Here is a 52,997-nt window from a genome sequence, read left to right as displayed (position 1 = left end):
CTCCTGCTTGGCTCTGTCGGGTCCTGTAGAAACGTATCTAGAGATTTTGTCTGCACTCTGAAACCGTCAGCGACGGTCTTTTTTGCGTCTGACGTACAGCGTCTTGTGCACGCGGGCGACCACCTCGCCCTCGTGGTCGACGATGTCCACCTGCATTTCGGGCAGGTACTTCTCGCCGCCGGCGGTGTGACGGCGGATCTCGGCCAGTTGCGCCTCGTCCAGCCGGAAGCGGGCGCTGACCCGGCCGCGTCCCGGCTTGAGGTAGTCGATGCGGCCGGCCCGGTCCCAGACGTAGTAATCGCGGCCGAGACTCTGCATCACCATCAGCATGAAGAACGGATCGGTCATGGCGTACAGGCTGCCGCCGAAGTGCACGCCGACGTAGTTGCGGTTGGTGAGCCCGAGGCGCAGGCTGACGTCGACTTCGCGCCAGTCGGGCGCGATGTGGCTGACCCGGATGCCGGCGCCGAGAAACGGCGGCCACAGATTGATGATGGTCTTGACGAGGCGAGGGGAGGGTTTCATGATGGTCTCAAACGATTGTTTGAATTAACGCATGCTCCTCCTTCCGCTTCCCCCTTGTCAAGTTCAGAACGGCAGCTCCGGCTGGGCTCCCGCCGGGTGCTCGATGATGGCCTCGGTGCTGCCTTCGGCCAGTCTCAGCGTCACCCGCTCGTGGTTGAGCAGCTCCAGCGGTGAGCGCACGGCACGGCCGTCGGCCTTCTGCACGATGGCGTAGCCACGCTCCAGCACCGCCTGCGGATTCATCGCCTCCAGCGTGCCCGCCAGCCGTGCCAGCGCCAGCCGGCGCTGGGTGAGCCAGCCGTCGCCGGCGCGGTGCAGCGCTTCCGCCAAGCGGTCGAGTTGCTGGACCTGCCGCGCCAGGTCCGGGCGGCGGTGGCCGAGCCGGCTTTCGGCCAGTTGCAGGCGCCAGCGACGCTGCTCGAACAGCCCGTGCAAGCGTCGCCGCAGCCGTTCTTCGGCCACTCTCAGCGTCTCGTGCTGACGTTGCAGGTGCTCGCCGGGGTGTTTGAGCCGGCGTGACAGGAAGTCGAGCCGCTGGGCCTTGTCGGTCAGCAGCCGGCCGAGCGCGCGCGCCAGATGGCGGCGCGCCAGTTCCACCTGGCCCTGCAGGTGCTCGCGGCTGGGGGAAACCAGTTCGGCGGCGGCGGTCGGCGTCGGCGCGCGCCGGTCGGCGACGAAGTCGCAGATGGTGAAGTCGGTCTCGTGGCCGACGCCGCTGACCACCGGGATCGGGCAGGCGGCGATGGCGCGCGCCACCACCTCCTCGTTGAACGACCACAGGTCCTCGATGCTGCCGCCGCCGCGGCAGACGATCAGCACCTCGACCTCGCGCCGCGCGCTGGCGCGCTCGATGGCGGCGGCCAGCTGTTCGGCCGAGCCCTGGCCCTGCACCTGGGCCGGGTAGAGGATGACCGGGATGCTCGGCATGCGCCGGCGCAGCGTGGTGACCACGTCGCGCAGCGTGGCGGCGGCCGGCGAGGTGACGATGCCGATGGCGGCCGGATGCGCCGGGATCGGCCGCTTGCGCGCGACGTCGAACAGCCCCTCCGCGGCGAGCTTCTGTTTGAGCTTCTCGTAGGCTTCGAACAGCCGCCCCAGCCCGGCCGAGCGCATGGTGTCGACGTTGATCTGGTACTCGCCGCGGGCCTCGTACAGCGTCACCAGGCCCTTGAGCTCCACCTGCATGCCTTCGCCGGGACGAAAGCCCAGGCCGGCCAGCTTGTGGCGGAACATCACGCAGCGGATCTGCGCGCTACCGTCCTTTAACAGGAAATAGGCGTGGCCCGAGGCGGCCAGCGTCAGGTTGGAAATCTCGCCGCCGATCCACAGCGCCGGCAGGCCGCTTTCCAGCAGATCGCGCGCCATGCGGTTGAGTGCGGAGACGCTGATGACGTCGTTATGGGTTTGATCGAAAATCATGGTTGTCAAGTCATCCACAGCAAAAAAAGTTCCGCGCCGTGGAGCGGGGGAGGTGGGTATGAGGGGCGGCGCTGGAGCGGTTGTTGTAGGATGTTTTCAATTTAATCAATAACTTAGTGTTTTTGCTCAATGTGTGGGCGGATGCTGGGGGAGCCTTGTCTGGCAATCGTTCCGACTGCTTTTCCCGGGCTTGTCCACAATTTTATCCACAGCTTTTGTGGATGATCGGGGATTCCCCTTATAAATTCATGGTTTAGCCGATTATCTTGGAACGAGGTGGCAGCAGCCTTGCAGCGGTTGCCGAACCCCGGCCAAACCGGCTACAGTCTACCGTTTGTGACACGCTTTGGAGAATGCCTGTGGGGTCCATCATCGAAGCGGCAGGTTGGCCTATCTGGGCCATTATCGTCGCCTCCATCATTTCGCTGACCATCATTTTCGAGCGTTTTTTCAGCCTGCGTCAGTCGCTGGTGGCGCCGCAGGGGCTGTTGGGACAGACCCTGCAGGAATTCCGCCGCGCCGGCGCATCGCCGGAGCTGCTGCAGTTGCTCGGTAAGCATTCCCCGCTCGGCCGTCTGTTCGCCGCCGGTCTGCGTAACGCCGACGCCAGCCGCGAGGTGATGAAGGAGTCGATCGAGGACGAAGGCCGCCTGGTCGCGCACCAGTTGGAACGCTACCTCACCACGCTCGGCACCATCGCCGCCATGGCGCCGCTGCTGGGTCTGTTGGGCACGGTGATCGGCATGATCGAGATCTTCGGCTCGCAGGCGCCGTCGGGCACCAATCCCACCGAGCTCGCGCACGGCATTTCCGTGGCGCTCTACAACACCGCGTTCGGCCTGATCGTGGCGATTCCCAGCATGATGTTCTATCGTCATTTCCGTGCCCAGGTCGACGCCCTGCTGGTCGACATGGAGTCGCAGGCGGTCAAGCTGGTGGAAGTGCTGCACGGCGAGCGCAAGAACGGTAACCACTGAGGTTCTTCATGAATTTTCGACGTGGCCGGCACCGGGAAGAGCCGGAAATCAACTTCATTCCGTTGATCGACCTGTTGCTGGTGATCCTGATCTTCCTGATGGTCACCACCACCTATTCGCGCTTTTCCGAGCTGAAGATCGACCTGCCGTCGGCACAAGGCGCGGCGCAGGCGGAAAAGAGCAATGAGATCGACGTGGCGGTGTCGCCCGCCGGGGAGATGATGGTGGGCGAGACCAAGCTGCCGGCCGGCGACCGCGACGGTCTGGTGGCGCGGCTGAAGGATCTGGCGGCGGGCAAGAACGGCGTGGTGGTGGTGGTCAACGCCGACGCCAAGGCCAGCCACCAGTCGGTGGTGGGGGTGATGGAGGCGGCAAGGCTGGCCGGCCTGACCCAGCTGACCTTCGCCACCCAGCTTTCGACGCAGTAATCAGGTGAAGGTGATCGAGCGCCACTGGTACCGTCCGCGTGCCTGGCTGACGGTGCTGCTCGCCCCGCTGGAAGCGCTGTTCGGCAGCGTGTCCGCACTGCGGCGCGCCCTGTACCGAGTGGGGATGCTCAAGCGCGAGCGCTTGCCGGTCCCGGTGGTGGTGATTGGCAACATCAACGTCGGCGGCGTGGGCAAGACTCCCCTGACACTGGCGCTGATCGAGGCCTTCAAGGCACGCGGCGTGCCGGTCGGCGTCATCAGCCGCGGCTACGGCGGCGCCCACACGGTGCCGACCGAGGTCGCGCCGCAGGCGACGGCTGCCGAGGTCGGCGACGAACCGCTCTTGATGGCGGCCGGCGGGGCGCCGGTCGTGGTGGGGCGCGACCGCGTCGCCGCCGGGCACCTGCTGCTCGAACGCCATCCCGAGGTGCAACTGATCCTCAGCGACGACGGCCTGCAGCACTACCGGCTGACGCGCGACCTGGAACTGGCGGTGCTGGACGGTGCGCGCGGCATCGGCAACGGCCGCCTGCTACCCAACGGCCCGCTGCGCGAGACGGCTGGCCGGCTGCGCACGGTCGACGCCATCGTGGTCAACGGCCCCTTGGTCGGCGGCGCGCGCTGGCTGCCGACCGAGGTACCGCGCTTCGACATGACGCTGGAACCGGGCGCCTTCGTCTCGCTGGCCGAGCCCTCCAGGACGCGCCGTGCCGCCGAGTTCGCCGGCGAGCGGCTGGTGGCGCTGGCCGGCATCGGCCATCCCGAACGCTTTTTCCGTACCCTCGAGCAACTCGGCCTCAAGCCTGGCCGGCGCCTGGCCTTTCCCGATCACCACGCCTTCCAGCCGCAGGATATTCCGGACGACGCCGACGCCGTATTGGTGACGGCCAAGGACGCCGTCAAGTTGCACTGCGTCAATCGTGCTAGACTATGGGTCCTGCCGGTCCGGGCGCGGCTCGCCCCGGACCTTGCCGACTGGATTCTTGCCCGATTGAAGATACGACATGGACGCTAAATTTCTCGAGATCCTGGTGTGCCCGCTGTGCAAGGGCCCGCTGGTGTACCGCAAGGCCGAACAGGAGCTGGTGTGCAAGGGCGACCGGCTGGCCTTTCCCATCCGCGACGGCATCCCGATGATGCTGGAGAGCGAGGCGCGCGAACTGCCGGCCGAGGAAGAGGTGGAATGAGCCGCGGCTTCACCGTGGTGGTGCCGGCGCGCATGGCGTCGAGCCGGCTGCCCGGCAAGCCGCTGGCGGACATCGCCGGCAAACCGATGGTGGTGCGCGTGGCCGAGCAGGCCTCCCGCTCGGCGGCGCGCGAGGTCATCGTCGCCACCGACCACCCCGACATCGTCGCAGCCTGCGCCGAGCACGGCGTACGCGCGGTGATGACGCGCGCCGACCACGCCAGCGGCACCGACCGCCTGGCCGAAGTGGCGGCCACGCTGGGGCTGGCGGACGACGAGATCATCGTCAACGTGCAGGGCGACGAGCCCTTGATCGACCCGGCCCTGATCGACCGTCTGGCGGCGCTGATGGCGGATTCCGGCGTGCCGATGGCGACGCTGGCCCACCCCATCCACAGCGCCGCCGACGTCTTCAACCCCAACGTCGTGAAAGTGGTGCTTGACCGGACCGGCCGGGCTCTTTATTTTAGTCGGGCACCCATCCCTTATGCCCGAGATGCGTTCGCCCAGGATGTGAACGTTCTGCCGTCCGAGCTACCGGTTCTGCGGCACATCGGCATGTACGCCTACCAGGCGGGTTTTCTCTCTACCTACACCTCGCTGACGCCTGCTCCTCTGGAAACTTTCGAGGCGCTGGAGCAATTGCGCGTGCTGTGGCACGGCTACCCCATCATGGTGGCCACCGTGGCCGACGCGCCGCCCGCGGGGGTAGATACGCCGGACGATCTGCAGCGGGTACGCGCCTTGTTTGCCGCCCGCTCAGCCAACAATTAGCACAAAAGACGCAACGCAAACTTTGACGGGAGAGTAATTCATGAGACTGATTCTGTTGGGCGCTCCGGGCGCCGGCAAGGGCACCCAGGCCAACTACATCAAGGAAAAGTACGGCATTCCGCAAATCTCCACCGGCGACATGCTGCGCGCCGCGGTGAAGGCGGGCACCCCGCTGGGCCTGGAAGCCAAGAAGATCATGGACGAGGGCGGCCTCGTGCGTGACGACATCATCATCGGTCTCGTCAAGGAACGCATCGCCGAAGCCGACTGTGCCAACGGTTTCCTGTTCGATGGCTTCCCGCGCACCATCCCGCAAGCCGAAGCGATGAAGGAAGCCGGCGTGGCTATCGACTACGTGGTGGAAATCGACGTGCCGGACGCGCTGATTGTCGACCGCATGTCCGGCCGCCGCGTGCACGTGGCTTCCGGCCGTACCTACCACGTCAAGTACAACCCGCCCAAGGTGGAAGGCCATGACGACGTCACCGGCGAGGAGCTGATCCAGCGCGACGACGACAAGGAAGAAACCGTACTGAAGCGCCTGGCGGTGTACCACGAGCAGACCGAGGTGCTGGTCGGCTACTACTCGCAGCAGGCCGCGGCCGGTGACGCCTCGGCACCGAAATACGTCAAGATCGACGGCACCCAGGCGGTCGAGGCGGTGCGCGACCAGGTGTTTGCCGCACTGGCTTGATCTTCTGCGGTATGCCCAACGAACAAGGACGGCCTGGCCGTCCTTTTTTGCATTCGAGCTTTGCCGACGGCGCGGCGCACCCTGTCAGAGCGGGGCATGGCACGGGATGTCCAGCGTGAAGGTCGTGCCCTCGCCCGGCTGGCTTTCCAACGTCAGAACACCGCCCAGGGGCTGGCGCGCCTTGTTGCTGGCGAGGTAGAGCCCCAGCCCGCGATGTTCCTGTCCGCCACGGGTGGTGAAGAATGGCTCGAACACCTTGTGCAGGTGTTCCGGCGCGATGCCGCGTCCGGTATCGCTGACCCGGATCCGCACGTGCCGCTCGTCCATCTGTTCGCTGTCCAGCCGTATCCGGCCGCGCTGCCCGGGGTCGAAGCCGTGGATCGCGGCGTTTTCCAGCAACTGGTTGACGACCTGGAATAGCGCCCCCGGATAGCTGTCCATCAGCACGTCGGGCTCGCCGTGCAGTTCGATGTCGAGGTTGGCGCTCTCAGGGGTGGGCTTGAGGTTGCGGACGATCTCTTCGAGGTACGCCGTCAGCTGGAACTGGCGGCGCGTCTCACCCGCCTGGTCGAGCGCGATCTGGCGGAAGCTGTGCACCAGGTCGGCGGCCCGTTCCGCGCTGGAAAGCAGCAATTGGCAGCTTTCCTCGGTATGAGCCAGGTAATCCAGGAATTCGCTTTTCTTGATGGTGCCGGCGTTGAAACTCTCCGACAGGTAGTGGGTGGTGTTGACGAGGTTCGAGGCCGTGCTCAGGGTGACGCCGATGGGGGTATTGATCTCCAGGGCGACGTTGGCGCCGAGCCGCCCCAAGGTCGCCAGGTTTTCCGTTTCCTCCAGCGTCTGCTGCGCGAGTGTCAGCTGCTGATAGGCTTGTTCGGCACGCTGCTTCTCTTCCTGGGCGATGGCTTCGGCGCGGTGGACGGCCGCGAGGTCCAGGCACCGTTGCTCCGTCAGGCGCTGCACCTTGTCGAGCAGTGGGGCGAACTCCGCGCTGCCGGCGTGGGCCTGCCGTGCGTCCGAGTCCGGGAGGTGTGGAGCGAGCGCCGCCCCCAGGCGCTGGCCCAGCTCTCGGAGCGGCGCCAGCAACTGCCGTTGGACGGCATATCGCAGCAATAGCCACAGCAACACGTCGAGCAGGGCGATCTGCAGCAGCATGTCCAACTGGCGTTGCCGTGCCTTGGCCTGGAGTGACGCGCGGCTCAGGTAGACCGTCGCCTTGGCCAGTTCTGCGCGATTCTGATAGCGGATGGCAAGGGTGAGGCGGTCGTCGCCCTGGGGACGGTCGGCCGGCGTCATGTCGCGCACGGCTTGGCCGTCGCGGATGCGGCCGAGATTGAGTTCGCCGTCACCCTGGATATGGATGGCCCCCACCGCGCTCCAGGTCAGTTCGGCGTCGAGGAGCTGCCGCAGATAGGGTTCGTCCAGTTGCCAGATGCCGTGCGGCAAAGCGAGTTCCAGTCTATGGGCCAGGGATTTCCTGAGCGCCATATACTCGCTTTGATCCTGCTGCCGGCTGTTGTATTCGAACAAGGAACCCAGGCCCAACAGCAGCAGGGTTGCACCGGTGAGCAGCCAGATCGTTAGTTTTCCTGTGAGCGTGCGCATAGCCCCCTTTCCGCACTCGCTGTGATTTTTATCCTATATGCTGGCCATGTAAAAGCAAAAAACACCAATCGGGTAAATCCCGTGGGCTATTCTTCAAACAGGTCGTAGCGGGAGAGCATCCCATGAGGCAAAAGACATTGCTGGCCGGCCTGCTCGGCTTGTTGCTCGGCCCTTGGGCCTGGTCGCTGGAGTTGAACGACGCGTCTGTGGAACAACTGGCCGCCATCGGCGTTAGTCAGGAACTCGCCCAGCGGCTGGTGGATTATCGCGAGACGCATGGCGATTTTCTGAGTAGCGGCGATGTGTTGAAGGTGGATGGCATGACCCAGGGCCGGTTGAATCAGTTGCGTTCCTCGCTGACGATCGACGGACAGCGAGTAACCACGCCTTCGGGCACTGCCCCGGCCATTCCGGGGGTGTCGCCGGCGATACCGGCACACAAGGCGGTGTCGGTATCGGCCCCCCATCGCACGCAGGCTCTCCATCGCGACGGCCGGCGAGTGGGACGCCAGCACGCGCTACGTGGCGACGAGACCTCCAGGCAAGGGCGTGGTGAGGGGCGAGGCAATGGCCGCGGAGGTGGTAATGGGCGTGGCGGAGGTCATGGCAAGGATTAACCGGGACTAAGAAGGAAGCGTGGTGGGGTCAGGCAAGGCGGGAGTTTTCCCGCCTTGCTTTTTTCAGCTGGCATGCGCGGCGGCAGCGTTCCTGACCGGCAGCTTTTGCAGCAACAGTCCGGACAGGATCAGCCCCAGCCCGACCAGAGTGGAGCCGAAAATCGGCTCGCCGATGATCAGCCAGATCAGCAACAGCGACAGCAGCGGGGACAGAAAAATCAGGTTGGCGATCTTGGCGGTGCTACTGGTCAGTTTCATCGCGGTCAGCCACATGACGAAGGTGAAGCCCATCTCCAGCGCGCCTACGTATGCCGCTCCCGCCACCCCTTGCCAGGCTACCGGACGCAGCTCACCGCTCAGAGCGCACCAGATCACGATGAGCGGCAAGGCGAACAGGAAGTTGAGTGTCAGCCCCAGCACCGGTTCGCGCTCGTCGCGCGCGTTGAAGATCCAGTAACCGGCCCACAGCAGCGTGGAGAACAGGGCCCAGGCAACGCCGGCGAGATTGGAAAACTGCAGCGCCAGCAACTCGCCGCGCGTGCCGATCACCAGTACCCCAAGGTAGCAGATCAGCGCGGCCAGCGCGTCGCGCCCCTTCAGTGGCTGCTTCAAGAGCGGCACCGCCAGCAGCGTCATGGTCAGCGCCCAGGTGTAGTTGATCGCCTGGGCCTCCTGCGCCGGCAGCAGCGAATAGGCCTGGAACAGGATCAGGTAATAGGCGAAGGGGTTGAGCGCGCCCAGGATCAGCGAACGCCGCCAATGCCGGCGCAAGGCGGTTTTCAGTTCGCCCAACCGGCCTTGGCCTAGCAGGATGGCCAGCAGCGCCAGCAGCGAGAACGCCGTGCTGTACATCACCAGTTGCGCCGGGCTCAGGTGGGCCAGGCTGATCTTGAAGGCGGTGGCGACGGTCGACCACGCCAGCACGGCGGACAGACCGTAGGCGTAGGCTTTCTTCTGGCGGTTCAACGGGGCGCTCCTCGGTGGTGGGGCGTTCGATTGTAGCCGCTACCCCCGGCTCCGGCCACCTTTGGCGAATGGATACAATGACATGGGGCCGTACGCTCTAACGATGAGGCGTCGAGAGCACCTGGTTGATCAGGTGCGACAGCAGCGGCACGGTGGCCGAGGCGCTCAGGCCGATCGGGCCCTGGGCCTCGCGGGTATAGGCGTCGCCGGCCAGACCGTGTAGGTGCACGCCGAGCGCCGCGGCGTCGAAGGCGGAGAGGCCCTGCGCCAGCAAGGCGGCGATCAGGCCGCTCAGCACGTCGCCCTGACCGGCTACAGCCAGGGCGGGGCCACCGCTGGTGTTGACCCGGTAATAACCGTCGGGACGGACGATCAGGCTTCCGGCGCCCTTGAGCACCACGACGGCCTGCCGGCGCTGCGCCAGTTCGCGTGCGGCGGCAAGCCTGTCGCGCTGGACGTCCGGCGTGCTGCAGGCCAGCAGGCGGGCGGCCTCGGCCGGGTGGGGCGTGAGCACGGGCGGCGCCTGGCGTTGGCTCAGGGCCTGCTGCAGGGGGCTGTCGCCGGCCAGCAGGTTGAGCGCGTCGGCATCCAGCAGCAGCGGTTGGGTGCTGCCGATCAGCCGGCCGAGCCAGTGGCGGGCGGCGCTGCTTTGCCCTAGGCCAGGGCCGATGGCGACGGCGTCGGCGGCGGGCAGCGTGGTGCTCGGCTGCAGCGCCTGGATCATCAGTTCGGGGGCGGCGGTGTCGACCGCCAGCCGGTCGTCCAGCGTGGCGAGATGCACCTTGCCGGCGCCGCCGGCGTAGGCGGCACGGCCGGCGAGCAGGGCGGCGCCGAGCATGCCGCGCTCGCCGCCGATTACCAGCACACTGCCGAAACTGCCCTTGTGGCTGTCCTTGGCGCGCGGCGATAGCAGGGGCAGCGGCTGGTTCAGTTCGCCCTCGGCAGGGGGGAACAGTTCGGCGGGGCAGTCCAGCGTCGCCAGTTCCACGTTGCCGGCGAGGTCGGCGCCGGCGGCCATGTAGAGCCCCGGCTTATGGCTGAGGAAGGTCAGCGTGTGGCTGGCACGGATGGCGACGTTGGCTGCGGTGCCGCGGTAGGGGTCGAGTCCGGAGGGTGTGTCCAGCGCCAGGATCGGGACGGCCAGCGCGTTGAGCTGGCGGATGGTGTCCTGCCACGGGGCGTCGAAGTCGCGCGCGAGGCCGATGCCGAACAGGCCGTCGATCACCAGCTCCGGCCGCGGATGTTCCTCGGCCAGCCGGGGAACGGGCTGCAGGCCGGCCGCCAACAGCGCCTGCAGGGCTGCCGTGGTGGCGGCGGATGTCGGCGCGGCGGGCAGCAGGATGTCGACCTGGTAGCCGCGATGGTGCAGCAGCAGGGCGGCTTGCAGCGCGTCGCCGCCGTTGTTGCCCGGCCCGGCCGCCACCAGCACGCGGGCCGGTGGTGCCAGCCGCGCGGCCACCCAGTCGGCGGTGGCGCGGGCGGCGCGCCCCATCAGATCGAGTCCGCGATCTGCGGCATCTTGCTCCAGCCGGCGCAGCGCGGCCAGGCTCAGTATCGTCTCAGCCCGCATCGCCGTTCTCCTCGCGTGCCTCGCCCCAGCGCGGCAGCAAGGCGTGGTCGATACCCAGCTGGTCCAGTATCCGTGCCACGATGAAGTCGACCATGTCGTCCACGCTTTGCGGATGGGTGTAGAAGCCGGGGGCGGGCGGCAGGATCACCGCCCCGAGCCTCGCCAGCTTCAGCATGTTTTCCAGATGGATGACCGACAGTGGCGTCTCGCGCGGCACCAGGATCAGCCGGCGCCCTTCCTTGATGGTGACGTCGGCGGCGCGTTCGATCAGGTTGTCGGACAGGCCGTGGGCGATGGCGGCGAGCGTGCCCATCGAACAGGGGCAGACCACCATGGCGTCGGCCGGGTTGGAGCCGGAGGCCACCGGGGCGAACCATTCCTCCCGGCCGAACGCCTCGAGCTGGCCGGCGGCGGCGCCGCTGCGTTCGGCAAGCCAGTCGCGCAGCTCGGCCGGGCGCGACGGCAGGCTGAGCTGCATCTCCTGGCGCGCCACGACCTGGGCCGCTTGCGAGGAGAGCACCCAGACCCGCTTGCCGGCCTGGACCAGGCAGTCGATCAGGCGCAGGCCGTAGGGCAGGCCGGAGGCGCCGGTCAGGGCGACGGTGACGGTGTTGACGGGGCGCATGAGGAACCTTCCAGGAACTTGCCGGCGATGACTCCGTTGACCAGCCCTGTCACTAGGGCGGCCAAGGCGAAGGCCGGCACGAAAAACAGGATGTTGTCGGACGGGATCAGCCAGAGGCGCGCCAACAGCAGCTGGCCGCCGATATGACAGAACGCGGCAACGAGGCTCGCGCTGACCGGGCCGAACCAGCGTTTCGGCCAGGTCCGTGTCAGGCCGAGGCCGATCAGGCTGGCGATGCCACCGGCCAGCCCGAGAAAGAAACCGGGGGTCAGCAGGCTGCCCAGCAGCAAGCCGGCACCAAGGATGCGCAGCAGACTGACCCACACCGCGGCACGCCAGCCCAGGGTCTCCAGCGCCAGCAGCGTGACGATGTTGGCCAGCCCCGGCTTGATGCCGGGCAGCGGCGAGGGGATGCCGGCATCGACCACCGCCAGCACGATGGCCAGCGCCGCCAGCCGGGCGATGCGGTGGTCGTGCGGCTGGGCGGGCAGCCAGCGGGTGTCAGAAGTTGAGGCTGTCATAAGGCTGATCGGGCCCAGTCAGTTCGATGCTGGTGGCGTTGGGCAGGCAGATCGCGATCTGTCCGGAACGCGACAGCCAGCCCTGGTGCACGCAGTACTGGCGCGGGCTGGGGTCTTGCTTGATGCGCGCCCTGCCGCCGGCGATCTCGACCAGGGTCACCCCCAAGGGGCCTGGCACCGGTACCAGGCGGTTGTGCAGCAGGCTCAGGTTGGCGATGCGCTCGCCACCCGCGCGTATCGTCACGCTGCGCGCCTGCCCTTGCCCCCACAGCTGCCAGCCCAGCCAGCCGGTCAGCAGCGCGCCCGCCAGCAGTACCAGCCAGTCACCGGGCCGGATCAGGCGGCTCATACGTCACGGTAGAGCTGGCGGTGACGCAACAGCACCTGCTCGCTGGCGAAGCTCTTGGCCAGCGACTCGGCGATGAACACTGAGCGGTGCTGGCCGCCGGTGCAGCCGATGGCCACCGTCAGATAGCTGCGGTTGTCCTGGCGGAAGGCTGGCAGCCACTTGGCCAGGAACTGGCGGATGTCGGACATCAGGTCCGCCACCATCGGGTATTGGGCAAAATAGGCGACGATCTCGGCATCCTGGCCGGTCAGCGGGCGCAGTTGCTTGTCGTAGTAGGGGTTCGGCAGGCAGCGCACGTCGAACACGAAGTCGGCATCCAGCGGCACGCCGTACTTGAAGCCGAACGACTGGAAGATCACGGTGAGGCGGTTGTCGTCGGCCTCGACCAGTTCGTTGACCCAGGTGCGCAGGGCGTTGGCCGACAGCTCGCTGGTGTCGATGCGCGCGCCCAGCTCCTGGACGCTGGCCAGCAGCTCCTCTTCCTGGCGGATGCATTCTTCCACGGTCAGGCCGGAGCCGGACAGCGGGTGGCGGCGACGGGTTTCGGAGAAGCGCTTGACCAGCGTGTCGGTCTTGGATTCGAGAAACAGCAGGCGCACGTCGATGCCGCGCTCGCGCAGCTTCTGCATCTCCACCGGCAGCGCGCCCAGCGAGGGGCTGGAGCGGGTGTCCACGCTGATGGCGATCTGCTCGTAGCCGTAGGTGGCGTAGATGGAAACCGCTTCCTGCAGCATGGTGGCCGGCAGGTTGTCGACGCAGTAGTAGCCAGCGTCTTCCAGGGCGCGCAGCGCTACCGATTTGCCCGAACCGGACAGGCCGCTAATCAGTATCAGGCGCATGCTCTTGTTCCCGGAGGAAGTTGGTATGCCGTTCGATGAACTCGCGGGTGCTGTCGATGCCGCGCAATTGAAGGATGTAGTTGCGCACGGCGGCTTCCACCAGGACCGCGAGGTTGCGGCCGGCCGCCACCGGCAGCACCACCTTGCGCACCATCACGCCGATGATGTCCTGGGTTTCCGACTGGATGTTGAGGCGGTCGAGCGCCTGCATCGCCTGGTCGTTGGCCTTGACCAGGTGGATGATCAGCTTGAGCACCTTCTTCGGCCGCACCGCGGTTTCGCCGAAGATGGTGCGGATGTTCAGGATGCCCAGGCCGCGCACCTCGAGGAAGTCGCGCAACAGCGGCGGACAGCGGCCTTCCAGCGTTTCCGGGCCGATGCGGTAGAGTTCCACCGCGTCGTCGGCCACCAGGCCGTGGCCGCGCGAGATCAGTTCCAGCGCCAGTTCGCTCTTGCCCATGGCCGAGTCGCCCATGATCAGCACGCCGATTTCCAGCACGTCGAGGAACACCCCGTGCAGCACGGTCGAGACTGCCAGCGCCCGCGCCAGATAGATGCGCAGCACATCCATCAGGTAGGGGCTTTCCAGCGGCGTGGTCATCAGCGGCACGTTATGGGTGTGGCAGTAGTCGCGCAGCAGCTTGGGTACCGGCTGGCCGTTGGCCACCATCACCACCGACATGCTCTTGTGGAACAGCTGGTCGAGCGCGGTCTTGGCGGCGGATTGTTCGAGCCGGTCGAGGTATTCGACCTCGGCCAGGCCCAGTACCTGTACCCGGTTGGGGTGGATGAAGTTGAGGTGGCCCACCAGCGCCAACAGCGGGCGCTGTTCGTCGTTGCCGATCAGGTTATCGGCGCCGCCGGTGCCGGCGACCCAGCTCAGGTTCAGTTTGTGCTGATTGTCGTGGTAGAGCTTGCGAACGCTTATGCTAGGCATGGGGGGACCATTCGGTCAGCAGGGTGTAGAGCTCGTCGGCGCTCTGGGCGGCCAGCAGTTGCTCGCGCAGCGGCCGGCTGGAAAAAACCTGGGCCAGTTCGGACAGCACCTGCAGGTGCAGGTCGGTGGCCTGTTCCGGGACCAGCAGCACGAACAGGATCTGGACCGGTTTGCCGTCGGGGGCGTCGAAGGGGATGGCCGACTTGAGGCGGATCAGCACGCCGGCAGCCTCTTTCAGGCCGCGGGCACGGCCGTGCGGAATGGCCACGCCTTGCCCCAGCCCGGTGGAGCCGAGCTTTTCGCGCGCGAACAGGCATTCGAACACTTCACTACGCGCAATGCCGCGGGTGTTCTCGATCAGGAGTCCCACCTGTTCGAAGACGCGCTTCTTACTGGCTACGTCGAGATCGAGCAGGACATTGTCCCGGGTTAGGATTTTGCCGATCAGGCTCATAGGGGTCTGTTGAGAGCTGCCAAAAACCTGACGATTCTACGTTGCTTTGGTGTGACAGAGAAAGGATCGTGCAAAGCAAAGCGGGAACCTCCCGGCTCCCGCTTTACCAATCAAGGATTTAGAGTGTGGCTTCCGGGGCCGGGGAAGGGGCTGGCGTCACCCGGTGCTCGCTCAGTTTTTCCTTGTGCTTGAGCACCTGGCGGTCCAGCTTGTCCATCAGCAAGTCGATGGCGGCGTACATGTCCGCGTCGGTCGCCTCCACGTGGATGTCCTTGCCGGAGAGGTGCACGTTGACTTCGGCCTTCTGGACCAGCTTGTCCACAGACAGGGTCACCGCCACGTCGATCACATGGTCGACATGACGGGTCACGCGTTCGAGTTTGCTTTCTATGTAATCACGCAGCGGTTGGGTAACGTCGAGGTGGAGACCGGTTACTTTGAGGTTCATACCTTACTCCTTCTTGTGTTGACTGCCCGGCAGAAGCTGCCGGGCATGCTGATGATTCAGTTCAAGGTCAGAGGACCTTGCGCAGATTGACCGGTGGAATCTGCATGGCTTCACGATACTTCGCCACCGTGCGCCTGGCAACCTGTATGCCCTGTTTGGCCAGTTCGTCCGCCAGGGCGCTGTCGGACAGGGGCTTGGCCGGGTTTTCCGCTTCGATCATCTGGCGGATGTGCGCCTTGATGGCGGTGGCCGAGCATTCACCGCCGCTGTCCGTTTCCAGTGCGCTGCCGAAGAAATACTTCAGCTCGAACAGGCCGCGCGGGCACAACAGGTATTTCTGCGTCGTCACACGGGATACCGTGGATTCGTGCAGCTCCAGCTCATCGGCGATGTCGCGCAGGATGAGCGGACGCATGGCGACTTCTCCGTGTTCAAAGAACGCTTGCTGTCTTTCGACTATAGATTCCGCCACTTTGAGGATGGTGTCAAATCGTTGCTGAATATTCTTCACCAGCCATTTGGCCTCTTGCAGGCGGGCGCTCAATTCGCCGCCGGCGCCGCGGTTCTCGCTGAGCATCTGGGCGTACATCTGGTTGACGCGCAGGCGCGGCACGGCGGCGTTGTTGAGCTCGGCGCGCCAGCGGCCCTTGACGCGGCGCACGGCGATGTCGGGGATGATGTAGCGGGTGTCGTCGGCGCCGAAACCGGCCGCCGGGCGGGGGTTGAGGCGGGCGATCAGGGCCTGCGCCGCTTTCAGTTCCACGTCGCCGACATCGAGCAGGCGCTTCAGGCGGGTATAGTCGCGGTTGCCCAGCAGGGTGAGGTGCTCGCTGACGATGGTGCGCGCCAGCGCCTTGCCGGGGGTGCTGTCCGGCAACTGGGCCAGTTGCAGCGCCAGCGATTCGGACAGCGAGCGGGCGCCGACGCCCTGCGGTTCGAATTGCTGCAGCAGTTTCAAACCGAACGCCAGTTCGTCTTCCTCGATGCCGAGTTCCAGCGGCAGCGAGGCGGCCAGTTCCTGCAGGTCGGTCGTCAGGTAGCCGTCTTCGTCCAGCTCTTCGATCAAGAGCTGCACGATGGCGCTGTCGCGTTCGGGCAGGGCGATTTCTCCCAGCTGCGCCAGCAGGTGTTCGCGCAGCGTGACCGGGCGCGGCACGTTGGCCATCGGGTCGTAATCGTCGTCGCCGTCGTTGCTGCGCCGGCTGCCGCTACCCCAGTCGGTCAGTTCGCCGCCGGTGTCGCCGCTGTCCGTGTCGTGGCGTTCCGCTTCGGCTTCGCCGCCGGCGGTGTCGGCCGGGGCGCTCTCGGCGGCCGGTTCGTCGCCCCGCTCCAACAGCGGGTTGTCCTGCAGGAAGCGTTCCACTTCGGTTTGCAGGTCGACGGTGGACAGTTGCAGCAGCCGGATCGACTGCTGCAGTTGCGGGGTCAGCGTGAGTTGCTGCGAGACCTTGAGCTGTAGCGACTGCTTCATGGCGATTACAGGTGGAAGTGTTCGCCGAGGTAAACCTGGCGAACTTTTTCATTGTCGACGAGGGCCTGCGGCTTGCCGGAGGCCAGCACCGCGCCGTCGCTGATGATGTAGGCGCGGTCGCAGATGCGCAGCGTCTCGCGCACGTTGTGATCGGTGATCAGCACGCCGATGCCGCGTTCCTTGAGGAAGGAGATGATCTTCTGGATGTCGATCACGGCGATCGGGTCGACGCCGGCGAACGGCTCGTCGAGCAGGATGAAGCGCGGCCGGGTGGCCAGCACGCGGGCGATCTCGACGCGGCGCCGCTCGCCGCCGGATAGCGCCAGCGCGTTGCTCTCCCTGAGGTGGGCGATGTTGAGGTCGTCCAGCAGCAGCACCAGTTCCTTTTCCAGTTCCTCGCCCTTGAGGCCGGCGATCTCGAGGATGGCGCGGATGTTTTCGTCCACCGTCATCTTGCGGAAGATCGACGCTTCCTGCGGCAGGTAGCCCAGCCCCAGGCGTGCGCGCTGGTGCATCGGGAAGTGGGTGATGTCCTGCTCATCGAGCAGGATCTGGCCGTCGTCGGCCCCGACCAGGCCGACGATCATGTAGAAGCTGGTAGTCTTGCCGGCGCCGTTGGGGCCCAACAGCCCGATCACCTCGCCGCTTTCGATGCTGAGCGAGACGTCCTTGACCACGGTGCGCTTCTTGAAGCGCTTCTTCAGCCGGGTGACGTTCAGTACGCTGGCGGTCATGGCTGTTGTCCGGTGGTTTGCGGCTGCAGGATGACGGTGATGCGGCCCTTGTTGGGGCCGGTGGCGGCGCCGCCCTTGACCTGGTAGGTCTGGCTCTGGGTGTTGTAGGTGATGACCTCGCCGATCACCAGGTCCTCACCGCGCTTGACGCGGGCGTTGCCGGTGAGCACGGCGGTGTTGGTGATGCCGGTGTAGTCGAGGCGGCTGGCCTGGCCTTCGATGTATTCGTTCTTGTCGTCCATTTTCTGGCGGAAGGTGACTACCTTGCCGGTGGCCTGCACCGTCTGGTTGCCCTTGTCGTCGCGGGTGACGACGACGCGGTCGGCGTTGACGCGCAGCGTGCCCTGCGTCACCACGACGTTGCCTTCCCACACGGTCACGCCTTTCAGCTGGTCGAGCGTGCCGCTGTTGGCGTTGATTTCGATCGGTTTGCTCTGGTCGGCCTTTTCCGCCAGGGCGACGGTGGTGGCGCACAGTCCGGCCAGCATGGCCAGCGTCAGGGTGAATTTATTTCGCATAGACGACTCTTGCCTTCGAGAGCAGTTTCAACAGGCCGGCGCGCTGATCGTAGCTGAAGCCGACCGATCGGGCTACCGACGTGCCGTAATGGATGGTGACCGGCGCCGCGGAGCGGGCCAGACGCTTATCGATGTCGACGTGCATCGCCGAGGTGTCGACCCGGGTCTCCGGCTGCCTGGCGTCGGCTGGCTTGAACAGCGTCACCTGGCGGTCGAAGAAGGCCTGGCGGGTCTTGTTGTTGTAGCGGCCGCTCTGGCCGCGCACATCGTATTGCAGCACGCCGGCTTCGAAGATCCGCAGCGCGGGGGCGTCGAAGAACAGGTCGTCCTTGCCTGGGTACTGCCACATGCGCTGGGCGCTGAGGCGGTCCTGCACCTTGCCGGTGGCGTCGAAGCGCTGGGCGGTGAAGCGTTCCGCCACGAATTCCGGCTTGTTCGGGTCGAGCGCATGCACCTCGGGCGTCCAGCGCGAGATCTGGTCGAGCCAGAACGTCAACAGGCCGGTCAGCGCCAGGAGGACGACGGGGAACAGCCGCTGGGCGCGGAGGATCATGCCAGATACCTGTCCATCACTTCATCGTAGCTGCCCTGGGCCTGCATGATGAGTTCGGAGAGTTCGCGCACCGCGCCCTGGCCGCCGCCGAAGCCGGTGACGTAGTGGGCGTGCTGGCGCACCAGGCTGGGGGCGTCGGGTACCGCCACGGCGAGGCCGACGCGGCGCATCACCGGCAGGTCGACCACGTCGTCGCCGATGTAGGCACAGGCGGAGGCGTCGATGCCGGTTTCGGCCAAGAGCTGCTGGAAGGCCTCGACCTTGTCGTGGATGCCCTGGTAGTAGTAGTCGATGCCGAGGCCGCGCGCGCGGTGCTCGACGCAGCGCGCGGCGCGCCCGGTGATGATGGCGAGCTTGACGCCGGTGCCCTGCAGCATTTTCAGGCCGTGGCCGTCGAGGGTGTTGAAGGCTTTCAGTTCTTCGCCGTCCGGGGTGAAATAGATGCGGCCGTCGGTCAGCACGCCGTCGACGTCCATGATCAGGAGTTGCACCTTGCGGGCGAGTTCGTGAATCGTTTGCATGGTTGTCCTTATACGATCCGGGCCTGGAGCAGGTCGTGCATGTTGAGTGCGCCGACCAGCCGTCCGGTGTCGTCCACGACCAGCAGGCCGTTGACCTTGTGGGTTTCCATCAGCTTGACCGCTTCCGAGGCCAGTCGTTCGGCGCGGATGGTGCGCGGCTGGCGGAACATCACGTCGTCGATGGCGAGGCCGGACAGGTCGAGCGTCTTGTCCAGCGTGCGGCGCAGGTCGCCGTCGGTGAAGATGCCGGCGAGATTGCCCGAGGCGTCGACCACGGCGGTCATGCCGAGGCCCTTCCTGGTCATTTCCAGCAGCGCATCCTTGAGCGTGGTGCCGCACTGCACCACCGGCAGGGTGTCGCCGGCGTGCATCAGGTCGCGCACGTGGACCAAGAGGCGCCGCCCCAGGCTGCCGCCCGGGTGCGACAGGGCGAAGTCTTCTTCGCGGAACGAGCGCGCTTCCAGCAGCGTCACCGCCAGCGCGTCGCCCAGCGCCAGCGCCGCGGTGGTGCTGGAGGTGGGGGCCAGCCCGAGCGGGCAGGCCTCCATCTCGACGCCGGCGTCGAGGTGGATGTCGGCTTCGCGCGCCAGCGTCGATTCGGGGCGGCCGGTCATGGCGATCAGGGTGATGTCCTTGCGCTTGAGCGCCGGCAGCAGCGCGATGACCTCGTCGCTCTCGCCCGAGTTGGAGAGCGCCAGCAGCACGTCGCCGTCGGTGATCATGCCGAGGTCGCCGTGGGCGGCTTCGGCCGGGTGCACGAAGAACGCCGGGGTGCCGGTGCTGGCCAGCGTGGCGGCGATCTTGCGGCCGATGTGGCCGGACTTGCCGATGCCGGTGACCACCAGCCGGCCGGCGCAGGCGAGGATGGCGTCGATGGCCGCGAGGAAGGCGCCGTCGAGCCGGGCACGGAGCGCGAGGATGGCGTCGGCCTCGATCTCGAGCACCCGTTGCGCCTGTTCCAGGCGCTCATGCTGTCGTGTCTTGTTCATAGGGCGAAAGTATATCAAGGTTATAATCCGAATAGTCGCGGCCTGGTGCATCTTTTGCTTGGGCGCGTTTGGCCAACCCCTTCTCTGTCCTGGAAAGACCATCCTCGATGCATTCGCTTGCGCCCATTGTCCTCGTGTTGTTGAGCGCCGTGCTGGCGGTGACCTTGTGCCGTACTCTCAAGGTGCCGCCGATGCTGGGCTACCTGGTGGTGGGCTTCCTGGCCGGACCGGGGGTGATGCAGCTGATTCCGGACGGGGATGAGACGGCCTTCCTGGGTGAGATCGGCATCGTGTTCATGATGTTCTCGATCGGGCTGGAATTTTCGCTGCCCAAGCTCAAGGCGATGCGCCAGTTGGTGTTCGGCGTCGGCCTGGCGCAGGTGCTGCTGACGCTGCTGTTGATCGCCGGGGCGGTCGGCGCGCTGCTGGATGCGCCGCTGGCGGGCTTTGCCGTGGGCGGGGCGCTGGCGATGTCGTCCACCGCGATCGTCAGCAAGCTGTTGACCGAACGGCTGGAGCTCAACCAGCCGCACGGCCAGCTGGCGATCGGCGTGCTGCTGTTCCAGGATCTGGCGGTGGTGCCGCTCTTGATCCTGCTGCCGGCCTTCGCCGGCGGCAGCGCCACGCTGGGCATGGACCTCTCGCTGGCGGCGCTGAAGGTGGTGGCGGTGATGGCGGTGCTGTTGTCCTTCGGCCAGCGCCTGATGCGGCCGTGGTTCCACCTGGTGGCACGGCAGCGTTCGGGCGAGCTGTTCATGATCAACGTGCTCTTGGTGACCTTGGGGGTGGCCTACCTGACTGAGTTGTCGGGGCTGAGCCTGGCGCTGGGGGCCTTCGTCGCCGGCATGCTGATCTCGGAGACCGAGTACCGCTACCAGGTGGAGGAGGACATCAAGCCGTTCCGCGACATCCTGCTCGGCTTCTTCTTCATCACCGTCGGCATGCGCGTGCAGCTGCCGGTGTTGTACACCCACGCCGGCGAGGTGCTGCTGTTGGTGGCGCTGCTGGTGCCGGTCAAGCTCGGCATCGTGTTCGGCCTGGCACGCGCCTTCGGCCACAAGGCCAACGATGCCATGCGCGGCGCGCTGGCGCTGGCGCAGGGCGGCGAGTTCGGCTTCGTGCTGTTGGCGCTGTCGGGCAAGCTGGGCCTGATCGAGGCGCAGACCGAGCAGGCGGCCATCGCCGCCATCCTGCTGTCGATGTTGGTGGCGCCGTTCCTGATCCTGCACGGCGACAAGATCACCCGTAGGCTGATCAAGCAGGACTGGATGATGCAGGCGCTGAACCTGCACCAGCTGCTGGTGGAGAGCATGTCGAAGAGCGAGCACGTGCTGATCTGCGGCTACGGGCGCAGCGGCCAGGTGCTGGCGCGGCTGCTGGAGAAGGAGTCGATCCCGTTCTTCGCGCTCGACCTGGACCCGGACCGGGTGCGCGAGGCGGGCGAGGCGGGCGACCCGGTGGTGTTCGGCGACGCCGGCAAGAAGGAGGTGCTGATCGCCGCCGGCCTGATGCGCGCCAAGGCGGTGGTGGTGACCTTCGCCGATACCCATGCCGCGCTGCGCATTCTCAACATGGTGCAGTCGCTGCGCAGCGACCTGCCGGTGATCGTGCGCACCGTCGACGACAGCGACATGGAGTCGCTGCGCCGGGCCGGCGCCGACGAGGTGGTGGCCGAGGTGATGGAGGGCAGCCTGATGCTGGCGACCCAGGCGCTGATGGTGACCGGCGTGCCGCTCAAGCGCGTGCTGCGCCGCATCCGCGCGGTGCGCGAGGAGCGCTACAGCCTGTTCAAGGGCTTCTTCCGCGGCGCCAGCGACGACGCCGAGGGGCTGGACGAGGCGCAGCTGCCGCGACTGTTGAGCATCCAGGTCTGTGCCGGAGCGGCCGCCATCGGCCATTCGCTGAAGGAGATCGGACTGGATGAGCTGGGGGTGGAGCTGAAGGCGGTGCGCCGCCGCCACATCCGCCGCAGCGAGGTCGAGCCGGAGTTCGAGGTGATGCAGGGCGACGTGCTGGTGGTGCTGGGCACGCCGGAGCAGCTGGCGCTGGCCGAGGCGCGGGTGCTGCAGGGCTGAGAGCCGGGTGGACGGCAAAAAGGCCGCAGTCGGATTGCTCCGCTGCGGCCTTCTTGTTGCCACCGTCACGGCAGGATGGTGGTGATCTGCTTCTTCAGCTGCTGTTTCAGCGCGTCCTGCTTCTCGCTCTCGGTCTTCTTGCCCTTGACCATGGCGTTGAAGTCCAGCGCGTACACCGGCGAGTTGATCGGACCGGTGATCTTGAGCGGCACGTTGACGCCCTTGAGCCGGCTGAATTCGTGCGGGTTGGCCTGCACGTCGAGGGTGTAGTCGATGATGCTCTGGACCAGGTCGAGCTTGCCGCCGCCGCTGACGTTGACCAGCTGCGACGCCAGTTTCAGGTCTTGATTGCGCGCCACGCCCTGTTCCAGCTGCAGGCTGGCCGACAGCGTCGAGAAGGTGGTCTTCTGGTTCGGGTTGGCGGTGCCGTTCCATTGCTTCAATTCCGACGGCAGGTTCTTCAGCGCCGCCACCAGGTCGATGCCGCTCAGCGCCCCCTTGTTGAGGCTCATCGCCACCGTGCCGCTCATGGTGTTGCGCAGCTCGGCGAAGGACAGGCCGCGGGCCTTGACGTCAACCTCACCGCTGCCGATGCCGTCCAGGCGGCTGAAGTCGAACAAGTCGAGCAGCAGCGGACGGATGTGCATGGCGTTGAGCGTCTGCTTCAGCTCCAGCGTCGGCGCCTTCTCCTCGCGCGCCAGGCGCACGCTGCCCTCCAGCCGGCCCTGGTAGATGCTGGCGCTCAACTGGTCCAGCGCCAGTTGCTGCGGCGTGGCCAGCACGCTGGCCGACACGTCGTTGACGCGGAAGCGGCCGAAGGCCAGTTCGCCGATGGTGACCTTGCCGCTCAGGTCGACGTAGTCGAGCCAGTCGAGCGGAATCGGCCGGGTGTCCTGGAACAGCGCCACGGCGGCGGTGTCGGTGTTCTCCGGCAGGTAGCGGTTGAGGTCGAGCTTGCCGATGGTCACCGTGGCTTCGTGGCGCGGCTTGAGGAAGCCGTACTGGCTCACCGTGATCGCCATGTCCGAACCGTCCAGCTTGCCGGCCACGCGCAGGTTGAGCTGGTCGTCGTCCAGCGTGCCGTCTAGCGCGCCTTCCATCTTGGCGACCAGTTGGCCGCGCGGCAGCAGCGGGGTGACCACCTGCGCCATCAGCGACAAGGGCTGCATGCGGATCTGGTTCATCGCCAGCAGCGAGAACGGTGCGTCGAGCTTCAGGTTGACGCGCTGCCGGCCGACGCTCCAGCTGAAATCGCCGGCCATCCGGTCGGCGTTCAGGCCGGCTTCGTCGAGCTTGACGTTGTCGAAGCGGGCCGCGGTTTCGTAATGGGTCTGGCCGTAGGTCAACTGGCCGTCGAGCGTGGCCAGCGGCGTGGTGACTTCCTTGAAGCTGGCGCCGAGTGCCGGCACGCGCAGCGTGAAGGTGCTCTTGGGATTATCGCTGCTCAGGGTCAGTCCCAGTTGTTCGCCGGTGGCCTGCAAGGCGGCGAAGTTGAGGCGCAACAGGCCGCTGGCGCTGAGCTTGCTTTCACCCAGACCTTCCACCTCGGACAGCACCACCGCCTGCAACTGGCTCAGCGTGACTTGGTCGTCCTGGATCGTCAGCGGCGTCTCCAGCGCCAGCCGCAGCGGGCGCTTGCCGCCGCTGAGCAGGCCGCCCACGGTGAGATGGGCATCGCCGCGCAGGCCGTCGGCGTCCAGGCTGATGGCACTGAGTGTCTGCTGCCGGTGGCTCGCCAGGTCGAGGTAGTCGATCTGGCCCTCGCGCAGCCGGAGCGAATCGAGCTTGACGCGGAAGCGGCCGGTATCGCGGCGCTGGAACAGGTCGGCGATCGACAAGGTGCCGTCGGGGTGGCGCGCCAGGCGGACCTTCAGACCGTCGACGCGCACCTTGTTGACCTCGCGTTCGCCGAACAGCAGGGGCAGCCAGGCCAGGCGCGCTTCCATGCGGTCGATGCTGATGGCGGGCGTGCCGGTGCCGGGCTCGCTGATGTCGATGCGGTCGATGTCGAGGCCGGGGAAGGGCAGCACGTGCGGCTTGATCGAGCCGCGGATGGTGACGCTGCGGCCGCGGTCGTGCAGCACCTGGCCCAGTGTCTGGCGCACGGCCGTTTCGTCGAATTGCCAGAGAATCAGCGATTGCACCACCACCAGAACGGTCAGCAGCGCGAGAAGACTATAGACGGTAATGCGAAGCCACAGCCGGCCGGAGTTCCATTTCATGCGTTCTGCTCGGTGGGGGCCTGGGCGTCAACGAGTGACTGGGCGGCAAGACAAGGATGTGTCGTGGAGCGGGTGAAGGGAATCGAACCCTCGTCGTAAGCTTGGGAAGCTTCTGCTCTACCATTGAGCTACACCCGCGCACTTGCTTTGAGCGCACGAATGTAGCGGGTTTTGCCTGGCTTGGCAAGGGCGGAGGAGCTCATGCCGAAGGCGGCGCTGGACTAAGCTGAAGCGGGGCGCCATGAATTTCCGAGGCGGGCGCTCCCTGTGCATCGCCTTGGACGAGTGGACAGGAGAGAAGAATGAAACGGCGTTGGGGACTATGGGGCTGCATCATGTTGTCGGTGTGCTCGCTGGCATGGGCTGAGGAGAAGGCGGGCCAGGGCATTTACGAAGGGCCGGTGGAGCAGCGCGTCAAGGCCTTGGCGGCAATCCAGCCCGGCTTGGGGGGGGGCATGAATGAAATCGGCTCGCGCTTCGCCAATCTCTACTGGGCCGCCAACGGCGGCAACTGGGGCTTGGCGCAATATCAATTGAAGGAATTGCTGGAGGCCCAGGAAGTGGCCGAGACGACACGGCCGGCGCGGGCGCCGATGCTGAAAGCGTTCGAGCAGAGCTATCTCGAGCCGCTGGCGGCGGCGATCAAGAAAAAGGACCTCAGCCAGTTCAATCCGCGCTTCGCGGCGGCGGAGCAGGGCTGCAACGCCTGTCATACCGCGCTGGGTTACGGCTTCCTCCGCTACCACGTGCCGAAGCGGCCCCCACCCAGCTGGCTGAATTTCACCCTGAAGACCCCGCCCAATTACGATGAGAAGAGCGAGCCCAAGTGAGGGGGCGCTCCCCGGTCGTTTCCGAGTCTGGCTTGGCGGGACAAAGGCTGTGAGCGGGATGGCAGAGGGCCTTCCGCCCGGCCTGCTTCGCCCCGGCTTCTTGCCCGCGCCGGGCATGGGCGTTCTCAGCCGCCGACTGGCGGAAGGGCGGCGGCGCCTTCCGCCGCCTCCTGATAGCGCCAGGCGCTCAGCCGCCGCTGCAGACGCTCGAACAGCAAATCGCAGCAGATGGCGAGCAGCGCCACCAGGACCGCGCCCTGGATCACGTAGGCGGTGTTGAAGCCGCTCAGGCCGACGATGATGGGCGAGCCCAGCGTCTTGGCGCCCACCGTCGAGGCGATGGTGGCGGTGCCGATGTTGATGATGACCGAGGTGCGCACGCCCGAGAGGATGACCGGGGCGGCCAGCGGCAGCTCCACCTTGTACAGCGTTTGCCAGGGGTCCAGCCCCAGCCCCTGCGCGACTTCCCGCGTCGCGGCCGGCACCGAGTCCAGCCCGGCCATGGTGCCCTGAGCGATGGGCAGCAGGCCGTAGAGCACCAGGGCGATCAGCGCCGGCGTCTCGCCGAAGCCGATGATGGGGGCGGCCACCGCCAGCACCGCCACCGGCGGGAAGGCCTGGCTCATCGCCAGCAGCGCTTCGAACAGCGGGCGGAACGCCCGGCCGGCGGGACGGCACACCCACAGTCCCAGCAGGATTCCCACCGTGGCGGCGAGGGCGCTGGACAGGCCGACCAGCGCCAGGTGGGCCAGCACCAGCGCGGCAAAGCTGTCTTGCTGGTACACCGGGCGGCCCAGTTCGGGAAACAGCGCGGCGAACAGCGGGCGCAGGACCGGCATGCCCAGTGTCAGCGCGACCAGCGCGGCGAGGCTCCACGGCAAGGGGTCGCCCGCCGCGTGCCGGAGGCCCTTCGGCCAGGCTTCAAGGGCACGGCTCACGGCTGGGGCTCCAGCAGGTCGCTGAAGTGCAGGACCCCGGCGGGGCGTCCTTGCTCGTCGACCACCGGCAGCCGGTCGACCCTGCGGGTGACGAAGGCCGAGAGCGCTTCGCGCAGCGTGGCGCCGGAGGCGATCGGCTCGCCGTCGACCTTTTCGCCGCGCCGGGTGCGGCCGGCCACGTGGTCGAGCGCCAGCAGCTTGATGCCGATGTCGCTGCGCCCGACGAAGTCGCGCACGAAGTCGCTGGCCGGGTGGCTCAGCAGTTCGAGCGGGCGGCCCTGCTGCACGATACGGCCCTGTTCCATCAGCACGATGCGCTGCCCCAGGCCGAGCGCCTCGTCGATGTCGTGGGTCACCAGCACGATGGTCTTGCCCGACAGCGCGTGGATGCGGCGCAGTTCTTCCTGCAGCGCGGCGCGCGTCACCGGATCGAGCGCGCCGAACGGTTCGTCCATCAACAGTACGTCCGGGTCGGCGGCGAGCGCCCGGGCCACCCCGACGCGCTGCTGCTGGCCGCCGGACAGCTGATGCGGAAAGCGGCCGCGGTACTGCTCGGGCTCCAGGTGCAGCAGTTCCAGCAGCTCGGTGACGCGGTCGCGGATGCGCGGCTTGGGCCAGTTGAGGAGTTGCGGCACGGTGGCGATGTTCTGTTCCACCGTCCAGTGCGGGAACAGCCCGATCGACTGGATGGCATAGCCCATGCGGCGGCGCAGGGTTTCCGGTCGGAAGTGCCGCACGTCCTCGCCGGCGAAGCGCAGCGTGCCGGCGTCGTGTTCCACCAGCCGGTTGATCATCTTCAGGGTAGTGGATTTGCCCGAGCCGGAGGTGCCGATCAGCACGGCGAGTTCCCCTTGCGGAATCACCAGATCCAGCTCGTCGACCGCCTTGCGGCCATCGAACATCTTGCTTACGCGGGAAAACTCGATCATCGCGGTACCACCTCCAACAGCGAAACCAGCAACGTGAACAGGGCATCCACGGCGACGGCCAGCACCACCACCGGAATCACCCCCAGCAGCACCAAGTCGAGCGCGCTGCCCAACAGCCCCTGGAACATGATGGCGCCGAAGCCGCCGGCCCCGATCAGGGCGGCCAACTGGGCCAGTCCCACGGCCTGCACCGCCGTGACGCGCATGCCGGAGAGCATGACCGGCAGGGCGAGGGGCAGTTCGACACGCAGGAACAGCTGCCCCGGGCTGAGTCCCATGCCGCGCCCCGCTTCGCGCACGCCCTCCGGAATCTGCTGCAGGCCAGCCAGCGTGCCGCGTGCCATCGGCAGCAGTGAATACAGGATCAGCGCCAGCAAGGCCGGCGGCAGGCCGACGCCGGAAAGGCCCGAGCCGGGCAGCCATTGTCCCAGCGCGGCCAGCGGGCCGATCAGGAGCCCGAACAGGGCGATGGAGGGAATGGTCTGGATGACGTTGAGCACGCCGAACAGCGCCGCCTGAAGGCGTTGCCGCCGGAACGCGAGCAGCCCCAGTGCGCTGCCGAGCACGGTGGCGGGGAGCAGCGCCAGCCCCACCAGCTGCAGGTGCCGCCCCAGCGCCTGGTCGAAACTGTCCCGGTGATTGGCGTATTCCTTGAGCACCGACAGCGCATCCAGCCGGCCGGACAGCAGCAGCCACAACACCGGGCCGTACACCGCCAGCTGCGCCAGCGTCCGGCTCCAGCCGGGCCAGGCCAGAGTCCGCAGCGCGTCGTGGGCCTGCAGGCCGGCCAGGATGAACAGCAGCCAGAAGCCGCCGCCGAAGGAGGTGCGCACCAGCGAGTCCGGCCCGCCGGCCAGGCGCGCGGCTTCGTCGCCGGCCAGCCAGGCGAGGCCGGCGAGCCACAGGCTGGCGGCCACGGCCACCGCCAGCGCGGCGTTCCGCTGCCGGGCCAGGAACGGCGCCAGCAGCAGCGTCAGCGCCGGTCCCAGCAGCCACAGGCGTTCACTATGCAGCAGCGTGGACAGCATGATGCCGCGGCCGGTGAGCAGCCGGTTGGGGGCATGGGTGAGCAGCGGCAGCCCCCAGGCCGCAGCCAGCATCAGGCCGGCCAGCGGCAGTTGCACCGGATGGTGGATTTTCATGCCGCGACCGACGGCCTTACTTCACGAAACCCTTGCTCTTGAGGTAGCCGGCGGCCACCTTGCGGGCATCCTGTCCCTCGATGGCGATCTGGCCGTTGAGCTTCTGCAGCGTGGGGCCGTCGAGCGACAGGAATACCGGCTTGAGCAGCTCGCGCACCTTGGGGTACTTGCTCAGGGCTTCGCTGCGGATGATGGGGGCGGGGGCGTAGATCGGCTGCACCCCGCGCACGTCGTCCAGCGTCACCAGCCCCAGCGCGGCGACCGGGCCGTCGGTGCCGTAGGCCATGGCGGCGTTCACCCCCGAGGTTTTTTCTGCAGCGGCCTTGATCGTGACCGAGGTGTCGCCGCCGGCCAGCGTCAGCAACTGGTCCTGCTTCAGCTTGAAGCCGTAGGCCTGTTCGAAGGCGGGCAGGGCGTCGGGGCGTTCGATGAATTCGGCCGAGGCCGCCAGCTTGAAGTTGCCGCCCTTGCTGATCCACCGTCCCAGGTCGGTCAGGGTCTTGAGCTTGTTGGCGCTGGCGACGTCCTTGCGGATGGCGATGGCCCAGGTGTTGTTGGCGGGCGACGGCGTCAGCCAGACGATGCGGTTCTTCTCGAAATCCAGCGCCTTGACCCGCTCGTAGCCGGCCTTGGCGTTCTTCCACACTGGATTCTTGTCGTCGCTGAAGAAGAAGGCGCCGTTGCCGGTGTATTCGGGGTAGATGTCCACCTCGCCCGAGGTGATGGCCTCGCGGATCACCTTGGTGTTGCCCAGTTGCAGCCGGTTGACTGTCTTGATGCCGTTGGCCTCGAGTGTCTGCAGGATGATGTTGCCCAGCAGCGAGCCTTCGGTATCGATTTTCGAGCCGACGCGGAGCCCTTCGGCCGCCTGGCCGTGGGCCGACCAGAGCAGGCTTGCCAGGGTCAAACCGGCAAGCCGGTACAGCGTAGGACGAGATGACATGACGTTCCCCTTTTAAACTAAAGATGACGAATGGACACTCGGCGGTGCTTCGTCTTGCTTGGCGCCGGGCGGCGTGGCCGACGCTGCGCCTTCTCCCGTGACGTCAGCCCCTGTGCTCCCAGGCTCACGCCGGGGGATGCTATTAAGAGTAAGAAACGAAAACCGCCATTGCCAGGATGAGGAACTGCTCGGTGTCGGAGCGGGAGTGGCGTCGGCCACCATTTCACCGTGATGATCGGGTTGTGCGGCCTATACTCGTAGGGGCCGCCGGCCAGAGGCCGGTGGGTTGCCGTTTGTCTGGCCGATCGGCCACTTGAGAAGGAGGAACGGTGATGATCGGCTACCAGTTGTCATTCTTTACCGTACAGGACCGCCTGCACGGCCGTCGGGCGCTGGCGCAATGGCTGCTCGACGAGGCCCGTCATCTGGGCATACGTGGAGCGACGCTGATCTCGGCGTCCGATGGCTTCGGCCACGCCAAGAGGCTACATTCGTCGCGCTTCTTCGAGCTGGCCGACCAGCCGCTGGAAATCACCATGGCGGTGACGGCGGAGGAGGCCGAGTGCTTCTTCGCCCGCCTGCGCGAAGAGAATCTGCACATCTTTTACATCAAGACGCCGATCGAATTCGGCGTGACCGGGCAGGAGTAATAGCCGGGGCGGGCTCAGCCGCGCCCCGGGAACACCCGGCCCATGCCGCTGATCAGCGCCTGCTGCAGCTGCGCCGGTACCGGTGCGTAGTGGTGGAATTCCATGCTGTAGGTGGCACGGCCCTGGGTCAGCGAGCGCAGCGTGGTGGAGTAGCCGAACATCTCCGCCAGCGGTACTTCGGCACGGATTGCCTTGCCGCTGCCGCCGGGCAGGTCGTCCATGCCCTGGATCATGCCGCGCCGGCCGGTCAGATCGCCCATCACGTCGCCCATCTTCTCTTCCGGCGTTTCCACGTTCACCGCCATCACCGGTTCCAGCAGCTCCGGCGAGCCCTGGCGCAGACCGTCGCGCAGCGCCTGTGCCGCGGCGATCTTGAAGGCATTTTCGCTGGAGTCGACGTCGTGGTAGGAGCCGAAGACCAGAGTGGCCTTGACGTCGACCACCGGGTAGCCGGCCAGCACGCCGTTGCGTAGCGCCTCGACGATGCCCTTCTCCACCGCCGGGATGAATTCGCGCGGGATCACGCCGCCCTTGATCGCGTCGACGAACTCGAAGCCGCTGCCGCGCGGGCGCGGTTCCAGCTTCAGCACCACGTGGCCGTACTGGCCGTGGCCGCCGGACTGGCGGATGAACTTGCCCTCGACCTCGGGGCTGGCGCGGGCGATGGTCTCGCGGTAGGCCACCTGCGGCTGGCCGACGCTGGCGCTGACGCCGAACTCGCGGCGCAGCCGGTCGACCAGGATTTCCAGGTGCAGCTCGCCCATGCCGGAGATGATGGTCTGGCCCGATTCCTCGTCGCTGTAGACGTGGAACGAGGGGTCTTCCTGGGCGAGCCGCTGCAGCGCCAGCGCCATCTTCTCCTGGTCGGCCTTGGTCTTCGGCTCCACCGCCTGGGCGATCACGGGATCGGGGAAGCCGATGCGCTCCAGGGCGATGACGGCCTCGGGGCTCGACAGCGTGTCGCCGGTGGTGACGTCCTTCAGGCCGACCGCGGCGACGATGTCGCCGGCCCTCACCTCTTTCACCTCCTCGCGGTGGTTGGCGTGCATGTGCAGCAGCCGGCCGATGCGTTCCTTGTGGTCGCGCGCCAGGTTGTACACGCTGTCGCCGGAGTTGAGCATGCCGGAATAGACGCGGAGGAAGGCGAGCTGGCCGACGTAGGGGTCGGTCATGATCTTGAAGACCAGCGCGGCGAACGGCTCGTCGTCGCGGGCGTGGCGCGTCGCCGGCTGTCCCTTGACGTCGAGCCCGCTCACCGGCGGGATGTCGGCCGGGGAGGGCAGGTAGTCGATGACGGCGTCGAGCAGCGCCTGCACCCCGCGGTTCTTGAAGGCCGAGCCGCACAGCAGCGGCACGATCTCGCCGCGGATGGTGAGGCGGCGCAGCCCGAGGCGGATCTCGTCCTCGCTCAGCGTGCCGCTGTCGAGGTACTTGCTCATCAGCTCGTCGTTGGCCTCGGCGGCGGCTTCCATCATCTTGTCGCGCCAGTGCTCGGCCTCGGCGCGCAGTTCCGGCGGAATGTCGCGCTCGTCGAATTTCACGCCCTGGCTGGCATCGTCCCAGACGATGAGCCGCATCTTCACCAGGTCGATCACGCCGTGGAAGGTGTCCTCGCTGCCGTACGGCAGCTGGATCGCCACGGCACGCCCGTTCAGGCGCTCGCGGATCTGGCGCTGCACGCGGAAGAAGTCGGCGCCGACGCGGTCCATCTTGTTGACGAAGGCCAGACGCGGCACGTGGTACTTGTTGGCCTGGCGCCAGACCGTCTCGGACTGCGGCTGCACGCCGCCCACCGCGTCGTACAGCATCACCGCGCCGTCCAGCACGCGCAGCGAGCGCTCCACCTCGATGGTGAAGTCGACGTGCCCCGGGGTGTCGATGATGTTGATGCGGTGCTGCGGGTACTGCCCGGCCATGCCTTTCCAGAAGCAGGTGGTGGCGGCCGAGGTGATGGTGATGCCGCGCTCCTGCTCCTGCTCCATCCAGTCCATCACCGCCGCCCCTTCGTGCACCTCGCCCATCTTGTGGCTGACCCCGGTATAGAACAGGATGCGCTCGGTGGTGGTGGTCTTGCCGGCATCGATGTGCGCGCTGATGCCGATGTTGCGATAGCGTTCGATGGGCGTCTGCCGGGCCATGGTGCTTTCCTCGCTGAGGTTCGCCGTTTATTTCATGACAAAGTTGTAAAAAGGGGCCGGTGAGCTGGACATTGGGAACCACGCCCTCGATTCGCCGCTCCTACCACTTCCCCATGACGAGAAATCGTAGGGCTCTTGCCGCGCCGGACTTGCTTGTATTGAGTGTAGTTTCCTTGTCCGGTGTTGCAGGACGTGTTCATGCACAACAGGAGGTACGGATAATGACAAGTACGCAAAGAAACTGGCTGCGGAGTGCGTTGCTGGCATCACTGTTGGGAACCGCGTCTTTGACGGCTGCCGCCGAGGAGGCCTTGCCCCAGGGGCAGACGCAGGGCCAGGCGAGCTTCATCAGCGGCGGCATCGGGGCCGACGAGGTCGCGGCGATGAAGGCGGTGCGCCAGGACTACAACCTGCGCCTGCTGTTCGCCGCCAAGGGCAGCGGTGAGTACCTGGCCGACGTCGCCGTCGTGGTGCGCAACGCCCGTGGCGACACCGTGCTGGATACCGTGGCCAAGGGGCCTTTCTTCTACGCCAGGCTGCCTGCCGGGCAGTACCAGGTCAGCGCCAGCTACCAGGATAAGTCGCAGGCCAGGAAGGTTCGGCTCGGCCGTAGCGGCAGCGAGCTGTCCTTCTATTGGTAAGACCGAGGCGCGTAGGTGGCGAGAAATAAAAAGAGGGCGACATTCCCGGGATCGGCCGACGGGAACACAATACGCCGCCCTCCCTTGGCCTTGGCGGCTGAGCGGCGGCCTTCGGCCCCTGAACCGGGTCGGTTCTCTCGCCGCCCCTCCAGACGCGGAGTGGCGGGGATGCCTTTTTATTGTCGACTGTATATCATAGCCATCTTCTCCAGGCGGGGCGGCTCGTCCCGTCTCTCTTGATTTTCACGCTACATGCGGCCCGGCATCCCGGCCGGGCACGCCCAGGAGACGCCCAATGACCCGACGCCTGCTCGTGCTGTATACCGGCGGCACCATCGGCATGGACCACACCCCGGACGGCCTGGCTCCGGTCCCCGGCCTGCTGCCGCGCCTGCTGGAGCGCTTCCAGAGCGCCGAACTCACCTTCGACGTGCTGGAGTATCCCGAGCTGATCGACTCGTCGGCGATCACGCCGGCGCACTGGAACCGCATCATCGGCGACATCGCCGGCCGTTACGATGCCTACGACGGCTTCGTGGTGATCCATGGCACCGACACCATGGCCTATACCGCCTCGGCGCTGGCTTTCGCGCTGCAGGGGCTGGGCAAGCCGGTGGTGGTGACCGGCTCGCAGCTGCCGCTGGTGCACCCGCGCTCGGACGGCTGGAGCAACCTGGCCGACGCGCTGGAGGCCGCCTGTCAGCCCGATCTGTGCGAAGTGGCCATCGCCTTTAACCGTCTGCTGCTGCGCGGCTGCCGTGCGCGCAAGCTGGACGCCGCCAGCTTCGCCGGCTTCGACTCTCCCAATGCGCCGCCACTCGCGCGCTTCGGCATCAAGGCCGACTGGCAGCGCCAGCACTGGCTGGTGTTGCCGGGGCCGTTCCGGCCGGTGACGTTGCGCGAGGACGTGCGCGTCGCGGCCTTCTTCCTGACACCGGGCGCCGGCACCGCCCTGATCGGTCAGACTTTGGCCGAGCAGAGGCTCGACGGCGCCGTGCTGATGAGCTACGGCAACGGCAACGCCCCGGCCGAGGCGGGGCTGCTGGCCGGCGTCGCCGACGCGACCGCCAGCGGAATGCTGGTCGTCAACATCAGCCAGGTGGTGCACGGCGCGGTCGAGGTCGGCGCCTACGCCGCCAGCCAGCCGCTGGCGCGCGCCGGGGCGCTGGCCGGTGCCGACCTGACGCCGGAAGCCGCCGTCGCCAAGCTGACCGTGCTGTGTTCGCAGGAGCTGTCGCCGCAGGAACGGCGCGAGGCGATGCAGCGCGCGCTGGTGGGCGAGATGACCCTGCTGCCGGACTGAGTCCGGGCGGGGTTCTTCCTGTGGAAGGCGCGGCACGGTCCGCGCCTTTTTTCATGCCAGTGGCCGGGGCAGGACGTTTGGCATGGCCGGCACCCAGGCGAGCTGGCTGTATCGCCTGCCAATTGCGGCACCGCCCAAAAAATAGGCAGTGATAATAAAGCACTTCCCCGTCATGGGCTTAGCCCGCTTGTCCACAGCTCGCCCACAGCGCTGTCCCCGCTGCTTGTGAGAATTTCCGGATAATCCCCAAGCCGCCGTATAATGGCCATTTGGCCCGCTTCATCATGACGGCATACCGTTCGACCCCCTTGCGGCTGGCCATCGTCGGGCCGGAATCCTGCGGCAAGAGCACGCTGGCGCAGGAACTGACGGCGACCCTGGTCGCCAGCGGCGTGGCGGCGGCGTGTGTGGACGAATACGCCCGCGACTACTACGCCGAGCGCGCTTACGCCCCGACGCCGGCCGATGTGCTGGCCATCGCCCGCGGCCAGCTGGCACGCGAGGAGGAGGCGGCCCAGCACGCCGAGGTGCTGGTGTGCGACAGCACGGCGCTGACCTGCGTGATCTGGGCCGAGGTGGCGTTCGGCCGTACCGAGCCGGAACTCGTGGCGCTCAACCGGCCGCGGGATTACGCGCTGACCTTCCTGGCCTGCCCGGACCTGTCGTGGCAGCCCGACCCGCTGCGCAGCCACCCGGACCAGCGCGACTGGCTGTTCGGTTTGTACTTGGCGGCGCTGGAGGCGGCCGGGGTGATGCCGGTGCCGATTCGCGGGCTGGGGAAAGCCCGGCTGGAGGCGGCGCTGGCGGCGATTCGGCAGGCCGGATTGCTTAAAATTTGAGCGATGATGAAAATGCCCTTGCCGGCCAGGGACTTGGCGAGACTATCCACAGCTCGCCCACAATACTGTCCCGGGCGGGCGTGGACAGTTGCCGAAACTTGATTAAAAAATAGGCAGTCGAAAAAAGGACTGCCGGATGAAGGGCTTGCGCCAACTATCCACAGCTGGCTCACAACCCTGTCCCAATCGAATGTGAAAAGATGAACGAAACCTTCCAATTGCGTGGTGAATACATCGCCCTGTGCGACCTGCTCAAGGCCTGTGCCGTGGCGCCCAGCGGCGGCGCGGCCAAGCACATGATCGCCGAAGGGCTGGTGTCGGTGGACGGCCAGGTCGAGCTGCGCAAGACCTGCAAGATCCGTCCGGGCCAACTGGTCAGCGGCGACGGCTTCACGCTGCGCGTGGAGGCCGCCGATGCCTGACGACGACGTGTTCGACCCGATGCCGGAGGCGCCGATCGAACCGACCGACGACATGTGCTGCGGCAGCGGCTGCGAGCCCTGCGTGTGGGACACCTACAACGCCGAGCTGGTCGAGTACCGCAAGAAGCTGGCCGAATGGCAGGCTCGCGAAGCGGCACGCCAGGCGGCGGCCGCACAGGACGGAGCCTGAGATGGCAACCGTCGACCTGCATTTCCACTCGCTGTTCTCCGACGGCGCGCTGTCGCCGGACGAGGTGATCCGGCGCGGCGTCGAACGCGGCGCCACCTTGCTGGCGCTGACCGACCATGATTGCACCGCCGGCCTCGCCGAGGCGGCGGCCACGGCGCACGCCTGCGGCATCGGCTTCCTCAACGGCGTGGAAATCTCGGTCAGCTGGGGCAAACACACCGTGCACATCGTCGGCCTCGGCATCGACCCCGACGACGAGGCCCTGAGCGCCGGGCTGCAGGGCATCCGCGACGGCCGCATCAACCGCGCCCGCGCCATGGCCGAATCGCTGGCCAAGGTCGGCATCGAAGGCGCCTTCGAGGGCGCCTCGGCGCTGTGCGACAACTTGGAGATGATCGGCCGCACCCACGTCGCGCGCTACCTGGTCAACAGCGGCCACGTCAAGGACGTGCGCACGGTGTTCCGCAAGTACCTGACGCCGGGCAAGCCCGGCTACGTGCCGCACGAGTGGGCGAGCCTCGCCGACGCCGTGGGCTGGATCCGCAGCGCCGGCGGCATCGCGGTGATCGCCCATCCCGGCCGCTACGACATGGGCCGCACCCTGACCGAGCGGCTGATCTTCGACTTCAAGGATGCCGGCGGCGAGGCGATCGAGGTCGCCAGCGGCAGCCACAGCCTGGACGACCTGCACAAGTACGCCCTGATCGCCCAGCGCTACGATCTGCTGGCGAGCGCCGGCAGTGACTTTCACGCCCCCGGCGAGGGCGGGCGCGACGTCGGCCGCACCGACGATTTGCCGCCGATCTGCCGGCCGGTGTGGGAGCGCCTGCTGGAAAACGGCCGCGTGCTCGCCTGACCCCGAACCCAACCGGAAACCCCATGGCCCAGTTTTTCGTGATCCACCCCGACAACCCGCAAGTGCGCCTGATTCGCGAGGCAGCCAAGATCCTGCGTGCGGGCGGGGTGATCGTTTATCCGACCGACTCCTGTTACGCGCTTGGCTGCCTGTTGGGCGACAAGGCGGCGATGGAGCGCATCCTGGACATCCGCCAGCTCGACCTCAAGCACCATCTGACGCTGGTCTGCGCCGACCTGTCCGAGCTGTCCAACTACGCCCGCGTCGACAACAGTCAGTTCCGCCAGCTCAAGGCCGCCACGCCGGGCAGTTACACCTTCATCCTGCAGGCCACCAAGGAAGTGCCGCGCCGTACGCTGCATCCCAAGCGCGCCACCATCGGCCTCAGGGTGCCCGAGCACCCGGTGGCGCTGGCGCTGCTGGCCGAGCTGGGCGAACCCATCCTGTCCTGCACCCTGTCGTTGCCGGGCGACGGCGAGGCGCTCACCGACCCCTACGAGATCCGCGAGCGGCTGGAGCGCCAGGTCGACCTGGTGATCGACGGCGGCTGGTGCGGCACCGAGCCGACCACCGTGATCGACCTGACCGACGGCGTCGAGCTGGTGCGCCGCGGCAAGGGCGACCCGGCGCTGTTCGGCTTCTGACGCTCCGGCCGGCCCCGTTTCCCGGAACGAAAGGCTTGGCCGACACTCTCACTCATCAATCTCTCCCTAGCGAGAAGGACCCCGCTCCCACACCATGGATTCCTATAACCTCATCCAGAAAATCGCTATCTACGCGCTGCCGGTGCTGCTGGCCATCACCCTGCACGAAGCGGCGCACGCCTACATGGCGCGGCGCTTCGGCGACAACACCGCCTACATGATGGGGCGCATGACGCTCAACCCGCTCAAGCACATCGACCCGATCGGTACCGTGCTGCTGCCGCTGCTGGGGCTGATCATCGGCGGCGTGCTGTTCGGCTGGGCCAAGCCGGTGCCGGTCAACTTCGGCGCGTTGAAGAACCGGCGTGTCGGCACGCGTTGGGTGGCCGCAGCGGGTCCCTTGGCCAACCTCGGCATGGCGGTGATGTGGGTGCTGCTGTTCAAGCTGGCGGTCGGCGTCGACAGCTACTTCAGCGAGCCGCTGGCGTTGATGAGCCAGGTCGGCATCCAGATCAACATCGTGCTGATGGTGCTCAACCTGCTGCCGGTGCTGCCGCTCGACGGCGGGCGCATCGTCGAGAGCCTGCTGCCCCCGGGCATGGCCTGGAAATACTCGCGGCTCGAGCCCTACGGCCTGTGGATACTGCTGGCGTTGGTGTTCTCCGGCCTGTTGTCGCCGATCCTGAGGCCGTTCATCAACCTGATGTATTCGCTGTTGGGCGTGCTTATGTAATCCCAGTTCGCCTTAGCAACGATAACTTTGTCGGCGGCGTTGCGCGGACGGCGTGCGAATCTCTCGCAGAGATTCGCTCAGCGAGCACTTGCCGTACTACCTGTACTGTCTGCGGCCCCGCTCACTTGCCTTCGCCTTAGCTGCGCAGAAACTCGCCCTGCCGGGCTTCGTTTTCTCGTTTCTAATGCTTTCTGGAATGCGGCTTTGCTGGCAAAATCACGCCGAAGCGGCCGCGATCGTTGCCGATCGTGGCCGGCACCGACTCCTTCCGGGGGTGCGTCGACGCGCTCCCGCCAACCCTGATATCTGGAATGACGACCATGTTCGCAGACCGCGTTCTCTCCGGCATGCGCCCCACCGGCAAGCTGCACCTCGGCCACTACCATGGCGTGATCAAGAACTGGATCACGCTGCAGAACGAGCACGAATGCCTGTTCATGGTAGCCGACTGGCACGCCTTGACCACCAACTACGACGAAGTCGGCATCATCGAGAAGAGCATCTGGGACATGGTGATCGACTGGCTGGCCGCCGGCGTCGATCCGGAGCAGGCCACCATCTTCATCCAGTCCAAGGTGCCGCAGCACGCCGAACTGCATCTGGCGCTGTCCATGGTCACCCCGCTGGGCTGGCTCGAGCGCGTGCCGACCTACAAGGACCAGATCGACAAGCTGAGCCACAAGGACCTGACCACCTACGGCTTCCTCGGCTATCCGCTGCTGCAGGCGGCCGACATCCTGATCTACAAGTCCGGCCGGGTGCCGGTGGGTGAAGACCAGGTGCCGCACATCGAACTGACGCGCGAAGTGGCGCGCCGCTTCAACCACCTGTACGGCCGCGAACCCAACTTCGAGGAACTGGCCAAGGCCGCCGTGAAGAAGATGGGCAAGGCAGGCAAGGAATTCGAGCAACTGCGCGTGCGCTACCTGCAGGACGGCGACGGCGAAGCGCTCCTGAAGGCGCGCGAGCTGCTCGCCGCCAGCCAGAACCTCGGCGCGGTCGACGGCGAGCGCCTGCTGGGTTACCTCGAGAACAAGGGCAAGATCATCCTGCCGGAAGCGGAAGCGCTGCTGACCGCCGCTTCCAAGATGCCGGGCCTGGACGGCCAGAAGATGTCCAAGTCCTACGGCAACACCATCACCATGCGCGAAGAGCCGGCCGCGGTGACCAAGAAGATCCGCGCCATGCCGACCGACCCGGCGCGCGTGCGCCGCACCGACCCGGGCGATCCGGCCAAGTGCCCGGTGTGGCAGCTGCACCAGGTCTACACCGACAGCGCCACCCGCGAGTGGGTGCAGGCCGGCTGTACCAGCGCCGGCATCGGCTGTCTGGACTGCAAGCAGCCGGTGATCGAGGGCGTACTGAAGGAGCAGCAGCCGATGTTCGAGCGCGCGCAGCAGTACCTCGACAATCCGCAACTGGTGAAGGACATCGTCGCCGACGGCTGTGCCCGCGCCGGCAAGATCGCCCAGGACACCATGCGCGAAGTGCGCGAGGCGATGGGGCTGGGTTATTAAGCCTCACTTGCTCGGCTGACACAGTGCAAGGGCGGGGATTCCTCGCCCTTTTGCCTTCTTCCATTAGGTAACCATGGACCGCACCTCGAACGACACGCCCGCCGCTGACGCTACTGCCGCGTTCGAGCTCACCGCGCCCGACCTGCCATCCGGCGTGCCGATCGCCCACGTCTTCGGCCAGCCGGTGCTGGAGGTGCCGCAGGACCTGTTCATCCCGCCCGACGCGCTCCAAGTGATCCTGGAGAGCTTCGAGGGGCCGCTCGATCTGCTGCTCTACCTGATCCGCAAGCAGAACCTCAACGTGCTCGACATCCCGATGGCGCCGATCACCGCGCAGTACATGGCCTACATCGACGCCATGCGGCGCGAGCAGTTCGAGCTGGCGGCCGAGTACCTGCTGATGGCGGCGCTGCTGATCGAGATCAAGTCGCGGCTGCTGTTGCCGCGCCCGCCCAAGGACGAGGAGGGCGAGCCGGATGATCCGCGCGCCGAGCTGGTGCGAAGGCTGCTCGAGTACGAGCAGATGAAGCTCGCCGCGCTCGAGCTCGACAAGATGCCGCAGGCCGACCGCGACTTCGCCTGGCTCGCGGTGCTGATCGAGCAGGTGGCCGAAGAGCGCCTGCCCGAGGTGCGCGCGGTCGACCTGCGCCAGGCCTGGCTCGCCATCCTGTCGCGCGCGCGGAACACGCGCCACCACAAGGTGGAGAAGGATGAGCTGTCGGTGCGCGCGCAGATGACCTGGATCCTGCGCTACCTAGAAGGGCGAGAGTACGTGGCGTTCGAGGAGCTGTTCGACCTCGCCCTAGGCGTGGCGCACCTGGTGGTCAACTTCATCGCGGTGCTGGAGCTGGTCAAGGAAGGGCTGGTCAAGGTCAGCCAGGAGGCGGCGTACCAGCCGATCTACGTGCGGCTGGCGCTGGTATAAAGCCCATCCCATCAGGCGGCTGCGCCTTTGCATCTTGAGTGCCGGCGATGCTCGGAATCCTCATGTACTCCGTGTACATTCCGGTTCCTGCGCTCCGGCGGCCCTCAACCTGCCTTGGCTCGCTCGCCTGCTGGAATGGGCTTGTAGCCGAAAGCATTGTCATAGCGGTTATCTTTTTGTCAAAAAACCGTGTAAAATCCGCACCTTCCCGCGTTTTACCCTCTGGACTACACTGATTCATGTCCACCATTACCGACCTGAAGTACCTGAAGATCGTGCTCGAGACGGCGTTGTTGACGTCGGCCGAAGCGCTCTCGGTGTCGGCACTGAAAAAGCTGTTCACCGAAGACGTCAAGGCGGCACTGATCAACGATCTCCTGGCGGAGATCCAGCAGGACTGGCGGGGACGCGGGATCGAGCTGGTCAAGCTGGCTTCCGGTTGGCGCTTCCGCGCCCGGGCCGAGTTCACGCCGTACCTGGCGCGGCTCACCCCGGAAAAGCCGCCGCGCTATTCGCGCGCGGTGATGGAAACGCTGGCCATCGTGGCCTACCGCCAGCCGGTGACGCGTGGCGACATCGAGGCCATTCGCGGCGTCTCGGTGTCCACCAGCGTGATGCAGACGCTGCTGGAGCGCGGCTGGGTGGAGGTGATCGGGCATAAGGACGTGCCCGGCCGGCCGGGACTTTACGCCACCACGCACAAGTTCCTCGATGATCTGGGACTGGTGTCGTTGCGGGATCTGCCACCTCTGGCCGATCTCGGCACGCTGGTGTTGCCGGAGCTCCAGCCTGATTGTGTCGGCACAGCCGACGCGGTGCCCCTCGACGACGAGGCGGACAACGTAATTGAACAGGAATGATGATGTCTAAAGGACAGCGTAATCACGCCCGCCAGCCGGTGGCGCGTGTCAAAGGCCGTGAAACCTCGCAACCGCGCCAGCCGGCGCCGGATCGCGGTGGTTTTGGCCAATCGAGAAGCGGCAAGCCGGGAGGCTCTTCGCTGATCAAATCGGTCGGTGCTCCGGCAGCGGCCAAGGCGCCCCAAGCCCGGGAGGGTCAGGGACGCAGCAAACCCGGCTTCGGCCAACGCGACCGCACGCCGCCGGGCCAGGCGCCGTTCGGCCGGCGCGACGAGCGCGGTCAGCAGGGCTTCGGCCGCGACGATCGCCAAGAAGGCAAACAAGGCTTCGGCCAGCGCGACCGCAACACCGGCCGCGACGAGCGCCAGCCAGCCATGGGGCAGGGCGGCCAGGGTGAGCCGCGCCGTCGTTTCCGCGACGGCGACGACGAGCAGCGCCAGCCGGCGTTCCGCCAGCAGGACAAGCGTGCGCCCAAGGTCGAACGCGCCAAGAAGCTGCGCGTGCGCGACCCCAACCAGCAGATCCTCGACCGCGCCCAGCGCCTGCGCGAAACCCGCGTCGACCTCGACCAGATCGAGCCGGTGCGCTTGCAGAAGGCGCTGGCGGCGTCCGGTGTCGGCTCGCGCCGCGAGATGGAAGAATGGATCGAGGCCGGGCTGATCCAGGTCAACGGCAAGGTGGCCACGCTGGGCGACCGCGTCGGCCCGCAGGACCGGGTCACCGCCAAGGGCAATCCGATCAAGCTCAAGTGGCCGGACCGCCTGCCGCGCGTGATCCTCTACCACAAGCAGGAAGGCGAGCTGGTTACCCGCGATGACCCGGAAGGCCGCGTCACCGTGTTCGACCGTCTGCCGCAGGCCAAGAGCAGCCGCTGGGTGGCGGTAGGCCGCCTTGACGTCAATACCAGCGGCCTCTTGATCATCACCACCAGCGGCGAGCTCGCCAACCGTCTGATGCACCCGAGCTTCGAAGCCGAGCGCGAGTACGCCGTGCGCGTGCTGGGCCAGCTCGAGCCGGAACAGATGAAGGAAATGACGCGCGGCGTCGAGCTGGAAGACGGCCCGGCGCATTTCCAGCGCATCGTCGAGCAGGGCGGCGAAGGCGTCAACCACTGGTATCGCGTGGTGATCAAGGAAGGCCGCAACCGCGAGGTGCGCCGCATGTTCGAACACTTCGGCCTGACCGTGAGCCGGCTGATCCGCGTGCGTTTCGGCAACATCGGCCTGCCAGCCCGCCTCAAGCGCGGCCAGTTCTATGAGCTGAATTCGGCTGAAGTGGCCGCCGTGATGAAGTGGTCGGATCTGACAGTCACCGGCCGCGCCAAATCCCGCTGAGCCTATTTCATTAGGCGGCTACGCCTTCGCATCTTGAGCGCCCGTAGGATGGGTGGAGGCCATTGTGGCCGGAACCCATCGACATGTTACGATGGGTTGCGCTTTGCTCCACCCATCCTACGTTAATGGCGGCTCTCAACCTGCTTTGGCTCGCTCGCCTACTGAAACAGGCTGCAATATTGCCTGATGTGACTTGAAAGCCCGCCTCCAAGGCCCTATCGTTGGGTGTTGGAGGCGTTTTTCATGGCCTCCGCTGAAACCCCGTCGAATCAGGAAAGACCCACGGCATGAGCAAGGCTTTTACCAAGGAAGACGACGGCGAACACGAAGACGATCTGCCGCCCGAACAGCGCCTGCCGGCGGCCACCAAGAACTACCTGACGCCGCAGGGTTGGCAGCGGCTGAAGAACGAGCTGTACCACCTCGTGCACCGCGAACGGCCGGAAATGGTCAACGTGGTGAACTGGGCCGCCAGCAACGGCGACCGTTCCGAGAACGGCGATTATCTCTACGGCAAGCGCCGTCTGCGCGAGATCGACCGGCGCATCCGTTTTCTCACCAAGCGGCTGGAAATCGCCGAAGTGGTCGACCCGGAAACGCGCGAGCCGACCGACCAGATCTTCTTCAGCGCCACTGTGCTGATTCTGCGCGGCGACGGCTCCGAGCAGCGCCTCTCCATCGTCGGCGTCGACGAAACCGACTTGGCGCGCGGCCACATCAGCTGGATCTCGCCGATCGCGCGTTGCCTGCTCAAGGCGCGCGAAGGCGACGAGGTGGTGTTCCGCGGCCCGGACGGCCCGGAAACCATCGAAATCCTCGAAGTGCGCTACGAGCGCATCGAGTAGCGGTGCCTCGTCCGGCATAAACGATTCGGCCAACCAGGCGAGGTTGGCCAAATCGTTTGCGGGGTCACTTGGCTTGCTTCGCCAGCCTCAGGTTGACCTCGAGCCAGCCCTGGTGGGCATGTTTGCCGGCGTCGGCAAAGGCCGTCAGCAGCAGCTTGGCCTGTTCGCGGTAGAGTGACTCCTCCAGCTTGCGTCCTTCCGCCGTCAGCGTCAGCTCCTTCACCCGCTTGTCGTGCTCCGCCGCGCGCGCCTCGATCAGCCCCATCTCCATCAACTGGCGCAACGGGATGTTGATCGCCTGCTTGGTGACGCCCAGCGCCGTCAGCAGCGCCTTGACGCTCAGCCCCGGCGTGTGCGCCACGAAGAACAGGATGCGGTGGTGCACCCGCGCCAGCCCACGCCGGGCCAGCATCTCGTCGGGTTTGGCGGTGAACGCCATATAGGCGTGGAAGAAGGCCTCCATCGAGGCGCGCAAATCGGGGGAAACGGGCGTGTCGGGCATGTTGACGAAGGCCTGGTGTAGGCGTAAATTAGGTCAAAAAAATTGACATTTAATCGGTCCAGCCACTACGAGGGTAGCATGTTTTCAGAACGCATCGAACGACTCAGCGGCTCGCTGATCCGAGAAATCCTCGCCGCCGCCCAGCGCCCCGAGGTGATTTCCTTCGCCGGCGGCCTGCCGGCGTCCGGCTGCCTGCCGCCGCTGGACTTTCCCGACGTGCCGCCGTCGCTGGCCCAGTATGGTACCAGCGAGGGCGAACCCGAGCTGCGCGAACAGATCGCCAAGGAAGTGGCGCGCATCGGTCTGAGCTGTGACCCGTCGCAGGTGCTGGTGCTGTCCGGTTCGCAGCAGGCGCTCGACCTGGCGGCCAAGCTGTTCGTCGACCCGGGCACGCCGGTGATCGCCGAAGGGCCGACCTACCTCGCCGCGCTGCAGGTGTTTCGCCTGTTCGGCGCCGCCTTCCACACCGTGGAGCAACAGAACGGCCAGTTGCCGGCCACCACGCTGCAGGCCGCCATCGCCGAGAGCAAGGCCAAGCTCGCCTACCTGATCCCGACCTTCCAGAACCCGTCCGGCGCCTGCTACAGTGTCGAGACGCGCCAGGCGCTGGCGCGCGTGCTGGACGAGGCCCATCTGCCGGTGATCGAGGACGACCCCTATCGCGCGCTGTCCTACGACGGCGAGGTGCCGGCTCCGCTGGTGACGCACCTGAAGAACGCGCCGTGGATTTACTGCGGCTCGTTCTCCAAGACGCTGGCGCCGGGCCTGCGCATCGGCTACCTGATCGCGTCCCCGGACCTGATGCCGCACCTCGTCAAGCTGAAGCAGGCGGTCGACCTGCACTCCAACCGCCTAGGCCAGTGGTTCATCGCGCAGTGGCTGAAGAGCGGCGACTATCCCGCCCACCTCGAGCGTCTGCAGCAGAACTACAAGGTGGGCCGAGACGCGATGCAGGCCGCGCTCGAGCGCCACTTCAGCGACCTGGCCGACTGGCAGGTGCCGCAGGGTGGCCTGTTCTTCTGGCTGACGTTGAAGAACAAGCGCGACACCCGCACCTTCCTCAAGCCGGCACTGGAACAGCACAACGTCGCCTTCATGCCGGGCGAGGCGTTCTACGCCAATCCGGAAACCGGCATCGGCCACCTGCGGCTCAATTTCAGCCACGCCACGCCGGAACGCATTGAGGAAGGCATCGCGCGCCTGGCCGGCCTGATCCGCGCCGGTTGACGCCAACGAGGCAAGCCTAAGGGAGGGAGCCCCCCGGCGCTCTTTCTCGTCCCATGAAAAAGCAAAAAGCCTGACGGGGCATCCCGGTCAGGCTTTTTCGCCTCTGCGGCCTTGGCTCAGGCGGGCTGAGCTTCTTCTTCCAGCATGCTGACGCCGGGCAGGGCGGAACGGAACACCGCCTGCTGCAGCGTGGTGATCGCCTTGCGGCGGAAGTATTGCTTGCGTGTCACCAGCATCACGCGCCGCTGCGGTGCCGGCTCGCTGAACGGCACCACCGACAGCAAGGCGTCGTCGGCTGGGCCGACCGAGGTCGCGGGCAGCACCGTCACCCCCATGCCGCTTGCCACCATGTGGCGGATGGTGTTGAGCGAACTGCCCTGCAGCGTACTGGCCAGGCTACCGGACTGGTGCTGGCGATTGGCGAGTTCGCTGCACGACTGCAGCACCTGGTCGCGGAAACAGTTGCCCTGGTTCAGCAGCAGCACACTTTCCTCGGCCAGCTGGCTGGGGCGTACCGCAGCTTGCTTCTCCCACGGATGGCCCTTCGGCGTGGCCACCACGAACGGTTCGTCGTAGAGCGGGTAGGCGACCGTGCCCGGTTCGTCGAACGGATCGGCCACGATGATCGCGTCCACTTCGCCGCGTTTGAGCATTTCCGCCAGGCGCGCCGTGTAGTTCTCCTCGAGGATCAGCGGCATGTCCGGCGCCAGGATGCGCAGCGCCGGGATCAGCTTGGGCAGCAGGTAGGGGCTGATGGTGAAGATCACCCCGAGCTTGAGCGGCCCGACCAACTCGTTCTGGTGCTCGCCGGCCAGCCGCTTCACCGTCTCCGCCTCTTCCAGCACGCGCTGGGCCTGCTCGATCACGCGCTCGCCGATGTCGGTCACCGCCACCTCGGGGCCGCCGCGTTCGAACAGGGTGATGCCCAGCTCGTCCTCCAGCTTCTTGATGGCGATCGACAGCGTCGGCTGGCTGACGTAACAACTCTGGGCGGCGCGGCCGAAATGGCGCTCGCGCGCCACCGCCACGATATAGCGCAGTTCGGTCAGCGTCATGGCTTAGCGGTCATGCTCCGGCAGCACGATGTTGACTTCCAGCACCTCGAAGTTGTCCTGCTTCTCGAGGTTGACCTTGATGTCGTCCAGATTGACCGAGACGTAGCGCGAGATCACCTCCATCAGCTCGCGCTGCAGCGCCGGCAGGTAGTCCGGCGCACCGGCGCGGCCGTTGCGCTCGTGCGCCAGGATGATTTGCAGGCGCTCGCGCGCCACCTCGGCCGATTTCTTGCGCTTGCTGCCGAACAGATAGTCCATCAGCGACATGGCTCAGCCTCCGAACAGTCGTTTGAGGAGCCCGACCTTCGGAGCGTCGAGGAAGCGCATCGGACGCTCTTCGCCGAGGAAGCGCGACACCACGTCGGAGTAGGCCTCGGAGGCGTCGGTACCCTTGAGGTGGATGGCCGGCGTGCCCGAGTTGGACGCCTGCAGCACCACCTGCGACTCCGGGATCACGCCCAAGAGCGAGACGCGCAGGATCTCCTTGACGTCGTCGACCGACAGCATCTCGCCCTTTTCCACGCGGCCGGGCGAATAGCGCGTGATCAGCAGGTGTTCCTTGACCGGTTCGCGGCCCTCGATGGCACGGCGCGACTTGGACGACAGGATGCCGAGGATGCGGTCGGAGTCGCGCACCGACGACACCTCCGGGTTGGTCACGATCAGCGCCTCGTCGGCGAAATAGAGCGCCATCAGCGCGCCCTTCTCGATGCCGGCCGGCGAGTCGCAGACGATGAAGTCGAAGTTCATCGCCGCCAGGTCGTTCAGCACCTTTTCCACGCCTTCCTCGGTCAGGGCATCCTTGTCGCGCGTCTGCGAGGCCGGCAGCACGTACAGGTTGTCGCAGTTCTTGTCCTTGATCAGCGCCTGGTTCAACGTGGCCTCGTTGTTGACCACGTTGATCAGGTCGTACACCACGCGGCGCTCGCAACCCATGATCAGGTCGAGGTTGCGCAGGCCCACGTCGAAGTCGATGACCACGGTCTTGTGGCCGCGCAGGGCCAGGCCGGAAGCGAAGCTGGCGCTGGTGGTGGTCTTGCCGACGCCACCTTTGCCGGATGTCACGACGATGATTTTTGCCACGATGATTCCCTTAATCGTAATGAGTGTTCGTTATTCGCCGAGCGCGTTGATGACCAGGCGCTCGTTTTCGAGGAAGACTTGGGCCGGTTTGCCCCGGATGCTGTCGGGCAATGCCTGCTCGATGGTTCGATAGACGCCGGCGATCGATACCAGTTCAGCTTCCATGCATTGGGTGAAGATGCGGGCGGCGGTATTGCCGCGCGCGCCGGCCAGGGCGCGGCCGCGCAACGGCGCGTAGACGTGGATGTTGCCGTCGGCGATGACCTCGGCTCCGGCGCTGACCATGGCCAGCACCACCAGATCGCCGCCCTTGGCGTAGATCTGCTGGCCGGCCCGCACCGGGCGGTCGACGATCATCGTCGATACGCTGGCGGGGGCTTCCGGAGCGGGCGCAGGGGCCTCGCTGGCAGGAGTCCTGGCCGAGACGACCTGGCCGGTGACATGGGCCAGGCCGAAGCGGTGAGCCAGTTCCTCGTAGGCCGGGTCGGGGTGGCGCAGCGCCACGGCACGGAAGCCGAAGCGCCCGAGCAGCGGCAGCAGGCGCTCCAGGGCGAGTTCGGCCGGATTGTCCAGGGCGGCCAGGTCCAGCACCACCGCCTCGGCGGCCGAAGGTTTGGCCCGGTTGCCGAAGCGGCTTTCCAGGGCTTGCGTCAGTTCGTCGATGTTGTCGCTGCGCAACACGAAGGCCAGCACGTCGAGGTTGGCCGATTTGATGTCGTAGGTGTTCGCCGTCTGGCTCATGTCGTTGTATTAATGCCGAAAGATAGTTTTCTTCTATGGGGGCGAGTGTACTGGCTTGCGGCGGGGCTTTCAACGGAAGTCGCACGCGGTTTCGTCGTTACTGCCGTCATGCATTTGTAATGCCTTCGTGTTGTGATATTGTCATGGGCTTGCACCCCGTCGTCGGGGTTTTTTGCTGTCTGGAGTGTTGCAAAAAACCCAACAGATTAAGAGCTTAGTTTATTGTGCGGCGCAACAAACCGATTGACCGGAACAGTCCGTTTGGGTAAAGTGTAATTGCTGCATCGCACAATGCGACAGAGGTACAGATTTTGTTGCTGTTGTCGCTGGGTTGTTTCATACCTTACAGGAGTCATTATGTTTACTACTACTCAAGAACTGACCGCTCTTGGACAGGCGCAATTCGATAAAGCTGTACGCCTGTCTTCCCTGGTTCTGGGCAGCGCCGAGCGCTTCGCCGCCCTGCAGTTCGATCTGAGCCGCAAGGTGCTGGCCGAAAACGCCCAGCTGTTCAAGACCCTGGCCGAGATCAAGGATCCGAAGGCCCTGGCCGACCTGCCGGCAGGCCTGGCTCAGCCGGCCCTGGACAAGGCTTTCGTTGCCGCTCGCAGCGTGTACGACGCCGCCGTGACCACCCAGGGCGAACTGACCGCTTTCGTCGAAGAGCAGGTTGCCGAGTCCAACAAGGCCGTGCTGTCCACCATCGACAAGCTGGCCAAGAACGCTCCGGCCGGTTCCGACGTGGCTGTCACCGCCCTGAAGAACTTCGTGACCTCGTCCAACGCCGCTTTCGAAAGCGTGTCGCAGACCGCCAAGAAAGTCGGCAGCGAACTGGCCGAAGCCGGTGTGCAAGCCGCGACCAAGTCGGCCAAGGTAGCGTCCGCTGCCGTTGCCGCCAAGAAGGCCTCCTGATCGGACTTCTTTGCCGGCTGCAAAAAAACCCGCCTTTCGGCGGGTTTTTTCATTGCGGCGGCCGGCTGAGGGAGTCGAAGATGGCCTGCAGCGCGAGTCCCTGGCCCAGCGCCAGCTCGATCAATCGGGCCAGGATCAGGGCGTAATGGTTTTGCTGGTGTGCAGGACGGGCGAATAGCGCCAGCAGCTGCCACGGGTCATGGGTTTCCGCTACCGGATGCTGCTGCAGGTACAAGCGGGACAGTTGCAGCAGGTTGGCGGCCAGCTCTTTTTGCTGGCTGAAGAAATGGTTCCAGTCCGGCGTGCGCGGGGTTTCCCCTGGCGCATTCCAGCCGGCCTGCCAGAGCAGGCCGAAGGCGTAGCTCAGCGCCTCGAACACCGTGGCGACGAAGTGCCCGCTGCCGGCAGGGCCGCAATGCAGCCAGGCGCCGGGCAGCGGGGCCAGCGCATCCAGTACCGGCCGGGCTCCGTCCAGCGCCCGATCCGACCCGCCCACGAACAGGGCGAAACCTTGCTGCACTCCCGGCGCCTGCCAGTTGGCCGCCACATCCACATAGCCCAGGCCGTGTGCCCGGCAATCGCGCTCTCGCTCGGCGCTGACTTCCGGCGTGGCGCGTTTCAAATCCAGAACCACGCTGGCGTAGCCCAGCGCCTGCCAGTCGGCGGCAAAGGAATAGGGGGCAAGCGGGGAGGAGGATGGCTCGGCCGGCAAGGCGAATCCCTGCGTCGTCAGGCGGCGCCGGATCCACTCTTGGTAGGGCTCGTGGCCGAGCGGGATGATCTGCATGCTTCTCAATAGGTCAGTGTCGCGGCGTCGGCGGCTTGTTTCAGGCGCCGGATGAACCAGTCGAGCGCCTTGCCCGGCTGGGGTTCCTTCCAGGCGTAGAACAGTGCGATCGGTTCCTTGGCGTCCTCGACCTGTTTCACGACCAGCTGTCCATTATCCACATAGGGCTGGGCCAACGAAAGCGGCAGATTGCCGGTGCCGAGCCCGGCCAGTTGCGCCTGCAGTTTGTCGGCCAGCGTGCCGACGGTCAGCACGTCCTGGCCCTCGAGCAGGGACGACGAGCGCGCCGGCAGCTGGCGCGAGGTGTCGCCCACCGCCACCACGCGGTGCTTGCGGATCACGTGCAGCGGAATCGGCTCGGCGTGGTCGGCCAGCGGGTGGAGGGGGGCGACGGCGAACACGAACGGCACCGTTCCCAGCGGCTGGCGCTGGTAACGCCCCGGCGGAGGCTGATCGGAGGCGCCAATGGCGAGGTCGGCGCGCCCCTCGTGCAGCGCATCCCAGGTGCCGCCGAGCACCTCGCGCTGCAGGCGCAGCCGGGTGGCGCAGGTCAGCTGGCTGAATTCGGCCAGCAAGGGCAGCAGGGCGCTGAACGGCACCAGGTCGCTGACGGCGATACGCAGCTCGGGCTCCCAGCCGGTGGCCTGCTGGCGCACCCGGTCTTCCAGCTGCGCGGCGGCGTCGAGCAGGTAGCGGCCGTCCTTTAGCAGGTGGGCGCCGACCTCGGTCAGCCTGGCGCGGTGGCCGGAGCGGTCGAAGATCTGGATGTCCAGATCCTGCTCCAGCTTCTGCACCGTGTAGGTGATGGCCGACGGCACCCGGTGCAGTTCCTCTGCCGCCGCGGCAAAGCTGCCCTTGCGTTCGATGGCGTCGAGTACCAGCAGGGCATCCAGCGACAATCTCATGTTCGAAAATCCTGACTGAATAAATCAAAACATTCCGTTATCAACGCGGCGGAACAGCCAATACACTGTCTTTCATCGCCAGGAATCGCCATTGTACCTTGGTCGCAGGCAGGCGTTGTGCAGAGCGTGATCATTCAATAATCATGAATAGTCGTGTTCGGCCTGTCCCGGTCCATGGCGATCGGCAGCCTGTTGCCTATAGCCAAGGAGATCGACCCCATGACCAAACTCGCCGTGATTTACCACAGTGGCTACGGCCACACCGCCCGCGTCGCCCAGTTCGTGGCGGAGGGGGCCGGCCGCCACGCCGAAGTGGCGCTGTATACCGCCGAAGAAGCCGCGGCCAGGCTGGACGAGCTGGCCGCCTACGACGCCATCGTGTTCGGCGCCCCGACCTATATGGGCAGCGTGTCCGCCGGCTTCAAGGCGTTCATGGATGCCAGCGCCCAGGTGTGGTTCAAGCAGGGCTGGAAGGACAAGGTGGCGGCCGGTTTCACCGTCTCCAACAGCCCGAGCGGCGACAAGCTCGGCACGCTGCAGCAACTGGCGGTGTTCGCCGCGCAGCACAGCATGATCTGGGTCTCCACCGGCGAGCTGCCGGCCAGCGTGACTGGCAGCGACATCAACCGCTACGGCAGCTTCCTTGGCCTGATGACGCGCTCCGACAACGCGCCGGCCGAGGTGACGCCGGATGCCGCCGACCTGGAGAGCGCGCGCCGTCTCGGCGAGCGGGTGGCGATCGTGGCCGACCAGTTGCGCCGCGGACGTCAGTGACGCCCCGGCCGTTGCGGCCGACGGGCACAAAAAAGCCGGCGTGGTCGCCGGCTTTTTGTCGTGCGGGAGAGGGCTCAGCCTTCCTGCTTGTAGCGCTCGATGCCTTCCACCAGTTCCTGAGTGGCGTCGTCACGGGTGCCCCAGCCGTGGATCTTCACCCACTTGCCCGGTTCCAGATCCTTGTAGTGCTCGAAGAAGTGCACCATCTGGTTGCGCAGCAGTTCCGGCAGGTCTTCCAGTTGCTGGATCGACTTGTACATCGGGCACAGCTTTTCAACCGGTACGGCCACCAGCTTGGCGTCCACGCCGCCGTCGTCTTCCATCTTGATCAGGCCCAGCGCGCGGCAGCGCACCAGCACGCCCGGCGGCAGCGGGAACGGGGTCACGACCAGCACGTCGACCGGATCGCCGTCACCGGCCAGCGTTTGCGGCACGAAACCGTAGTTGGCCGGGTAGAACATCGAGGTGCCCATGAAGCGGTCAATGCAGATGGCGCCGGAATCCTTGTCGAATTCGTACTTGATCGGGGCGCTGTTGGCGGAGATTTCGATCACCACGTTGAAGTCGTTGGGCATGTCCTTGCCGGGGCCGATGCGGTCGAGATTCATCAGGAGGGTCCTCTTGTTGAGCGTTGATCACGTTGGTGGAATGATTCGGCGATTATAGCAGCAAGCGGTCGTCGCTGGCGGAGGGCCAGGGTATAATCCCATGCTTCTTTTGTATTAGCGGAACGCCACACGATGCTCGACAAGCTGATCATCGAATTCGACAAGGGGGTGCGCACGCTGTTCGCGCCGGCCTCCAGCGCTCGTCCGCATCCCGATGCGGGCATGGCCGAAGCCGAACTGAGCGCCGAGGAAAAGCGCCATGCGCTGGGCCTGATGCGCGTCAACCACTGCGGCGAGGTGTGCGCCCAGGCGCTCTACCAGGGGCAGGCGCTGACCGCGCGCAACGAGGCCGCGCGCGAGGCCTTGAAGCATGCCGCCTTCGAGGAGGTCGAGCACCTGGCCTGGACCGAGCGGCGCATCCGCGAGCTGGGCGGCCATCCGAGCGTCTTCAATCCGCTGTGGTACACCGGCTCGCTGGCCATCGGCGTGGCGGCCGGGCTGTTGGGCGACAAGTGGAACCTGGGCTTTCTGGAAGAGACCGAATACCAGGTCGAGGCGCACCTGAACAGCCATCTGCGCGATCTGCCGGAGCAGGACGAGAAGAGCCGGGCCATCGTCAAGCAGATGCGCGACGACGAAGTGCGTCACGCCGAAATGGCGCACGCGCATGGCGCCGCCAAGCTGCCGCTGCCGGTGCGCGGGCTGATGAAGCTGACCTCCAGGGTGATGACCTCGGCCAGCTACCATCTGTGATCTTGCGACAATACAAGCAAAATGGGCTGCCTCAGGCAGCCCATTTTGCTTGGTGCTTGGATCGGGCTCAGAAGAACAGCAGCGTCATCAGCAGGAACACCGGGATCAGGATGGCGACCGACCAGCCGATGTAGCCGAAGAACGAGGGCATGACCACGCCGCGCTCCTCGGCGATGGCCTTCACCATGAAGTTGGGCGCATTGCCGATGTAGCTGTTGGCACCCATGAACACCGCGCCGGCCGAGATCGCGGTCAGCGTCGGCGCCAGCGTGCTCATCAGGTGGCCGGGCTCGCCGCCGGCCAGGTTGAAGAACACCAGGTAGGTCGGGGCGTTGTCGAGGAAGCTCGACAGCGCCCCGGTCAGCCAGAAGTAGGCCGGGTTGAGCGGGGCGCCGGTCTCGTCGTTGGTCAGGGCGACGAGGCTGGCGAAGGCGCCCTCGCTGCCGGCCTTGAGCATGGCCAGCACCGGGATCATGGTGACGAAGATGCCGGCGAACAGCTTGGCCACTTCCAGCATCGGTCCCCAGTTGAAGGCGTTGGCGGCGCGGCAGCGTCCCGGCGTCAGCGCCAGCGATAGTGCGGCGATGGCCAGCAGCAGGCCGTCGCGCACCACGTTCTGCAATTCGATGTGCAAGCCCGCCACTTCCCAGCCGATGCCGGGCTTCCAGGTGCCGGACAGCAGCACCGCGCCGACGATGGCGCCCAGCAGCAGCAGATTGATGCTGCCTTCCAAGCGCAGCTTGGAGTCCGGCGTCGGGTCCGGCAGCGGCGGCAGGTTTTCCTCGCGGTGGTAATAGTAGCGGTCCAGCAGGTAGAACAGCAGCAGCAGGATGGCGCTGGAGAAGGCCATCAGCGGCAAGAGGTGTACCATGGTCCAGCCGAAGCTGACGCCCTTGAGGAAGCCGAGGAACAGCGGGGGGTCGCCGAGCGGGGTGAGCGAGCCGCCGATATTGG

Annotated in this window: 60 protein-coding genes and 1 tRNA gene (1 of these 61 running past the window's edge); 27 read left to right on the top strand and 34 right to left on the bottom strand. The window is 66.2% G+C overall.

All coding sequences use genetic code 11. The features are described 5' to 3' along the window. Window positions 1-66: 66 nt before the first annotated feature. Both PSEMAI1_RS0116195 and xseA read right to left on the bottom strand, forming a co-directional pair. On the bottom strand, window positions 67-525 hold the full coding sequence (locus PSEMAI1_RS0116195) for a DUF4442 domain-containing protein (protein WP_024303877.1): 459 nt from the start codon (window positions 523-525) through the stop codon (window positions 67-69). A gap of 63 nt (window positions 526-588) precedes the next feature. Then, window positions 589-1,944 carry an exodeoxyribonuclease VII large subunit gene (gene xseA, locus PSEMAI1_RS0116190; protein WP_024303876.1) on the bottom strand — a complete coding sequence of 452 codons (1,356 nt, stop codon included), beginning with the start codon at window positions 1,942-1,944 and terminating at the stop codon, window positions 589-591. Between the two features lie 359 nt (window positions 1,945-2,303). On the opposite strand from xseA, the gene PSEMAI1_RS0116185 reads away from it, so the two are divergent. Genes PSEMAI1_RS0116185 through adk form a run of 6 tightly spaced genes read left to right on the top strand, consistent with a single transcriptional unit; the run spans window position 2,304 to window position 6,003 of the window. Then, on the top strand, window positions 2,304-2,921 hold the full coding sequence (locus PSEMAI1_RS0116185) for a MotA/TolQ/ExbB proton channel family protein (RefSeq protein WP_024303875.1): 618 nt from the start codon (window positions 2,304-2,306) through the stop codon (window positions 2,919-2,921). 8 nt (window positions 2,922-2,929) lie between these two features. Next, on the top strand, window positions 2,930-3,349 hold the full coding sequence (locus PSEMAI1_RS0116180) for a biopolymer transporter ExbD (RefSeq protein ID WP_024303874.1): 420 nt from the start codon (window positions 2,930-2,932) through the stop codon (window positions 3,347-3,349). Window positions 3,350-3,353: 4 nt separating this feature from the next. After that, window positions 3,354-4,364, top strand: a complete 1,011-nt coding sequence (gene lpxK, locus PSEMAI1_RS0116175) for a tetraacyldisaccharide 4'-kinase (protein WP_024303873.1) — start codon at window positions 3,354-3,356, stop codon at window positions 4,362-4,364. Beyond that, the gene (locus PSEMAI1_RS0116170; RefSeq protein WP_024303872.1) at window positions 4,354-4,536 is read left to right on the top strand and encodes a Trm112 family protein; all 183 of its coding nucleotides are present in this window, start codon (window positions 4,354-4,356) and stop codon (window positions 4,534-4,536) included. Before lpxK ends, PSEMAI1_RS0116170 begins: the two co-directional genes overlap by 11 nt. Beyond that, on the top strand, window positions 4,533-5,309 hold the full coding sequence (gene kdsB / locus PSEMAI1_RS0116165; RefSeq protein WP_024303871.1) for a 3-deoxy-manno-octulosonate cytidylyltransferase: 777 nt from the start codon (window positions 4,533-4,535) through the stop codon (window positions 5,307-5,309). The genes PSEMAI1_RS0116170 and kdsB overlap by 4 nt, the downstream gene beginning before the upstream one ends. Before the next feature lie 40 nt (window positions 5,310-5,349). Then, window positions 5,350-6,003, top strand: a complete 654-nt coding sequence (gene adk, locus PSEMAI1_RS0116160; protein WP_024303870.1) for an adenylate kinase — start codon at window positions 5,350-5,352, stop codon at window positions 6,001-6,003. A gap of 84 nt (window positions 6,004-6,087) precedes the next feature. On the opposite strand, the gene PSEMAI1_RS0116155 is transcribed toward adk, so the two are convergent. Further along, window positions 6,088-7,608 (bottom strand): sensor histidine kinase, encoded by a 1,521-nt coding sequence (locus PSEMAI1_RS0116155; protein WP_024303869.1) that lies wholly within the window; start codon window positions 7,606-7,608, stop codon window positions 6,088-6,090. A gap of 122 nt (window positions 7,609-7,730) precedes the next feature. Between PSEMAI1_RS0116155 and PSEMAI1_RS0116150 the strand changes: the two genes are divergently transcribed. Next, window positions 7,731-8,225, top strand: a complete 495-nt coding sequence (locus PSEMAI1_RS0116150; protein WP_024303868.1) for a helix-hairpin-helix domain-containing protein — start codon at window positions 7,731-7,733, stop codon at window positions 8,223-8,225. A 63-nt stretch (window positions 8,226-8,288) separates the two neighbouring features. Here PSEMAI1_RS0116150 and PSEMAI1_RS0116145 read toward each other — a convergent pair whose 3' ends face one another. The 15 genes from PSEMAI1_RS0116145 to PSEMAI1_RS0116075 all read right to left on the bottom strand — a co-directional run bounded on the left by PSEMAI1_RS0116145 (window position 8,289) and on the right by PSEMAI1_RS0116075 (window position 19,720). Continuing rightward, window positions 8,289-9,191 carry a DMT family transporter gene (locus PSEMAI1_RS0116145; protein ID WP_024303867.1) on the bottom strand — a complete coding sequence of 301 codons (903 nt, stop codon included), beginning with the start codon at window positions 9,189-9,191 and terminating at the stop codon, window positions 8,289-8,291. 97 nt (window positions 9,192-9,288) lie between these two features. Then, complete coding sequence (locus tag PSEMAI1_RS0116140) at window positions 9,289-10,761, bottom strand: bifunctional ADP-dependent NAD(P)H-hydrate dehydratase/NAD(P)H-hydrate epimerase (protein ID WP_024303866.1); 1,473 nt, start codon at window positions 10,759-10,761, stop codon at window positions 9,289-9,291. Then, complete coding sequence (locus tag PSEMAI1_RS0116135; RefSeq protein WP_024303865.1) at window positions 10,751-11,386, bottom strand: flavin prenyltransferase UbiX; 636 nt, start codon at window positions 11,384-11,386, stop codon at window positions 10,751-10,753. Before PSEMAI1_RS0116135 ends, PSEMAI1_RS0116140 begins: the two co-directional genes overlap by 11 nt. Continuing rightward, entirely contained in the window at window positions 11,353-11,907 is a 555-nt protein-coding gene (locus PSEMAI1_RS0116130; RefSeq protein ID WP_024303864.1) for a Gx transporter family protein, read from the bottom strand. The genes PSEMAI1_RS0116135 and PSEMAI1_RS0116130 overlap by 34 nt, the downstream gene beginning before the upstream one ends. Next, window positions 11,888-12,256 carry a NusG domain II-containing protein gene (locus tag PSEMAI1_RS0116125; protein WP_024303863.1) on the bottom strand — a complete coding sequence of 123 codons (369 nt, stop codon included), beginning with the start codon at window positions 12,254-12,256 and terminating at the stop codon, window positions 11,888-11,890. The genes PSEMAI1_RS0116130 and PSEMAI1_RS0116125 overlap by 20 nt, the downstream gene beginning before the upstream one ends. Further along, window positions 12,253-13,095 carry an RNase adapter RapZ gene (gene rapZ, locus PSEMAI1_RS0116120; protein ID WP_024303862.1) on the bottom strand — a complete coding sequence of 281 codons (843 nt, stop codon included), beginning with the start codon at window positions 13,093-13,095 and terminating at the stop codon, window positions 12,253-12,255. Before rapZ ends, PSEMAI1_RS0116125 begins: the two co-directional genes overlap by 4 nt. Beyond that, entirely contained in the window at window positions 13,076-14,032 is a 957-nt protein-coding gene (hprK, locus tag PSEMAI1_RS0116115) for an HPr(Ser) kinase/phosphatase (protein WP_008954909.1), read from the bottom strand. Before hprK ends, rapZ begins: the two co-directional genes overlap by 20 nt. Then, entirely contained in the window at window positions 14,025-14,486 is a 462-nt protein-coding gene (gene ptsN / locus PSEMAI1_RS0116110) for a PTS IIA-like nitrogen regulatory protein PtsN (protein WP_024303861.1), read from the bottom strand. The genes hprK and ptsN overlap by 8 nt, the downstream gene beginning before the upstream one ends. A 118-nt stretch (window positions 14,487-14,604) precedes the next feature. Beyond that, on the bottom strand, window positions 14,605-14,934 hold the full coding sequence (hpf, locus tag PSEMAI1_RS0116105) for a ribosome hibernation-promoting factor, HPF/YfiA family (protein ID WP_024303860.1): 330 nt from the start codon (window positions 14,932-14,934) through the stop codon (window positions 14,605-14,607). Between the two features lie 67 nt (window positions 14,935-15,001). Beyond that, entirely contained in the window at window positions 15,002-16,405 is a 1,404-nt protein-coding gene (locus tag PSEMAI1_RS0116100) for an RNA polymerase factor sigma-54 (protein WP_024303859.1), read from the bottom strand. A 5-nt stretch (window positions 16,406-16,410) separates the two neighbouring features. Continuing rightward, window positions 16,411-17,139: an LPS export ABC transporter ATP-binding protein gene (lptB, locus tag PSEMAI1_RS0116095; RefSeq protein ID WP_024303858.1), complete on the bottom strand. Its 729-nt coding sequence runs from the start codon at window positions 17,137-17,139 to the stop codon at window positions 16,411-16,413. Then, window positions 17,136-17,657, bottom strand: a complete 522-nt coding sequence (gene lptA, locus PSEMAI1_RS0116090; RefSeq protein WP_024303857.1) for a lipopolysaccharide transport periplasmic protein LptA — start codon at window positions 17,655-17,657, stop codon at window positions 17,136-17,138. The genes lptB and lptA overlap by 4 nt, the downstream gene beginning before the upstream one ends. Beyond that, the gene (lptC, locus tag PSEMAI1_RS0116085; protein ID WP_024303856.1) at window positions 17,647-18,210 is read right to left on the bottom strand and encodes an LPS export ABC transporter periplasmic protein LptC; all 564 of its coding nucleotides are present in this window, start codon (window positions 18,208-18,210) and stop codon (window positions 17,647-17,649) included. Before lptC ends, lptA begins: the two co-directional genes overlap by 11 nt. Beyond that, entirely contained in the window at window positions 18,207-18,731 is a 525-nt protein-coding gene (gene kdsC / locus PSEMAI1_RS0116080) for a 3-deoxy-manno-octulosonate-8-phosphatase KdsC (protein ID WP_024303855.1), read from the bottom strand. Before kdsC ends, lptC begins: the two co-directional genes overlap by 4 nt. An 8-nt stretch (window positions 18,732-18,739) precedes the next feature. Then, complete coding sequence (locus PSEMAI1_RS0116075; RefSeq protein ID WP_024303854.1) at window positions 18,740-19,720, bottom strand: KpsF/GutQ family sugar-phosphate isomerase; 981 nt, start codon at window positions 19,718-19,720, stop codon at window positions 18,740-18,742. Between the two features lie 107 nt (window positions 19,721-19,827). Here PSEMAI1_RS0116075 and PSEMAI1_RS0116070 point away from each other — a divergent pair, with 107 nt between their 5' ends. Further along, window positions 19,828-21,795 (top strand): monovalent cation:proton antiporter family protein, encoded by a 1,968-nt coding sequence (locus PSEMAI1_RS0116070; RefSeq protein WP_024303853.1) that lies wholly within the window; start codon window positions 19,828-19,830, stop codon window positions 21,793-21,795. 65 nt (window positions 21,796-21,860) lie between these two features. Here PSEMAI1_RS0116070 and PSEMAI1_RS0116065 read toward each other — a convergent pair whose 3' ends face one another. Beyond that, complete coding sequence (locus PSEMAI1_RS0116065) at window positions 21,861-24,017, bottom strand: AsmA family protein (protein WP_024303852.1); 2,157 nt, start codon at window positions 24,015-24,017, stop codon at window positions 21,861-21,863. A gap of 64 nt (window positions 24,018-24,081) precedes the next feature. Next, window positions 24,082-24,155, bottom strand: a tRNA-Gly gene (locus PSEMAI1_RS0116060). 164 nt (window positions 24,156-24,319) lie between these two features. Between PSEMAI1_RS0116060 and PSEMAI1_RS0116055 the strand changes: the two genes are divergently transcribed. After that, window positions 24,320-24,847, top strand: coding sequence for a hypothetical protein (locus PSEMAI1_RS0116055; RefSeq protein WP_024303851.1), 528 nt, complete (start codon window positions 24,320-24,322; stop codon window positions 24,845-24,847). Between the two features lie 125 nt (window positions 24,848-24,972). On the opposite strand, the gene PSEMAI1_RS0116050 is transcribed toward PSEMAI1_RS0116055, so the two are convergent. The 4 genes from PSEMAI1_RS0116050 to PSEMAI1_RS0116035 are packed head-to-tail and all read right to left on the bottom strand — an operon-like array spanning window position 24,973 to window position 28,799. After that, entirely contained in the window at window positions 24,973-25,785 is an 813-nt protein-coding gene (locus PSEMAI1_RS0116050) for an ABC transporter permease (RefSeq protein WP_024303850.1), read from the bottom strand. Further along, window positions 25,782-26,714: an ABC transporter ATP-binding protein gene (locus PSEMAI1_RS0116045; RefSeq protein ID WP_024303849.1), complete on the bottom strand. Its 933-nt coding sequence runs from the start codon at window positions 26,712-26,714 to the stop codon at window positions 25,782-25,784. Before PSEMAI1_RS0116045 ends, PSEMAI1_RS0116050 begins: the two co-directional genes overlap by 4 nt. Then, window positions 26,711-27,856 (bottom strand): ABC transporter permease, encoded by a 1,146-nt coding sequence (locus PSEMAI1_RS0116040; RefSeq protein ID WP_024303848.1) that lies wholly within the window; start codon window positions 27,854-27,856, stop codon window positions 26,711-26,713. Before PSEMAI1_RS0116040 ends, PSEMAI1_RS0116045 begins: the two co-directional genes overlap by 4 nt. A 16-nt stretch (window positions 27,857-27,872) precedes the next feature. Next, the gene (locus PSEMAI1_RS0116035; protein ID WP_024303847.1) at window positions 27,873-28,799 is read right to left on the bottom strand and encodes an ABC transporter substrate-binding protein; all 927 of its coding nucleotides are present in this window, start codon (window positions 28,797-28,799) and stop codon (window positions 27,873-27,875) included. A gap of 332 nt (window positions 28,800-29,131) precedes the next feature. Here PSEMAI1_RS0116035 and PSEMAI1_RS0116030 point away from each other — a divergent pair, with 332 nt between their 5' ends. Next, the gene (locus tag PSEMAI1_RS0116030; RefSeq protein ID WP_024303846.1) at window positions 29,132-29,449 is read left to right on the top strand and encodes a DUF190 domain-containing protein; all 318 of its coding nucleotides are present in this window, start codon (window positions 29,132-29,134) and stop codon (window positions 29,447-29,449) included. Between the two features lie 14 nt (window positions 29,450-29,463). On the opposite strand, the gene fusA is transcribed toward PSEMAI1_RS0116030, so the two are convergent. Continuing rightward, window positions 29,464-31,587: an elongation factor G gene (gene fusA, locus PSEMAI1_RS0116025; protein ID WP_024303845.1), complete on the bottom strand. Its 2,124-nt coding sequence runs from the start codon at window positions 31,585-31,587 to the stop codon at window positions 29,464-29,466. Between the two features lie 287 nt (window positions 31,588-31,874). Here fusA and PSEMAI1_RS0116020 point away from each other — a divergent pair, with 287 nt between their 5' ends. The 13 genes from PSEMAI1_RS0116020 to greB all read left to right on the top strand — a co-directional run bounded on the left by PSEMAI1_RS0116020 (window position 31,875) and on the right by greB (window position 42,696). Beyond that, complete coding sequence (locus tag PSEMAI1_RS0116020; protein ID WP_232219938.1) at window positions 31,875-32,228, top strand: carboxypeptidase-like regulatory domain-containing protein; 354 nt, start codon at window positions 31,875-31,877, stop codon at window positions 32,226-32,228. A 295-nt stretch (window positions 32,229-32,523) separates the two neighbouring features. Further along, window positions 32,524-33,531 carry an asparaginase gene (locus PSEMAI1_RS0116015; protein WP_024303843.1) on the top strand — a complete coding sequence of 336 codons (1,008 nt, stop codon included), beginning with the start codon at window positions 32,524-32,526 and terminating at the stop codon, window positions 33,529-33,531. Window positions 33,532-33,815: 284 nt separating this feature from the next. Then, window positions 33,816-34,370 (top strand): AAA family ATPase, encoded by a 555-nt coding sequence (locus tag PSEMAI1_RS0116010; RefSeq protein WP_024303842.1) that lies wholly within the window; start codon window positions 33,816-33,818, stop codon window positions 34,368-34,370. 200 nt (window positions 34,371-34,570) lie between these two features. Continuing rightward, a complete protein-coding gene (locus tag PSEMAI1_RS0116005) occupies window positions 34,571-34,792 on the top strand; it encodes an RNA-binding S4 domain-containing protein (protein ID WP_024303841.1) in 222 nt (73 codons plus the stop codon). Next, complete coding sequence (locus tag PSEMAI1_RS0116000; protein WP_024303840.1) at window positions 34,785-34,982, top strand: oxidoreductase-like domain-containing protein; 198 nt, start codon at window positions 34,785-34,787, stop codon at window positions 34,980-34,982. Before PSEMAI1_RS0116005 ends, PSEMAI1_RS0116000 begins: the two co-directional genes overlap by 8 nt. Before the next feature lies 1 nt (window position 34,983). Next, on the top strand, window positions 34,984-35,838 hold the full coding sequence (locus tag PSEMAI1_RS0115995; RefSeq protein ID WP_024303839.1) for a 3',5'-nucleoside bisphosphate phosphatase: 855 nt from the start codon (window positions 34,984-34,986) through the stop codon (window positions 35,836-35,838). A gap of 23 nt (window positions 35,839-35,861) precedes the next feature. Next, complete coding sequence (locus PSEMAI1_RS0115990; protein WP_024303838.1) at window positions 35,862-36,482, top strand: L-threonylcarbamoyladenylate synthase; 621 nt, start codon at window positions 35,862-35,864, stop codon at window positions 36,480-36,482. A gap of 94 nt (window positions 36,483-36,576) precedes the next feature. After that, the gene (locus PSEMAI1_RS0115985; RefSeq protein ID WP_024303837.1) at window positions 36,577-37,215 is read left to right on the top strand and encodes a site-2 protease family protein; all 639 of its coding nucleotides are present in this window, start codon (window positions 36,577-36,579) and stop codon (window positions 37,213-37,215) included. Window positions 37,216-37,535: 320 nt separating this feature from the next. Further along, window positions 37,536-38,732, top strand: a complete 1,197-nt coding sequence (locus PSEMAI1_RS0115980) for a tryptophan--tRNA ligase (RefSeq protein WP_024303836.1) — start codon at window positions 37,536-37,538, stop codon at window positions 38,730-38,732. Window positions 38,733-38,805: 73 nt separating this feature from the next. Further along, window positions 38,806-39,657, top strand: coding sequence for a ScpA family protein (locus PSEMAI1_RS0115975; protein WP_024303835.1), 852 nt, complete (start codon window positions 38,806-38,808; stop codon window positions 39,655-39,657). 239 nt (window positions 39,658-39,896) lie between these two features. Next, window positions 39,897-40,517, top strand: coding sequence for an SMC-Scp complex subunit ScpB (scpB, locus tag PSEMAI1_RS0115970; RefSeq protein ID WP_024303834.1), 621 nt, complete (start codon window positions 39,897-39,899; stop codon window positions 40,515-40,517). Window positions 40,518-40,519: 2 nt separating this feature from the next. Beyond that, the gene (gene rluB, locus PSEMAI1_RS0115965; RefSeq protein ID WP_024303833.1) at window positions 40,520-41,851 is read left to right on the top strand and encodes a 23S rRNA pseudouridine(2605) synthase RluB; all 1,332 of its coding nucleotides are present in this window, start codon (window positions 40,520-40,522) and stop codon (window positions 41,849-41,851) included. Between the two features lie 287 nt (window positions 41,852-42,138). Beyond that, window positions 42,139-42,696: a transcription elongation factor GreB gene (gene greB, locus PSEMAI1_RS0115960; RefSeq protein WP_024303832.1), complete on the top strand. Its 558-nt coding sequence runs from the start codon at window positions 42,139-42,141 to the stop codon at window positions 42,694-42,696. A 64-nt stretch (window positions 42,697-42,760) separates the two neighbouring features. Here greB and PSEMAI1_RS0115955 read toward each other — a convergent pair whose 3' ends face one another. After that, window positions 42,761-43,198: a MarR family winged helix-turn-helix transcriptional regulator gene (locus tag PSEMAI1_RS0115955; protein WP_024303831.1), complete on the bottom strand. Its 438-nt coding sequence runs from the start codon at window positions 43,196-43,198 to the stop codon at window positions 42,761-42,763. A gap of 78 nt (window positions 43,199-43,276) precedes the next feature. On the opposite strand from PSEMAI1_RS0115955, the gene PSEMAI1_RS0115950 reads away from it, so the two are divergent. Next, entirely contained in the window at window positions 43,277-44,425 is a 1,149-nt protein-coding gene (locus PSEMAI1_RS0115950) for a PLP-dependent aminotransferase family protein (protein ID WP_024303830.1), read from the top strand. Between the two features lie 116 nt (window positions 44,426-44,541). Here the strand turns inward: PSEMAI1_RS0115950 and PSEMAI1_RS0115945 are convergent, their stop codons facing one another. The 4 genes from PSEMAI1_RS0115945 to minC are packed head-to-tail and all read right to left on the bottom strand — an operon-like array spanning window position 44,542 to window position 47,304. Continuing rightward, entirely contained in the window at window positions 44,542-45,480 is a 939-nt protein-coding gene (locus PSEMAI1_RS0115945; RefSeq protein WP_024303829.1) for a hydrogen peroxide-inducible genes activator, read from the bottom strand. A 3-nt stretch (window positions 45,481-45,483) separates the two neighbouring features. Continuing rightward, on the bottom strand, window positions 45,484-45,747 hold the full coding sequence (gene minE / locus PSEMAI1_RS0115940; RefSeq protein ID WP_024303828.1) for a cell division topological specificity factor MinE: 264 nt from the start codon (window positions 45,745-45,747) through the stop codon (window positions 45,484-45,486). A gap of 3 nt (window positions 45,748-45,750) precedes the next feature. Then, a complete protein-coding gene (minD, locus tag PSEMAI1_RS0115935) occupies window positions 45,751-46,563 on the bottom strand; it encodes a septum site-determining protein MinD (RefSeq protein ID WP_024303827.1) in 813 nt (270 codons plus the stop codon). 30 nt (window positions 46,564-46,593) lie between these two features. Then, window positions 46,594-47,304 carry a septum site-determining protein MinC gene (minC, locus tag PSEMAI1_RS0115930; protein WP_024303826.1) on the bottom strand — a complete coding sequence of 237 codons (711 nt, stop codon included), beginning with the start codon at window positions 47,302-47,304 and terminating at the stop codon, window positions 46,594-46,596. Window positions 47,305-47,661: 357 nt separating this feature from the next. Between minC and PSEMAI1_RS0115925 the strand changes: the two genes are divergently transcribed. Beyond that, window positions 47,662-48,216, top strand: coding sequence for a phasin family protein (locus PSEMAI1_RS0115925; protein ID WP_024303825.1), 555 nt, complete (start codon window positions 47,662-47,664; stop codon window positions 48,214-48,216). 49 nt (window positions 48,217-48,265) lie between these two features. On the opposite strand, the gene PSEMAI1_RS0115920 is transcribed toward PSEMAI1_RS0115925, so the two are convergent. Continuing rightward, window positions 48,266-49,003, bottom strand: coding sequence for a 6-phosphogluconate dehydrogenase (locus PSEMAI1_RS0115920; protein WP_024303824.1), 738 nt, complete (start codon window positions 49,001-49,003; stop codon window positions 48,266-48,268). Between the two features lie 5 nt (window positions 49,004-49,008). Further along, window positions 49,009-49,908 carry a LysR family transcriptional regulator gene (locus PSEMAI1_RS0115915; RefSeq protein WP_024303823.1) on the bottom strand — a complete coding sequence of 300 codons (900 nt, stop codon included), beginning with the start codon at window positions 49,906-49,908 and terminating at the stop codon, window positions 49,009-49,011. 219 nt (window positions 49,909-50,127) lie between these two features. Between PSEMAI1_RS0115915 and PSEMAI1_RS0115910 the strand changes: the two genes are divergently transcribed. Beyond that, window positions 50,128-50,682 (top strand): flavodoxin family protein, encoded by a 555-nt coding sequence (locus tag PSEMAI1_RS0115910; RefSeq protein ID WP_024303822.1) that lies wholly within the window; start codon window positions 50,128-50,130, stop codon window positions 50,680-50,682. 74 nt (window positions 50,683-50,756) lie between these two features. Here the strand turns inward: PSEMAI1_RS0115910 and ppa are convergent, their stop codons facing one another. Beyond that, window positions 50,757-51,290, bottom strand: a complete 534-nt coding sequence (gene ppa, locus PSEMAI1_RS0115905; RefSeq protein ID WP_024303821.1) for an inorganic diphosphatase — start codon at window positions 51,288-51,290, stop codon at window positions 50,757-50,759. A 132-nt stretch (window positions 51,291-51,422) separates the two neighbouring features. On the opposite strand from ppa, the gene coq7 reads away from it, so the two are divergent. Further along, window positions 51,423-52,043, top strand: a complete 621-nt coding sequence (gene coq7, locus PSEMAI1_RS0115900) for a 2-polyprenyl-3-methyl-6-methoxy-1,4-benzoquinone monooxygenase (protein ID WP_024303820.1) — start codon at window positions 51,423-51,425, stop codon at window positions 52,041-52,043. Between the two features lie 67 nt (window positions 52,044-52,110). Here the strand turns inward: coq7 and PSEMAI1_RS0115895 are convergent, their stop codons facing one another. Continuing rightward, on the bottom strand, window positions 52,111-52,997 hold the 3' portion of the coding sequence (locus PSEMAI1_RS0115895; RefSeq protein ID WP_024303819.1) for a sodium:proton antiporter. Its footprint extends 526 nt past the window's final position; 887 of the gene's 1,413 nt are visible here — the last part of the coding sequence; its start codon lies off the right edge, out of view — the gene reads right to left on this strand; the stop codon is at window positions 52,111-52,113.

This window comes from Pseudogulbenkiania sp. MAI-1 (assembly GCF_000527175.1).
Classification (GTDB): domain Bacteria; phylum Pseudomonadota; class Gammaproteobacteria; order Burkholderiales; family Chromobacteriaceae; genus Pseudogulbenkiania.
This window is presented reverse-complemented; position numbering and strand designations above follow the sequence as displayed.

Bases quoted from the DNA above. Each gene is read 5' to 3' on its own strand.
- lptC (WP_024303856.1), bottom strand. From the start codon at position 18,210: ATGATCCTCCGCGCCCAGCGGCTGTTCCCCGTCGTCCTCCTGGCGCTG.
- PSEMAI1_RS0116130 (WP_024303864.1), bottom strand. From the start codon at position 11,907: ATGACAGCCTCAACTTCTGACACCCGCTGGCTGCCCGCCCAGCCGCAC.
- minC (WP_024303826.1), bottom strand. From the start codon at position 47,304: ATGAGCCAGACGGCGAACACCTACGACATCAAATCGGCCAACCTCGAC.
- PSEMAI1_RS0115925 (WP_024303825.1), top strand. From the start codon at position 47,662: ATGTTTACTACTACTCAAGAACTGACCGCTCTTGGACAGGCGCAATTC.
- PSEMAI1_RS0116015 (WP_024303843.1), top strand. From the start codon at position 32,524: ATGACCCGACGCCTGCTCGTGCTGTATACCGGCGGCACCATCGGCATG.
- scpB (WP_024303834.1), top strand. From the start codon at position 39,897: ATGTCCACCATTACCGACCTGAAGTACCTGAAGATCGTGCTCGAGACG.
- PSEMAI1_RS0115950 (WP_024303830.1), top strand. From the start codon at position 43,277: ATGTTTTCAGAACGCATCGAACGACTCAGCGGCTCGCTGATCCGAGAA.
- PSEMAI1_RS0115990 (WP_024303838.1), top strand. From the start codon at position 35,862: ATGGCCCAGTTTTTCGTGATCCACCCCGACAACCCGCAAGTGCGCCTG.
- PSEMAI1_RS0116070 (WP_024303853.1), top strand. From the start codon at position 19,828: ATGCATTCGCTTGCGCCCATTGTCCTCGTGTTGTTGAGCGCCGTGCTG.
- rluB (WP_024303833.1), top strand. From the start codon at position 40,520: ATGTCTAAAGGACAGCGTAATCACGCCCGCCAGCCGGTGGCGCGTGTC.
- PSEMAI1_RS0115995 (WP_024303839.1), top strand. From the start codon at position 34,984: ATGGCAACCGTCGACCTGCATTTCCACTCGCTGTTCTCCGACGGCGCG.
- PSEMAI1_RS0116180 (WP_024303874.1), top strand. From the start codon at position 2,930: ATGAATTTTCGACGTGGCCGGCACCGGGAAGAGCCGGAAATCAACTTC.
- PSEMAI1_RS0116055 (WP_024303851.1), top strand. From the start codon at position 24,320: ATGAAACGGCGTTGGGGACTATGGGGCTGCATCATGTTGTCGGTGTGC.
- PSEMAI1_RS0115910 (WP_024303822.1), top strand. From the start codon at position 50,128: ATGACCAAACTCGCCGTGATTTACCACAGTGGCTACGGCCACACCGCC.
- PSEMAI1_RS0116000 (WP_024303840.1), top strand. From the start codon at position 34,785: ATGCCTGACGACGACGTGTTCGACCCGATGCCGGAGGCGCCGATCGAA.
- ptsN (WP_024303861.1), bottom strand. From the start codon at position 14,486: ATGAGCCTGATCGGCAAAATCCTAACCCGGGACAATGTCCTGCTCGAT.
- kdsC (WP_024303855.1), bottom strand. From the start codon at position 18,731: ATGCAAACGATTCACGAACTCGCCCGCAAGGTGCAACTCCTGATCATG.
- PSEMAI1_RS0116125 (WP_024303863.1), bottom strand. From the start codon at position 12,256: ATGAGCCGCCTGATCCGGCCCGGTGACTGGCTGGTACTGCTGGCGGGC.
- PSEMAI1_RS0115920 (WP_024303824.1), bottom strand. From the start codon at position 49,003: ATGCAGATCATCCCGCTCGGCCACGAGCCCTACCAAGAGTGGATCCGG.
- PSEMAI1_RS0115945 (WP_024303829.1), bottom strand. From the start codon at position 45,480: ATGACGCTGACCGAACTGCGCTATATCGTGGCGGTGGCGCGCGAGCGC.
- PSEMAI1_RS0115915 (WP_024303823.1), bottom strand. From the start codon at position 49,908: ATGAGATTGTCGCTGGATGCCCTGCTGGTACTCGACGCCATCGAACGC.
- PSEMAI1_RS0116005 (WP_024303841.1), top strand. From the start codon at position 34,571: ATGAACGAAACCTTCCAATTGCGTGGTGAATACATCGCCCTGTGCGAC.
- xseA (WP_024303876.1), bottom strand. From the start codon at position 1,944: ATGATTTTCGATCAAACCCATAACGACGTCATCAGCGTCTCCGCACTC.
- PSEMAI1_RS0116010 (WP_024303842.1), top strand. From the start codon at position 33,816: ATGACGGCATACCGTTCGACCCCCTTGCGGCTGGCCATCGTCGGGCCG.
- PSEMAI1_RS0116100 (WP_024303859.1), bottom strand. From the start codon at position 16,405: ATGAAGCAGTCGCTACAGCTCAAGGTCTCGCAGCAACTCACGCTGACC.
- lptB (WP_024303858.1), bottom strand. From the start codon at position 17,139: ATGACCGCCAGCGTACTGAACGTCACCCGGCTGAAGAAGCGCTTCAAG.
- ppa (WP_024303821.1), bottom strand. From the start codon at position 51,290: ATGAATCTCGACCGCATCGGCCCCGGCAAGGACATGCCCAACGACTTC.
- coq7 (WP_024303820.1), top strand. From the start codon at position 51,423: ATGCTCGACAAGCTGATCATCGAATTCGACAAGGGGGTGCGCACGCTG.
- PSEMAI1_RS0116065 (WP_024303852.1), bottom strand. From the start codon at position 24,017: ATGAAATGGAACTCCGGCCGGCTGTGGCTTCGCATTACCGTCTATAGT.
- greB (WP_024303832.1), top strand. From the start codon at position 42,139: ATGAGCAAGGCTTTTACCAAGGAAGACGACGGCGAACACGAAGACGAT.
- PSEMAI1_RS0116155 (WP_024303869.1), bottom strand. From the start codon at position 7,608: ATGCGCACGCTCACAGGAAAACTAACGATCTGGCTGCTCACCGGTGCA.
- PSEMAI1_RS0116140 (WP_024303866.1), bottom strand. From the start codon at position 10,761: ATGCGGGCTGAGACGATACTGAGCCTGGCCGCGCTGCGCCGGCTGGAG.
- fusA (WP_024303845.1), bottom strand. From the start codon at position 31,587: ATGGCCCGGCAGACGCCCATCGAACGCTATCGCAACATCGGCATCAGC.
- PSEMAI1_RS0116040 (WP_024303848.1), bottom strand. From the start codon at position 27,856: ATGAAAATCCACCATCCGGTGCAACTGCCGCTGGCCGGCCTGATGCTG.
- lptA (WP_024303857.1), bottom strand. From the start codon at position 17,657: ATGCGAAATAAATTCACCCTGACGCTGGCCATGCTGGCCGGACTGTGC.
- PSEMAI1_RS0116195 (WP_024303877.1), bottom strand. From the start codon at position 525: ATGAAACCCTCCCCTCGCCTCGTCAAGACCATCATCAATCTGTGGCCG.
- PSEMAI1_RS0115975 (WP_024303835.1), top strand. From the start codon at position 38,806: ATGGACCGCACCTCGAACGACACGCCCGCCGCTGACGCTACTGCCGCG.
- adk (WP_024303870.1), top strand. From the start codon at position 5,350: ATGAGACTGATTCTGTTGGGCGCTCCGGGCGCCGGCAAGGGCACCCAG.
- hprK (WP_008954909.1), bottom strand. From the start codon at position 14,032: ATGCCTAGCATAAGCGTTCGCAAGCTCTACCACGACAATCAGCACAAA.
- PSEMAI1_RS0116135 (WP_024303865.1), bottom strand. From the start codon at position 11,386: ATGCGCCCCGTCAACACCGTCACCGTCGCCCTGACCGGCGCCTCCGGC.
- PSEMAI1_RS0115980 (WP_024303836.1), top strand. From the start codon at position 37,536: ATGTTCGCAGACCGCGTTCTCTCCGGCATGCGCCCCACCGGCAAGCTG.
- PSEMAI1_RS0116035 (WP_024303847.1), bottom strand. From the start codon at position 28,799: ATGTCATCTCGTCCTACGCTGTACCGGCTTGCCGGTTTGACCCTGGCA.
- PSEMAI1_RS0115955 (WP_024303831.1), bottom strand. From the start codon at position 43,198: ATGCCCGACACGCCCGTTTCCCCCGATTTGCGCGCCTCGATGGAGGCC.
- rapZ (WP_024303862.1), bottom strand. From the start codon at position 13,095: ATGCGCCTGATACTGATTAGCGGCCTGTCCGGTTCGGGCAAATCGGTA.
- PSEMAI1_RS0116150 (WP_024303868.1), top strand. From the start codon at position 7,731: ATGAGGCAAAAGACATTGCTGGCCGGCCTGCTCGGCTTGTTGCTCGGC.
- kdsB (WP_024303871.1), top strand. From the start codon at position 4,533: ATGAGCCGCGGCTTCACCGTGGTGGTGCCGGCGCGCATGGCGTCGAGC.
- PSEMAI1_RS0115985 (WP_024303837.1), top strand. From the start codon at position 36,577: ATGGATTCCTATAACCTCATCCAGAAAATCGCTATCTACGCGCTGCCG.
- PSEMAI1_RS0116045 (WP_024303849.1), bottom strand. From the start codon at position 26,714: ATGATCGAGTTTTCCCGCGTAAGCAAGATGTTCGATGGCCGCAAGGCG.
- hpf (WP_024303860.1), bottom strand. From the start codon at position 14,934: ATGAACCTCAAAGTAACCGGTCTCCACCTCGACGTTACCCAACCGCTG.
- PSEMAI1_RS0116075 (WP_024303854.1), bottom strand. From the start codon at position 19,720: ATGAACAAGACACGACAGCATGAGCGCCTGGAACAGGCGCAACGGGTG.
- minE (WP_024303828.1), bottom strand. From the start codon at position 45,747: ATGTCGCTGATGGACTATCTGTTCGGCAGCAAGCGCAAGAAATCGGCC.
- PSEMAI1_RS0116030 (WP_024303846.1), top strand. From the start codon at position 29,132: ATGATCGGCTACCAGTTGTCATTCTTTACCGTACAGGACCGCCTGCAC.
- PSEMAI1_RS0116170 (WP_024303872.1), top strand. From the start codon at position 4,354: ATGGACGCTAAATTTCTCGAGATCCTGGTGTGCCCGCTGTGCAAGGGC.